This is a genomic window from Clostridium sp. UBA2485 (genome assembly GCF_002341865.1).
Lineage (GTDB): Bacteria > Bacillota > Clostridia > Clostridiales > Clostridiaceae > Clostridium_J.
Window position 1 is genome coordinate 1 of sequence record NZ_DDOV01000038.1, and the last position, 56,290, is coordinate 56,290.

Genomic DNA, 56,290 nt, shown 5'->3' on the forward strand with positions numbered 1-56,290 from the left:
GTTTGATTAAAACTAATTTCCACCATAATTGTCAATTGTCCATTTTCAATTCTCAATTCCATATTAGTGTAAGCTAAAATAATTCAATAACACAACTTTATTGATGAATAGATTAAAATTAAAGTCTATTCATTTATATATTATCCTATATAATTTAAAGATTATGAATGGTTTTTTCACAATTATCGAAAATTAAAACAAATTTTTTAATATAAGACAATTTGTTGAATAATTCCCAATTTTACGAATATTTAATACTTTAAAATAACAAAAGTGGTATAATTATTGTATTGTGAACTGATGGGGGATAGTCTTATGAAGTGTTTTAGATTTAGTAAATTAAAAATATCTATTTTTTTCTTTATTATAATGTTTTATATAATAAATACCTCTTCCTATGCCTATTGTGATACTGGCCAATTAAATCAAGTTAAATCTATTCTTATACTTCAATCTTATTATAAGGAAAACTATAAATTTATTAAAATTTCTGATGTAATAAAACATACTTTAGACGAAAGATATACTAAAATAACATATAATTTTGAGTATTTAGAACTAGATGGTTCTAAAGATCTCTCCTATATAAACACAAAAGCTAATTATTTGAAATCTAAATATAAAAATCATAAATTTGATTTAATAATTGTACTCAATGATGAATCTCTAGACTTTGTTGCTAATTATTATGAAAATTTATTCAAGGACACACCTGTAGTTTTTGGGGTTGTAAACGATATTATTAAATTAAAATCTTATCCTTATAATCTGTTCTCAGGTATTGCTAAAGAAAGTCAATTAGATGACACATTACATTTAATTTCTAACTTGCATCCTGAAACAAAACAAATAAACATATTACTAAATGCCAATATATATTCTCAATTGCTACTAGACGAAGTATTACTACTAGATGAGCATTTTAGCAATATTAAATTAAATTATATTTGCTCCGATTATATAGAAGATGTGATATCACAGATTAATAATTCCAGTTCTAATGAGGTAAATTTAATAGCTGGACATTTTAAAAATAAGAAGAATATATATTTGTCACCAAAAGAAACAGTTGAAAGTTTAAATCAAATTAGTACTCTTCCTATGTATAGTCTCAAAAACAGATATATAGGCATTAAGGGCGTAATAGGCGGAAAAGTTTATAATCCTGAGGAACAAGGAGTACAAATCGGAAATCTTGCTTTAAAAATACTAATGAATGAAAATTTATCTAGCATGCCTTTACTTTATGATAACTCATCTAAATATACTTTTAATTATGATGAGTTAGTAAAATTTGATATAAGTATGAAAGACTTGCCAGAAGATAGTATTATATTAAACAAGCCACTAATTCCCTTCGATATGCCTAGTGAAATTAAATCATTAATCTTAGGATTAATTGGTACATTCCTTCTTATTACTATGTTTCAATCTATTAATTCTACTAGACTTAGAAAAAAATCTTTAGAAGACCAACAAGAACTAAATGAAATAATTAAATACGATAGAATTAAAACCGAATTTTTAGCTAATATATCTCATGAGTTAAGAACTCCTCTTAATGTTATGCTTGCTGGACTTCAATTATTAGAGCTCTATGAAAAGTCAGGAGATATAGTATATAAGAATGAAAAGGCTAAGGATAAAATCTCTTACATTAATCAAAATGGACTAATACTACTTAGAATTATAAATAATCTTATAGATATAACTAAACTAGATGCAGGCTTTCTAAATTTAAAGCTTGAAAATATTAATATTGTTGAAGTAGTTGAAAATATAGTTTTAAGTACAGTAGATTATGTTGAAAATAAAAACATATCCCTTATATTTGATACTGAAGAAGAGGAAATATACACTGCAATAGATTATGATAAAATTGAAAGAGTTGTGCTAAATCTATTATCTAATGCAATAAAATTCACGAAATCTGGTGGCTCAATAACTGTTAATGTAAAATTAAAGGAAGATAACGTTCTGATAATAGTACAAGATACCGGAATAGGTATTCCTGAAGATAAACAAACTTCTATCTTTGAAAGATTTACTCAAATAGATAATTCATTATCTAGAAATGCCGATGGAAGTGGTATTGGGCTGTCTATTGTAAAATCAATAGTTGAACTTCATAATGGAAAGATTTATGTTGATAGTGAAGTGAATAAAGGCTCTACTTTTACAGTTGAATTACCTATAACAATATTAGAAAACAATACTATTGAAGTTAATAAAGATTTATCTTCAAATATTGCTACTAAAGTTAACTTAGAGTTTTCAGACTTGTATAAAGAAGAATATAAATAAACTATCTAAAAAATTAATGCATAACTGATATAATTGCGCCCTTAAGTATTTTACAGTTTTAACCAATAGACAATTGAGAGCAATTATTTTTAAAGCAACCTAGTTAAATAACTAGGTTGCTTTTTATATGATGCCTTAATTACATCTCAATATTAACTAACTTTTCCTTTGAAAAAGTGAATATAAATCCAATAGTGGCGCCAATTATAGCAGGAACTATCCATCCAAGTCCCATTGAGTAAAGTGGCAAATGCTTAAATAAATTAGTTATAGCATCCACCTTAAATCCTGATTGTTTAAGAGCTTCAGTAATACTAACTAAGGATACAAAAATCATACTACACATATACACACTAGATCTTCCCTTAAAAAAGTCATGAGCGAAGGAAAGAAGAATAAGGGTAATTGCCATTGGATAAATAGCGGTTAAAACTGGTACTGATATTATAAGAATTTTTGTTAATCCCATGTTTGCAAGAATCATACTTGATATACTCAGTATCGTAACCCAATACTTATAAGAAATTTTTGGCGTTAATGAAGCAAAATATTGGCTACAAGATGTAATAAGCCCGACAGATGTAGTTAAGCAAGCTAATGAAAATATTAATCCCAATAATACAACGCCTGGGTTACCAAATAAATATAATACTACATTAGTTAATATTACTGCCCCATTTGCTGTAGTTTCTAAGCTTCCTTGATTTGAGGCACCTAAAACTGCCAATATGATATATATAATAGTCAAGAAAAAGCCAGCTATTAACCCTGCACGTATTGAATTTGAAACAAGAGACTTTTCTTTCTCAATGCCCATCTCTTTAAGAGTTAATGAAATTACAACTCCAAAGTTTAAAGCAGCTATGGTATCCATAGTCATATATCCATCTAAAAATCCTTTAAAGAAAGGAAATTTCGCATAATCCCCACTTGGTGCAGCAAAACTACCTAGTGGCTTAAATATACTATAAATAAATATAGTTGAAATAAGAATTAATAATAGAGGAGTTAAAACTTTACCAAAACGCTCTACTAATTTAGAAGGTGTTAAGCTAAGCCAAAAGGCTATTGAAAAATAAACTAAAGTATATAAGAAAAGAATCCATCCGCTTAAGTTTATGTGATTTGGTAAGAAAGGAGCTACTCCCATTTCAAAAGCCAAACTTCCTGCACGAGGAATACCTAAAAAAGGTCCAATAGCTACATAAATCAATACTGTAAAAACAGATGCAAAAAATGGATGTACTCGACTCGCTAAATTATGTAATCCTCCAGCTTTAGAAACAATAATCACTCCTAATATTGGTAGTCCTACTGCTGAAAGAATAAATCCTAGAATAGCACTTCCCATAGAAGTACCTGCTGATTGTCCTAGAAAAGGCGGAATTATTAAATTTCCTGCCCCAAAAAACATTGAAAAAAGCATTAAGCTAATAAGCATTATATCTTTCTTTGATAATTTTTCCATATTTCTGCCTCCAAACATATATAAACTCATTAATTTTATAATAGTTTTTAATATCTATGTCACATTCCATTAATACCACCTCCGAAATTATCTTTTAACCATTATTGTTTTATGAACTTGCTTGTAAAATTTAGCTAGTTTTTTACAATATGCTCATATCAAAATTAATATATATTAATAGCGCTATTATTTATAAGATTTAATGTTTAATTCTATATAGATAATTAATTTATAGTGTAAAATTAATTATTTACTTTTATAAGTTCTTTACTATCAATACTTTTAAAAACCCATAATTTTCCGGTATATAAAAATAAAAAAACTCGCCCCATAAAAGGGACGAGTTGTACTCGCGTTACCACCCTAATTCTATAAACCAAAAAAACACTATATTAGTTTATAGCACTCAGCTACGTACACATGATACGCGTTCCTTTTAACGGTGGAATTCCGGTAAAACTTACCTAAAGTGAGCTTCAGTTTTACTTCTCAGAGATGATTTTCAGATATGTTCTGAACATTGGCTTTCAGCATAATGCCAACTCTCTGTAGGACAGATATCATAACTTACTTGTTCTCTTCATCAAATTTAGTTCGTAAATAAATTAAAGCTATAATATCATGCTCTAATTGCTATGTCAAATATTTTTTTGATATGATTTATAAATTTTAATAAAAATATAATTAAAATAATTGTCGAAATAATACATAAATGCTGATTTTACATTCTTTTTTATGATTTATGATTTCAAATATTTTTATATAATTAAATTTGATATTAAACTTAATTATATAAAGTTATTTCTTACTGCGTAAAATCAAATAAATTCTTAAAAAGTAATTTTTTTTCAACTTAATTATACAAATAATTTACTATCAAAATGGTATAATATGCTTAAAAATTTAGAGGGGGTATGTTTATGAAAGAAAAATATTCTTCTATTATTAAAATTCTAATTTTAATTTTTATAATATTTATCATTTTTCCTGCCTCTACTAAAGCTAACACAGCTACTTATCAAAATAAATTTTCAAAAAATTCTTTTATATTAAACTTATACGCTAAAACCTCAACCTCCAAATACAGAACTTATAGAACTATGAACCATGAAAAATGTAAAAATCATAGAAATTACCGTAAAAAATGTATAAACAAAACTAAAAGAAAGATTGAATTATCTAAAACTATACTAATAATATTATTTATAGTTATAATTACTATTCTTATATTTAAACTAATGAAATTTAATAAATTAAAACATCAAGCTAAGAAAGAAAAAATTAAGCTTGAAGAAGAACTTAAATATAATCAACTAAAAAATCACTTTATGAATAATATTTCACATGAATTTAGAACTCCATTAAATGTTATATTATCTGGAACTCAATTATTACAACTTTACTCTAACAGCGAAAAGACTACCTTAAACGACTTAAAGGTATCTGGTAGAATCTCTGACATACATCAAAATAGTTTAAGGTTATTAAGACTAATAAATAATATCTTAGATATCTCTGCTTTAGATGATAATTCTTTAATATTATATTTACAAAATTATAATGTAGTTAATGTAATCGAGAATTTATGCACCTACGCTAATGAGTATATAGAATTTAAAGATATATCTATAATATTTGATACTGATAATGAAGAATTGTTTGCTTTGATTGATTACAATAAGTTTGAAAAAATAATATTGAATTTATTATCTAATGCTATTAAATTTACACCTCGTAAAATGAATATTTTTGTAAATATAACTTATGATACAGACTATGTTTATATAAGTATTTCTGACAATGGAATAGGCATATCTAAAGAGAATCAAGCCCATATATTTGACAAATTTAGTCAAGTAGATACTTCTCTTTCTAGGAATGTAGAGGGAAGTGGACTCGGATTATTTTTAGTAAAAGGTCTTATAAACCTTCACGGTGGTAATATATCTTTAGTAAGTGAATTAAATATGGGATCGGCCTTTACTATCTCCTTACCTATTAACAACTCAAAAGAAAATGCTATTTATACTATTGATGAAGTTACTAAATCAAATATTCTAAATAGTATAAACATTGAATTCTCTGATATATATGATCTATAATCTTATTTTTATTTCAAAATTTTAAAATCCCTATACTAGTACTAGCATAGGGATCTCTTTATATAGTGGCTTTATTTTTCATATATATTCTAAATATAATCTCTTCAATAACTGAAAAAATGCTGTTTGTAATAAAGTATATTATTAGAGCAACAGGCATTTTAAAAGATATTAAAAGACTAACAATTGCTGTACTAATTATAGAGACTTTATTTATTGCTACCTTTGACGACAACTTAAAATATCCTATATAATTTAATAGTTGAGGCATTAGCGAAACTAATGCATATATTATTGGTGCTATATAATAATTGTCTACTGCTTTTATACTATATACCCATGGAATTATTATAGTACCTACCTCAATTGGCATAGATATTATCACCCTATACAGTCCCATAATTATTGGAAGCTGAATTAACGTTGTTAAACATCCTTTCATGCTCTTTGAAGCTTCCTTATAGTGTACCTGTAACTCCTTATCTAGCTTTTCTTTATTATCCTTATATTTTTCCTTTAATCTTGCAATATTTTCGCTAAGCTTTCTTTGCTCTTCCATATTAACTTTCTGTTTTATAGACATTGGAAGTAATATAAGCTTAACTAATACAGTTACAATAATTATAGCTATACCAAAATCTCCTACTAAATTAAATATAGAATTTAATAACTCAGTTAATACATTATAAATAATACTCATAAAATCACTCCTAGTAATATATTTCATAAATATTATTTATAATTAAAACTTCGTAACAAACCTCCATACACCATATTTCTCAAAGACCTCATAATGAATTACCCAAAGATTTTTACTATAGGATAGAATTTTGTTAGTTATAACATTAATAAAACTTTTAGATAACTCTTTTATTTGTCTTGTATATCCTTTTAAATATAGAAATATAGTTGTTATGGAGAGTACTAATAACATGAGCTGTAAAGCTCCCATATAATCTATGTTCATAGCTCTCCCCTTTAGTTTATATATATTATTATATTTTTTATTTATATACATTATAATACTTTCTAAATTATAATTCATTAATTTAATATAAAAAACCAACAGTAAATATGTTGGTTTTTTAGAAATATACTTTTTTTAAAATTATTATAAATTTTAATCCCCGTCTTTTATTTTTTCGAGTAACTCCAATCCCTCTAGATACATCCACACCAGAGTAACCATTATTGATATCGCACTATACCATTCCATATACTTTGGTGCACCGCTTTCTGCTTCTCTGCATACAAAGTCAAAATCTATTAATAAGTTAGATGCTGCAATTCCTATTACTACTATAGATAACAGTATGCTCATAGGTCCACTTGTATGAATAAAAGGTATATTAACTCCAAATAAGGAAATTACAAATGTAATTAAATAACTTATTGCTATTCCAAATGTAGCTATAAATACTCCCTTTATGAATTTTGAAGACAATCTTCCTATCTCTTGATAAATAAGCAATACGGAAATTGCTATTGCTATACTTAATAATATTGCAGGCATAACTATTCCTGAATAATATTTTTCAACTTGCAATGATATACCAGCTAATAGAAATCCTTCTCCTATGGCATAGAAGGGAGCAACAAAAGAAGAAGATTTAGGACTTATGGTTGTTACTATAGCAAGTGGTAGTATCATTCCTACACCTAATAATATAAGCCATATAGATGAACCTATATATTTACCATTCATTAAGTACCATGATATTGCACTAGATGCTATCATAACTAATAATAAAACCAAGGTCTTATTTCTCGCTCCTGAAACTGTCATTCTCTCCTCATAGGAATAATCCCCCACCTTCTCAAAGCCTGAGAATAAAAATCCATTAACTTTAGGAGACTTGATTCTCATAATACTTTTCCTCCCTAGATAACTAATTACTATATTGACAATTTATCATCGTAAAATTAGTAAATATATATAAAGAGATTAAAAATTAATTAAATTTTCTAGTTTTTTCTTACAGCATAATAACACTATGGTAAAGCTTATTAAAGATAATATTAAAAAGATAATTATATAGTGTTAAACTTGCTTCGTCTAAGTAAAAAGATCTAATAAAACATAATTATAAAGTTACCATAATTATAAAGAAGTAATATAGAATTTTTTACTTTCATATTATTCTTATCTCTAATCTTATATAAAATATCCACAGGTTTAGTTTTAAAAATCGACTTATTAACAAATTATACTGTATTATGTGTAAAACTATCTTATACGATATGAGGTATCATTTTTAATAGTATATAATAAGCGAATATTATTATTTTTTTATAGAATTTATTTTTAAATCCATTATAAAAATATCCATTACTTTTAATCACATATTTACACTTATTACATATATTACTTTATAAGAACTTGCTTATCTTAATAAGGTATAAAAGATGCGATCACATATGCGCCATAGTGTGGATTTCCCATACATTAAAAAATATGCAAGATTTAGCTTAATATTATTAAGCTAGTCTTGCATATTTATATTTTATTCAGACTTTAAATCACGTTTACTTTCCACAAGTTTTTTCCAAGCATATAATGCTAAGGATACGCAAATTACTCCATATGCTACAAATACCCTAAAATATTCTCCTATTTGTGCATTATCAAATAAATTTTTACCTGCCATAGGTGAAACTATAAATAAGGTATGGAATAATACAACTCCTAATATCGCCTGCTTATTTGTAGCTTTAGACACAGTAGCACCACCTATTAAAATAGCAGCTATTGCAAACATACCTACCTGTTCATGACTTCCATAAGTATTTAATGTTCCTATATTTTGTAGGAATATTAATTGACCCCAAGCAGCAAGCACTGTTGAAATTATTATAGCTATAACTCTTGTTTTATTTACATTTATACCTGAAGCATTAGCAACATTTAAACTTTGACCTACAGTTCTAAAATCTTGACCCAATTTAGTCTTAAAAATTAATATATTGAATAAACATAATACTAAAATTATTATCATAGTTACTATAGGCACAGATACTACAGATAAAGTTTTTGTTATATAAGGTATATACAATAAAGCATATAAAAGAGCACACATTACAACTAGCATAATCTCTCTTTTATAAAAACTTATACTTTTATTTCTATATTTTACATATTTAAAAATAGACCATAATAATATCATAACAATGGCTATTATTACTCCATAGTAAAGTACATCCAGCCCATTCTTTTTCCATATATTATCTAAGGCATATTTTATTCCACCATTTAAATCTACTGTATTCTTAATACCCACTCCACCAGGAATCATAAGCTTAGTATTTTTCATAGGTATTAAAGTACCTACTAAAAATAGAAATAAAAGTTGGTAAAGACCATTAGCAAAAAATCCTAATATCATACTGGTAATCATCTCTTGACCTTTTGTTTTATTTAATAAAACTCCTGTTAAATATCCAAATATGATTGCAAGAGGAGTACTTAAAAGTACACAAAGCATAAAACCTCCCAGTCCAGATATTTCCCAATGAGTAACTGCAATTATAGCAATTTGTGCTGCCATCGCACCAATTACTATACCAAAGTTTAATCCCATACCAGCCATTACAGGTATTATTAATGACAATACTAAAAATGAATTTCTAGCTATTCTTATTACAAGCTCTGTTAGTACAAAGGAAATTGATTGACCTGATAATTTTATTCCTATAATACACAACACTACAAACAGTATTGTCACCATATTATTAAAAATTCCACCTTTTACTTTATCAATGAAACTGTTATTGCTATTACTCACCAGAGCCACCCCCTCTTGCCTTTGTTAATGCATAAAGGATTATTCCATTACTTATAATTATCCTTACAACCTCTGATAGATTTCCTTCTGAAACCATCTGATTTACAACAGGAAGACCTAATGTTAGTAATCCTTGAAATAAAAATGTTCCTATTATAACATGAGATATTTTCGCACTAGTTGTAGATGCTCCACCTATTAAAACTGCTGCAACTGCTGCAAATCCCATCATCATAGGTGCTTGATAAAGCTGATAAAATCCATAACTTTGAGCATACATAAGTATTCCTACTGCTCCCAATATTGTTGATAATACAGTTCCTATAATTCTAGTTTTATCAACATTTATTGCTGATGCACGTGCAAACTTATTATTACTTCCTCCTGCTGCCATCATAATTCCTGTTTTACTTTTCAAGAATATCCAAACTAGCAAGCAACATACTAAAAACATCAGTATAAGTCCTGTAGGTATTTTAACTTCTCCTATATTAAATGCTAGAAAATCATCTAATACCTTACTATACCTACCATCCAATGTTATAGTAGTTCTTAATCCTTGCCCTATAGGCCACCTTATTTCAGAACTTTTGAAAGGCAATAATAGCCATCCTATACACATAAGAGAAACTGCTGAAAATCCTGCATAAGTTCCTATCATCATTTCTGAACCTTTAACCTTGTTAAGAAGCAATCCATAAGCATATCCTACTAGTGCTGCAATAGGTATAGCAATTGCCACTGCCACTAAGAATGCTATTCCTCCTCTAAGATTAAGTTCTATACTTATAAGTCCTCCTAATATTCCTGCTAATATTCCTACAGGTAATCCGAAGTTAAGCCCTATACCACATAATATTCCCGGTACCATAGCTAAAACCAGAACTCCATTCATACCAAATCTTACGAGCATATCGGACATCAGCATGCTTATCGGTAACTTAAGTACTACTGCAAGTATACAAAGAAGTATAAAAAAAGCAGTTATTATAACCCTAGGAAGTCCAAACTTATCTACAATACCTTTAAGCTTTTCCTTCATTTATTCTCCCCCCTCTTTTAAATTAGAATTTAGACCTGACATTACTAATCCAAACTCTGCATCAGAGGCATTTGGTTTTAATATTCCAGATATCTTGCCTTCCGTTACTATAGCAATCCTATCGCATATAGACCTTAATTCATTTAATTCACTCGATGTAATTACTACTGTCATTCCTTCTTCTTTATTCAGCTTAACCAATAAATCCAGTACTAATTTTTTAGCTCCTATATCTATTCCTCTAGTAGGTTCAGATACAAATATAACCTCAGGATTTAAAGTTAGTGCTCTAGCTATACAAACCTTTTGTTGATTTCCTCCGCTTAATCTTCTTGTAGGTTGAGTAGGGCCTGTACATCTAATATCTAAATCTTTTATCATCTTAAGAGCATGTTCTCTTACTTCCCCGCTATTCATTATTTTCATAGGTCCTATTTTGTGAAAATAATTATTATTGATTTGCATAGAAGTTACTACTATATTAGTTTCTATTGAATCATCTAATAATAATCCCACTCCTCTTCTATCTTCAGAAACAAATGCAAGTCTACTTTTTAAGGCTTTTTCTGTATCATTTAATGGAAGTTCTTCAGATTTATATTCAATTTTTCCCATACTTGGATATAAACCCATAATTCCATTTGCTATACCAATCTTGCCCTGACCAGCTAGGCCTCCTATACCTAAAATTTCACCTTTTTTAATTTCTAAATCTACATCTTTTACTCTCTCACCAGGCATTTCTACTTTAAGATTTTTTATAGAAATTATTGTTTCATCATTTTCATGGTCTTTAAATTCTTTAGATGAGATATCCAACTTTCTACCTACCATAAGTTCAGCAAGTTCAACCACATTAGTCTTAGAGACTTCTCTGCTAGCAACAAGCTCACCATCTCTAAGTATTGTTATGTTATCTGCCGTTTTAATAACTTCATCTAATCTATGAGTTATAAATATAATAGCTATACCACTTTCAGCTATTTTTTTCATAGCTTTCATCAAGGTTTCTGCTTCACTTTCAGTTAAAACCGCCGTTGGTTCATCAAAGACCATAAGTTTTACATTTTCCTTATCAATTTCCCGTGCAATTTCAACAAATTGCATATATCCTACTGGTAATCCTCCAACAATTGTCCTTTCGTCTATATCAATTCCTGTAGTTTTTAAAGCTTTATTAGCATGTACATTCATAGTATCTATATCAAGAGTTCTTAATCTCTTGCCAAAAACTTTGCTTATAATATTACTTTTAGTTATTTCTCTGTTTAGTTTTATATTTTCTGTAATAGTAAATCCCGGTATAAGCATAAACTCTTGATGCACCATTCCTATACCTAGTTTCATTGCATCTTTAGGAGACTTAATATTTATCTTCTCCTCATTTAAATAAACTTCTCCTTTAAAACCGCCTGTTGAATGTATAACTGGCATTCCAAAAAGTATATTCATAAGGGTAGATTTTCCTGCTCCATTTTCACCAAGTAGGGCATGTATTTCTCCCGGTTTTATTTTTAAATTTACTCCTTTTAATACATTATTTCCGAAGTATTCTTTCCCTATATTCTCCATTCTTAAAACATATTTTTCATTCATCCAGTGTCCCCCCTAACTGTTGAAATAATATATTTTATTAGTTCCAAAGGAGAGTCCTCCTTTGGAACCATAGATTGTTATTAGAAATTTATATAATCTGATAATAATAGATAATAATTATCATAAACTTTTCCTGATGCTTCATCTTTATATTTATAGAGTTCAAAAGGTTTATCTGTTAAAGATTTTAAAGTTTCTTCTATTTGACCTTGATCATTGTTTCCTTTAGACTTTCCTTCTAATACAGCTTTAGCATATTCTACTCCAGCTTCAACAAATAACATATTTACAGGTACTGGCCAAGTTGAAAATCTATCCTTTCCACCTTTTTCACCAATTTTGGTACCTATTTGCTCAACTATATAACTAACATCACCTTTTTTATCTTCTGGAATTTCTATTCCCAATGCACCTGGATATGCGTGATATGGAGATGGGCAACATTGTTGAGGGAATATACCTCCTTCTTGAAGTGTAGATTTAATTAAAGGCTCTTGCATTGAACAGTTAGTTGAGAAAAATGCTGTATCTTTTCCAAACTCCTTAATCTTTCTTGGAACATCTTCTAATATAAATTGTTGAGCTCCTGGAACTCCTGCATCACCCGTTGGATCTGGTGCTGTAGCATCAATAAACTTTATCCCCTCTTTTTCGCAGGCAGCCTTCATATTATCTCTTCTTTTAGCTAACATTTCATAAGACATATGTCTTGGAAAAGAATAGTGAACAAAAGTTTTTGCTCCCATTTTTTTACCTTGTTCAACCATTTTTGTTCCTATTCCCACATCATCAATTTGCAATACTACATCAGCTTTTGATGATATCATAGCTGGATCCTCTCCAGGAACTCCTGCTATAAATAGCATGTCTGGTCTGCTTTCTCTAACTTTATCAATTGCAGCACTGGCTCCCGGTACTGCTTGAACGAATACTATGGCTTTTACATCTGGATCAGCAGCTAAGCTTAATGTATTAGCTATAGTTGTTTCCTGCTCCTTAGTAAAATTGTCTGGATATGTTTGTAGCACTATCATATCTCCATATTCAGCCTTTACTTTTTCTGCTGCTCTGTACTCTTCTTCTCCTTGAGAAACTGTACCAGTTATAACTCCAATTTTAAAATCCTTTCTCTCTTCTGTATTCTCTTGTTTTTGCTCTTGATTACTGGCATTTTCCTTATCTTTTTCACCAGTACTAGGTTTAGAACATCCCACAGTTCCAACTAGCATTGCCATTGATAAAAGGGCCGCTAATATCCTTTTCTTTAACATAATCCATCCTCCCCTTTATATTCTATAAATTTAGCTAATAATATAGAATATTAATTTTTATTCTAAATATTACTACATTATGCTACAAAAAGTGTTTACATTCTTTGAACTAATTGTGAATTAATTATAATATTTTGAAGTTAATGTAAAATTTTCATCATATGTTAATTTTTTATTTGATATTTATACACATTTAAAAGTCAATTAAATTTATTTTTTAAAAAATTGTAATTTTAATCTAGTGTAAGAATAAGGAAATATTAATTAATTATTTGGAAATATACGTAAAATAAAAAGTCTTAGAATAATTCTAAGACTTTCTAAATATTACTATTTTATTGTTAACGTTAAATTATTGTATAAATTTAAAAAATTATTTTACACTTTAAATATAATAAATTAATAATTTCTTTATAAGTTCTTTTTACCTTTAATTATGTAACTTTTCTAAAGCTTTTACTGCATCTCTATCCCCTAAATTAGCTGCTTTTTCATAAAGTTCTCTAGCCTTTTGCAAATTAATATCTACCCCTTCTCCATGTTCATACATATAGGCTAAATTAAAGTATCCAACGGCTACATGATTTTCTGCAGCTTTTTCATACCATTTAAAGGCTTCTTTATAATCTATTTCTATGCCTCTACCAAAATAATAAAAATCTCCAATAGCAGAAAGTGCCTCTACATCACCTAATTCAATAGCTTTTTCAAACCACCTTTTAGCTTCATTATAATCTTGTGGAGTAGCATTTCCTTTATAATAATACACTCCTATATTAAAAGTTGCTTGAATATGGCCTTTTTCAGAAGACAATTTATAATAATATAATGCTTTCTCATAGCTTTGAGGAACAGCATGTCCATTCTCGTACATTACTCCAATGTTATATTGGGCGCTTGAATCTCCTTTTTCTGCAGCTCTATTATAGTATTCTAGTGCTTTAGCATAATCCTTCTTCACTCCGCATCCATTATAGTACATATCTCCTATGCTTACTTCTCCATAAGTTTCTCCTTCCTCAACCATTTTTTCATACCACTTAAAAGCTTCTTTATAATTTTGCTTTACATCTACTCCTTTAAAGTAGGAATCTGCAATGGCTTTCTGTACATCTAAGCATCCTTGTGTTGCAGCCATCTTATACCATTTTAAAGCTTGATTTATGTCTTTTCTCACATAGGCCCCATCTCTATACATATTACCAATAGCAATTTGAGCCTCCTCATCACCATCTTTTGCCGCTTTCTTATACCATCTAAAGGCCTCTTTATAATTTTTTTCTATTCCTATACCATTATAATAAGAAAATCCTAAATTATATTTTGCATCTATATTTCCTTTTTCTGCAGCTTTTATTGACCAATATAATGCTTTTTCATCATCTTTTTCTACGCCCTGGCCTTCAAAATACATATCTGATACTCTAAGTATAGCAGCGATATATCCTCCTTCTGCTGATGATAAGTACCATTTAAAAGCTTCTTTATAATTAATTTCCATACCATGCCCACTATAATACATAGAACCTATATTATATTTTGCAATGATATTTCCGCTTTCAGCAGATTTTTTATACCAATTTAAAGCTTCCTTTTCGTTTACCTCTACACCTTCTCCATTATGATACATATAGCCTATATTTAATTGTGCATGTTCATTTTCCCTTTCTGCTACAACTTTATACCAAAGAAAAGCTTTTTCACAATCCTTTTCAGTACCTTCACCATTACAATACATATAAGCTACTGACATTTGTGCATATTCATCACCTTGTTCCGATGCTAATTTATATAATTCTAATGCTTTTTCGTAACTTTTTTCTATTTTATCGCCATGATAATACATATCTGCCAATATAACTTGTGCTACTAAGTCTCCTTCCTCAGCAGCTTCAATAATTTTTTTATTCATATACTCTTTTCTTTTTATTCTAAACTTACTGATAGCTTTAATTAATAAAATACTACTACCAACAATTATTATAGTAATTGCTAACCATCTAGGTATAGATAACATTTAATGTCCCCCTTATTTATTAAAAATCTAATATACATTATTAATTATATTATAACAACTAAAAAATGTAATTATAAACAATATAAAAAAGTTTGCATTATTTAAAAACTTTTCCTATTATAATTATAATTAATCATAACAATAGTTTCATTTATATATTATAAAAGAATATAATACACTATAATTAGTTATTATTTTGAATATCTATTATAGTTTCATACAATTCTTCAGGAGTTTCTGCTTCAATAAGTTCTGAGTCTATAACAACAAAATATTTTTCTGAACATATACTACACTGTCCTTGGCAAGATTCAATGTAAACATCTAAGTCTTTATACTTCTCTTCTAACTTTTCTATAATTTCTTCTAATCCCTTACTTACATTATTTTCACAAAAGAAAATCTCTTTTTCCATAATCTTAATCCCTTCTCAAAAATAAAATTTTATAAAATTATTATTTATACTTATCTTAAAAGTTATTCTATTTATTAAAAAAATTATCACAGAATCATCTTTCTATTCCAAATTCATTAATTGATAATTATTATCTTTTTAAATTATAGTTTTATGATTATACTTATATATAAGGTTGCTTAGTGAATTTTAATTTATACAATATTTTAATTTTCATGATAAAAATTCTTCTTTATAAATTAAAAGTTCAGAATGAAAAATTAAGAATTACGATATTTATCTTAGAAAAATTTTAATTAAAAATCGCTTCTTCAATTTAGTTCTCTATATAGTAACCAAATTAAATAATAAATATACTGTTGTTTAGTCTATTTATCTAAAATATATTCATAAGTTCAGGAGTATTTTAAGATTTTAAATTTAGGATTAAATAAAAAGGAGTATACAAATGAGTTATGGTATTTTTACTTTATTACCATCGCTAATATCAATACTACTTGCTCTTATAACTAAGCAAGTCATAATTTCCTTATTTGCTGGAATATATATTGGCGAGTTAATATTATCTGGTGGAGCATTATTGCCTTCACTAAATGCATCCTTAGAAAGAATAATATCTGTTTTTTCTGAAGGCTGGACAACTAAAACAATTATATTTTGTATATTTGTAGGTTCAATAATAACCTTAATTCAGGTTTCTGGTGGAGTTGAAGGTTTTGTTGATTACTTAACTACAAAAACAAAAACTGTTAAAAGTAGGAAAGCATCAATGATGCTTGGATATATTGTTGGAATAGTAATTTTTATAGAATCTACTATAACCTGTCTTGTTTCAGGAGCTATAGCTAGACCTGTTACCGATAAATACAATGTTTCAAGAGAAAAATTAGCTTATATAGTTGATTCTACATCTGCACCTATGTGCTCTATTCTCCCTTTTAATTCATGGGGTGCTACATTATTAGGAGTGATTTCTTCACAAATAACTGCTGGAGTTATCTCTGGAAATCCTGTTCGAATATTAGGTAGAAGTTTATTATTTAACTTTTATTCAGTTATAACTATACTTTCTGTAGCTTTTTACATCCTTACTGATAAAGATTTTGGACCTATGAAAAGTGCGGAAATTAGGGCAAAAACTACAGGTGCAGTTATAAGAGAAGGTTCAACTCCCCTTATTTCTGATGATGTAACAGAAATTTCGACTAAAGATGGTATTAAGCCTAATATGTGGAATATGATACTTCCATTAATAGTATTAATAGGAATGATTCCTCTAGGTCTTTATATAACTGGAAATGGCAATACATTAAATGGCTCAGGCTCAACTGCAGTATTTTGGGCTGTATTTGCTACTATAGTTTTCTGTGGAATACTATATAAAATCAAAGGTATAATGAATCTAAATGAATTTATGGACTATACCTTTAAAGGTGCTAGTGGAATGTTACAAGTAGCTTCAATTCTTGTATTTGCTTTTGCCATTGGTAATGTAGTTGGAGATTTAAAAACAGGAGAGTTTATAGCAAGCACACTATCTGGAAAAATTAACCCTAGTCTTGTACCTGCTTTAATATTTGTATTCTCTTCAATAATAGCATTTTCAACAGGGACAAGCTTTGGTACTTTTGCTATAATGACACCTATTGCCGTATCCATGTATGCAGGGCTTAATGCTAATCTATATCTTTGTATAGGTGCAGTAATTTCTGGAGGAGTTATGGGAGATCACTGTTCACCAATTTCAGATACAACAATAGTATCATCAATGGCAACAGCTTGTGATCATATAGATCATGTAAAAACTCAGTTACCCTATGCATTATTAAATGGTGCAATAAGCTTTGTTCTTTATATAATATTTGGATTTATGTTATAAAAGGTCATGACTAAATGTCATGACTTTTTTATTTAAAAATTAATAAGAAAAATTTAAAATCTATTTTAATTCCTCTTTTTATAACTCCTTCTATTTTTTAAGTATAAAATAAAAGCCACTTGATATTTCAAGCGACTTTTAAAATTATTCTAGTACTGAAATTGCATTAGTTGGACAACCTTCTTCTGCTTCTTTAGCAGAGTCTAAAACATCTTTTGGTATTCCATCAACTTTAACTCCTGCTTTTCCATCATCTTCAAATTCAAAGACTTCTGGACACACACTTGGACATAATCCACAGGATATACATTCATCTTTATTAACTATTGCTCTCATATTAAGAATCCTCCTATATTTTTGATTATAATATAGAATTCCTCTAAACATTAATTTCTATACTAATAGATAAAAAAAGAGCATTAACTAAACTATTTTTCTAAAAATCATTTTTTAAATTTTAATATAAAATAAAAATTATCTTTAGCTCTTTATTTTTAATAATTATTTAAAATTTCTATAGTTTATATGATATCTATAAATAAAATCTATAGGTAGTGTCTATATACTGTATGTTATAATAACCTCGTAATATAGGAGTGAATAACATGATTTCTATTATAATACCAACTTTTAATGAAGAAAATAATATAGAAAATTTACTTATAGAATTAAATAAAATTAAAGGTAATAATGAAATTATTATTGTTGATGGAGGAAGTAGTGATAAAACTATTGAAATTGCATCTAAATATGCTTTAACTTTAACTAGTTCAAGGGGTAGAGCAAACCAAATGAATGCAGGTGCAAAAATTGCAAAAGGTGATATACTCTGGTTTCTTCACTGTGATTCTCAAATACATAGTGATAGCTTTTCTTACATTGAAAAAACTATAGAAAAAAGTTTTATAGGTGGTGCTTTTTCATTAGACTTTTATGATGATAATAGGCTATTTTTAAAATATATAGCTAAGACCTCTACTTTGAGAGCCAAATATTTAAAGCTAATCTTTGGTGATCAAGGCATGTTTTTAAAAAAAGATTTGTTTCTTAATATGAATGGATTTAAAAATATGCCTCTTATGGAAGATTGGGATTTCTCTGTAAGGTTAAAAAAACAAGGTAAAACAAAAATATTAGATTTGCCTCTTAAAACCTCAGCTAGAAGATTTAAAAAAGGTAGTGCTCTTAGAACTCACTTATTTATGCATAAAATTAAAATTTTATATATTTTAGGCGTACCAACGGATAAGCTATCAAAAATGTACAAAGATATAAGATAAGCGCCTTCTTTAAAATAATTAAGTAGGAGGATATATGGTTAATAAAATAAGAGAATATTTGTTTAAAACAGACCTTTGCCAAGTCTTAAACTTAAATAAAGAATTTAATATAAATTTCTTAGCTCAAGGTGAATATAACATAAACTATACTATTAGTGATGAAAATAAAAACTTTGTTTTTAGAATAAATACAGCTAGTCAGCTTAGATTAGAAAATCAGATAAACTATGAGTTTGAAGCCTTAAAAGCTATTGAAAAAAGTGGTGTAACACCTAAAGGTCTATTTGTTGATGGAACTAAAAAATACTTTGATTTTGGTATTTTAGTTATGGAATTTTTAGAAGGAAGACCACTAAATTACTCTAGTGACTTAGAAATAGCTTCACATATATTTAGCAAAATACACTCAATTAATATCAATAATTTAAAAGAAAATAATTTTATTATGGAGAATAATATTTTTAAAGATAGAATCTCTGAAAGTACATGGTTATTAGAGAATTTCTTTGCAAGCCCTATTCCTAGTAAAAAATTAAAAAGCTTTTTTGCTAATTACTTAGAATGGTGTGATAAAAACCTTTATAAAGAAAGTTTTTTTGCTGAAAACTCTTGGAAAGTTATAAACAATACAGAAGTTAATTCCCACAACTTTATAATAGGTAAAAAAGGTTATCTTATAGATTGGGAGAAACCTGTTATAAGCCACCCTTGCCAAGACTTAACTCAATTTTTGGCTGATACCACTACCCTTTGGAGGAATAATTACATTATGAGTAAAGAAGAAAAAGAATTTTTCTTGAAGAGCTATGCAAATAAAGTTAATCATAGCCTTGATGAGATAAAAACCTCCATTGAAATGTACAACCCTTACCTGTATTTAAGAGCTCTAAGTTGGTGTGCTATGGCTTTTATTGACTACCAAACTGAAGATAAACTCCTTCGCAATGATGAAATTTTTAATAAAATAAAATCTTATTTAAATTTTGATTTCTTGTCAAACTTATTAAAACCATATGATATAAAGATATAGATTTAAATCTCTCAGCTTCTGCTGAGAAATATCCACAATTATGAATTTTACATTGTTAATTGTGAATTGAACAAAGTAGGTGATATAAAATTGAAAAATGCTTATGTAATAATGACTAGAATCCCTGTGGCAGGAAAGACCAAAACTCGAATGATGCCTAATTTAAATGGAGAACAATGTGCAGAGCTTCATAGTTGTTTGCTGAAAGATTTGTTTAAAACAACTGATGCTTTGAAAGATGAAATAGATATATTTGTAGCCTATTCTAATGAAGGAAATATAAATTTATTAACTTCAATAGCTCCTAAGTTTATTAAGTTATTTCCCCAACAGGGTAATAACTTAGGCGAAAAAATGAATAATGCTATAAATTATCTATTAAATATTGGTTATGATAAAGTTGTTTTAACTGGCAGTGATATACCTAATATAAGTTCAGATATTATAGAAAATTCTTTTTTATATCTTAACAATTGGGATATTGTAATAGGTTCTACATACGATGGTGGATATTATCTTATAGGTTGTAGTGAATCTATAGATGATATTCTTTTATCACCAATAAGTTGGGGACAGGAAACGGTTTTTCAACATACATTAACAATAATTCATAATAAAAATAAAAACTATAAATTAATAGAACCATTACAAGACATTGATACCATTGAAGATTTATTAAATTTTAAGAAATCTTCAATAGATAATAGTTATACCTTAGATTTTATTAATAATATTAAGGCATCTTCAAAAAAATAATAGACCAGTATATTATCCTATTATTTTCTTTCACATGCCTAATTTATAAAGAAAAGGAGAGTTTATGGAAAATAATTTTAATGTAATAAATTCAACAATAAACAATGTTTTTATAAGTTCTAAAGATAGATGTATTTCCTGTAAAAAATGCTTAAAAGTTTGTCCTTTTCTAGAAAAATACTGCAATACACCTAAGGAACTATTAATAAATATAGAAAAAACTACATCTATTGATCCTATAGTTCCTTTTTCTTGTAGTCTCTGTGGATGTTGCAAAAGAGTTTGCCCAAAGAATATAGATTTGGGTGAAGTATTTTTTACTATGAGAGAAGAAATCTCTACCTATAATGGTGGAAAATCTCCACTTAAAGGTCACTCTGTTATGCATTTTCATCAAAGTTTTAGTAATTCCCCATTATTTAAGGGAATATATGGGGACAAAAAAGTTAAGAGACTATTTATGCCAGGATGCTCCCTATCTGGTTATGATCCAGAGCTAGTTATAAAAATTTATAATTATCTCAATGAAAAGTTAGGTCATACTGGATTATTACTTTATTGTTGTAGTAAACCTACTAAGGATTTAGGAGAAATAGATTTATTTAGAAAAAGATATGAATCTTTTATAAATGAAGTAAAAAGTTTTGAAAATGTAGAAATTATTACTGCTTGTCAATCTTGCTTTAGAGTTTTGAAGGAAGAAAGTACTGATATAAAAACTACTTCTTTGTGGAAGGTATTAAAAGAAATAGATATTCCCAAAGATTCAATTGGTAAAGGGAAAGACTGTAAATTAGAATTTTCTATTAAAGACTCCTGTCAAAGCTTAGATGATAAAGAAATCGGTGAAAGTATTAGATACATAATTAATAGATTAGGATATAACCTAAAGTCTTTAGATTTCACAAATTCTTGCTGTGGGTTTGGTGGACTTGTGCATACAGTTGACAGTAATCTTTCTAAGGCTATTAGAAATTCTTCTTTAGAAAAACTGGAAAGCAATAATATCATAAGTTACTGTGGAGGATGTCTAGGATCAGTAAACTTAACAGATAAAAGATCTTATCATATTCTAGATTTAATTTTTAAAGATAAAAATGAAATTGAATCTAGAAATAAATTAAATATAACTACATTAAATTCATGGAAAAATAGATATAAACTAAAATCTAAAATGAAGCATATTAAAAGAGATAGATAATCAATATGCTATGATATTTTATTGTATCTTTAAAGCACATTATGAAAGGAGGAGAATAATTGAATAAAAAAATTGATAAGAAAAAATTCTTATTGTTTATTGGTTTAGTGATATTTTGTATTTTTCTCTTTAAAAATACTGAGTTTTTAAGAAATTATTCCTCAGAAGAAATTAAAAATTTTATAAACTCCTATGGGAAAATTGCCCCTATAGTTTATATAATACTTTTTGCTTCTATGCCCATTACAATATTTCCTGATGCCTTATTAGTAATTGCAGGCGGAATGGCTTTTGGAATTTTATATGGAACTATTTATACTATGATAGGTGCAATTTTAGCTTCTACTTTAGCTTTTGTGATATCAAGGTATTTTGCTAGAGATAGAGCAGAAAAATTTATGAAAGAAAAATTCAACTTTAACTTTTTAAAAGAAAATCGTAATGAATTTCTTACTATTTTAATTCTAAGATTAATACCATTAATACCTTTTGATGTTATAAGCTATGGAGCAGGATTTTCCAAAATAAAATATAAAAATTTTATTTCTGCAACAATTCTTGGAATAATTCCTGGAGTAGTAGTTTTTACTAATTTAGGAGACAAGTCTCTAAATTTTAAATCTATTGAATTTTTATGTGCAATAGGGCTACTAATAGCTTTACTTTTAATTTCATTATTGCTTAAGAAAAAAACAAAATATTTGATAGAAAGTGATTAGTCATCTCTTCTTAAACAGATTAATTTCAAGAGAGGAATTGTGATATGAAAAATAAATTTAAGAAATCAACTATATACAAATTATCAGTGCTAGTAGTTTTACTTTTAATTTATTTCCTTGTACCACCTGTAAAAAATAATATTAATCACGTTGTGGTGCTATTATCTACCTTAAATATACCTGCTGTGAAAGACTATATTATTTCTTTTGGTATATGGGGTCCGTTAATTTCTATAATACTTATGATGTTTCAATCTATTGCAGCTCCTTTACCTGCCTTTGTTATAACCTTTGCTAATGCTTATGTTTTTGGCTGGATGTGGGGGGCAGTTATTTCTTGGTCTGGTGCAATGTTAGGTGCAATACTTTGCTTTTACATAACTAAAATTTATGGAAGGCCAGCTGCTGAAAAATTTGTTTCATCTAAACTTTTAGATAAAACAGATAAATTTTTTGATGAATATGGAAATTACGCTATATTAATTGCTAGATTACTACCTTTTATATCCTTTGATGCTGTAAGCTATGCTGCTGGACTTACTAATATGGAATTTTGGTCTTTCTTCTGGGCAACAGGGATAGGACAACTTCCTGCAACTATTGTTTATTCAATACTAGGTGAAAATATAGATCAAATGGCGAAGTTTGGACTTGGAATTATAACAGGGTTTATAGCTTTAGTAGCATTTGGTGTTGCAATAAAAAAATATGTAAGTAGTAAGCATCTTCAAAAAAATAACTAGTCAGTATGTTAACCTATTTTGTGTCATACTTCGTTGTCAGACCCCACTGATAGCGTAATAAATATCAGTGGAACCTGTCGCCTTGTCTAACGCAAAATATTCGTCACATCTTTGACCAGTTATTTTATTTCAGATACCTTATAAGAAGAAAAAACAAATTATTGATGGTTAATTTGGAGGTAATTATGCATAAAATTATATATGATTGCGATAATACAATGGGGGTTGTAGGTTGCGATGTAGATGATGGACTTACCCTACTTTACTTATTAGGAAGAGAAGATGTTGATTTACAGGGTTTAACTCTAACCTATGGAAATAATACTATAGACGTAGTTTATGAAACTACTATGAATATGATTAAAGAATTAAACCTTAATCATATAAAAGTATTTAAAGGAAGTGAAGATCATCAAAATAGAATTAGTGAAGCCAGCAAATTTTTAGCTAATACAGTGAAAGACAATCCTAAAGAGATTACAATATTAGCTACAGGTGCATTAACTAATTTATATGGTGCTTATCTTTACGACAATGACTTTTTTACAAATGTAAAAGAAATAGCGTTAATGGGAGGAGTAACTTCTCCACTAATAATACATGGGCATAAAGTAGATGAATTAAATTTCTCTTGTGATCCTGAAGCTTCACATAAGGTTTTATCCTCTGAAGCAAAAGTTTCAATATTAAATGGTCATACTACTATGGAAGCCATCTTTGGTCCTAAAGAATTATTAAAATTAGAAAGTAGCTCTAATAAATTATTTAAATATATATTAGAAAAAATAAATCCTTGGTGTGTATCTATGGAAAAGCTTATGGATGTTAAAGCCTTTTGTAACTGGGATGCGGCGGCGGCCATATATATCACCAATCCCGAACTTTTTCAAAATGAAACTGTAATTATAAATTCTTCCGTTAAGGATTTAAAAAGTGGATATTTAAATTTATGTGAAGATGGTAAAAAAATTTATATGCCTTCTTCAATAATAGATTTAGAAACCTTTAACGAAATATTGATTAATGGATTTATAAATACAAATAATAATTTAGATATCTAAAAAATAATAAATCAAAGATATCTTAATATCAACTTTATGATAAATGAAAAGACGTGAGTTTCCTCACGTCTTTTAGTACTTTTTAGGCATATGAAAGAAAATAATAGCCCAAAGATGTTAGTATATTTTAGGCATATGAAATAAAATAGCTAGTTAAAGATGCGAAATATATTTTGCATCAGACAAGGAGACAGATCTTCATGATAGTTTAGCTATTATGGAGTTCTGACGACGCAGTATGATACAAAATAGATGAGCATACTGACTAGTTATTTTTTGAATATACCTCATTATCAGACAAAGCGTTAGGTTCTGTTCATAGTGATGCTATGGGCAGGTTCTGACAACGTAGTATGATAGAAAATAGGCTAACATACTGGTATATTATTTTTTTGAAGATGCCTTAAATCTCATTATTCTCATAGCATTTAATATAGCAAGCACAGATACTCCTACATCAGCAAAAACTGCTTCCCACATTGTTGCTATTCCAAAGGCACCTAAAATTAATACCAAGGCTTTAACTCCTAAGGCAAATACAATGTTTTGAATAACTATTTTTCTAGTTCTTTTTGATATTTTTATTGCAGTAGCTATTTTAGAAGGCTCATCTGTCATGATAACCACGTCTGCTGCTTCAATAGCTGCATCAGATCCTAAACCACCCATTGCAATACCTACGTCTGCTCTTGCAAGAACTGGAGCATCATTTATTCCATCACCTACAAAGGCAATATTCTTTCCTGATGATTTTTTACTATCAATATTCTCAAGTTTCTCTACCTTTTCGTGTGGTAGTAATTCAGAGTAAACTTCATCAACTTTTAGTTGGCTTGCTACCTTATTTGCTACTTTTTTATTATCTCCTGTTAACATAACAGTATTTTTAACTTCATTATTCTTTAATTTTCTAATGGCTTGTATAGCATCTTCTTTTAATGTATCTTCAATTACTATGCTTCCTGCATAAACTTTATCTATTGCCACATATACTACTGTTCCTACTGAATCAGTTTCTTCAAATTTTACTTTTTCAGCATTCATAAGCTTATTGTTACCTGCTGCAACCCTTTTACCTTCAACTTCTACAACTATTCCATGACCTGCAATTTCTTCATAATTGTTTACATCATCTTTATTAATTTCATTTTCATATGCTTTAACAATTGAAACTGCAATAGGGTGATTAGAGTAGCTTTCTGCATAAGCAGCATATTTTAAAACTTCATCTTTATTAAATCCATTTAATGAATTTATTTCTGTAACATTAAATACTCCTTGAGTAAGTGTTCCTGTTTTGTCAAATACTACTGTCTCTACATTGTTAAGAGCTTCTAGATAGTTACTTCCTTTAATTAAAATACCATGCTTTGAAGCTGTTCCTATTCCACCGAAAAATCCTAAAGGAATAGATATTACAAGAGCACAAGGACAAGAAATAACTAAAAATACTAAGGCTCTATATACCCACTCTCCAAAAGTTGCATTACTTATAAATATTGGAGGTATTATAGCTAGTGCAGCTGCTATAATTACTACTGCTGGAGTATAATATTTAGCAAATTTTGTAATAAAATTCTCTGCTTTTGCTTTACGATTACTTGCGTTTTGTACAAGATCTAATATCTTAGAAACTGTAGATTCTCCAAATTCTTTAGTTACCCTTACGGTAATTACTCCATTTTGATTTATAAATCCACTGAGTACATCATTTCCTTCTTCAACGTTACGTGGCATTGATTCCCCTGTAAGTGCTGATGTATCTAACATTGATTTTCCCTCAATGACTACTCCATCTAATGGTACCTTTTCTCCTGGTTTTACAACTATAATGTCATCTACTGAAACTTCTTCTGGTGATACTTTAACTATTTCTCCATCTGTCTTTAAGTTTGCAAAGTCTGGTCTAATATCCATTAGTGAACTTATAGATTTACGAGATCTATTTACAGCTATGTCTTGGAATAATTCTCCTACTTGATAAAACAACATAACTGCTACACCTTCTGCAAAATCTCCAACACCAAATGCACCAACAGTTGCAATAGTCATTAAAAAGTTTTCATCAAAAATTTGTCCACGGGTAATATTCTTTAATGCTCTAAGAACAATTTCTCCTCCGACTATAATGTAAGCGACTAGGAACATTACACGTTCTATATTGATATCAAATTTACCAATCATCGCAGTAGCAAATATTGCACCACCTAACGCAAGCTTTAGTATAGCTTTTTTAGTACTTCCATCCCCATGACTATGTCCATGCTCTTCCTCTTCTTCACCATGGTGATGTGCAGCTTCCTCATGATGATGTTCATGGCTATGATCATGATTATGATCATGGTCATGACCACTACAACAACTAGTTCCTCTAGTTTGTAAAGTTGCTATAGATTTTTTCCCTATCTTATCTTTAACAACAACATCTGGTTCTAACTTTTTAACTATAGCTTTTATTTCTTCTTTAATATTATTTAAGTTTTCACCTTCTTTAGGTTTAAAAACTAAAGTTTTAGTCATAAAATTTACTGTTACTTCTTCTACACCTTTTATTTCTCTAACTTTATTTTCTATTTTAGAAGCACAGTTTGCACAATCTAAGTTTTCTAATATAAGCTCTTTTTTAGCTTTGATATTACTTTTCTTCGCTTTTTCTTTTACAATTACATCTGGCTCCAATTTTTTCACTATAGCTTTTATTTCTTCTTCAATTTTGCTTAAATTTTCTCCATCTTTAGGCTTAAGAATTAAAGTTTTAGTCATAAAATTTACTGTTGCTTCTTCTACTCCGTTTATTTCTCTAATCTTATTTTCTATCTTAGATGCACAATTTGCACAATCTAAATTTTCTAATATAAATTCTTTTTTAGCTTTAATATTATTTTTCTTAGCTTTTTCTTTTACAACTACGTCTGGTTCAAGCTTATTAACTGTATTTTTAATTTCATTTATTATTTTATTTACATTAGCCTCATCATGTGGTTCAAAAGTAAGAGTTTTAGTCATAAAGTTTACTGTTACCTCTTTTATGTCTTTATTATCTTTTACTTTATTCTCTATTTTTGAGGCGCAATTAGCACAATCAAGATTCTCAAGTATTAATTGCTTTTTACCCATATTACTACCCCCTTTAATCTGAACATATGAACAATCATTCATATGTTATATTATAATCATACTCTTGTTTTTTGTTACTGTCAATATAGGTAAAAAGCATATTTTTAATAGATTTTTAACAAATTTTGTTTATTTCAATTAACCTCAATAATTTTAAAAATGTGATGATATCTACGCTATATCTTTACTTTAGTAATATTTTTAAATTTTATTTCTTTGATACTTTTATTGCCAAATATCTTATTACTTAGTTATTATAGTAAAACTATAATTTATAGCTAAAATATCATTATCTACATCTTCGTTAAAAATTATATTTTTAAAACCTTTTTAAAAGCACTATTAGTATTATCAACAATGGTAATGATAATACTAACAAATTAATATGTGATAAAAGAATTTATGTAGTTAATTATCCCATCTTAGAATTAATTATTAATTTAAATACCTTTATTAAATTTATCTTAACACTTATAATAATATTTAATTATGAAGTTTTATTGGGGTGTAAGAATTGAGTTACTTAAAAAAAATAACCTTTCATTGGAATAAAGTAAAAGATAAGAATATGTATCCTTTTAATATAAAATCATTAATGAATACTGATTTTATAGATACAGAACATAATGTAGTTTTTTTAGTAGGGGAAAATGGATCTGGTAAATCAACATTATTAGAGGCTCTTGCTCATAAAATTGGATTTTCAACAAAAAGTGGAAGCCAAAATTCCATACTTAATAGTACTTTAGATGATTTATCTTTGAGTTCTATTATGACTTTATCATGGCTACCTAAAATTAATAATGGCTTCTTTTTAAGAGCAGAAACTTTATTTAATTATGCTGAATATCTTGAGGATTTGGCGAATGACCTTTATATAGATAGAGATGAAGTGTATGCTGCTTATGGAAATAAAGAGCTTTATGCTCAATCCCATGGTGAATCTTTTTTAAGTGTAATAACAAATAGATTCTCTAGAAAAGGAATTTATCTTTTAGATGAGCCTGAAGCTGCATTGTCACCTGAAAAACAAATAGCTTTTTTAAAAATACTTCATGATACTATAGATGAAACAAAATCTCAATTTATAATTGCTACTCACTCACCAATAATAATGTCTTATCCAAATGCAATTATATACGATTTTAATAGTGATTTTATAAAGAAGATAAACTATGAAGATACTGAACATTTTAAACTTACTAAAGACTTTTTAGATAATAGAGAAAGATATTTCAAATATTTATTTTAATATACAACTTAATAAATAAAAAAGCCGTGACATCTCACGGCTTTTTATTTTATAAATTATTGTCTGTATTATTTTGTATACCTAACTGCTTTAATATTTCTGACTTTCCTACTCTATTTACTCCACTATATTCAATATCTTCTTTATCATCAATTTTAATATTATATTCTCTTTCTATTATTTCTTTTATTCTAGGTCTGCAAAAGGTTCCTTGGCACCAACCCATGGAGGCCCTGGTTCTTCTTTTTACTCCATCAATAGTGGTAACCTTAATACCTCTATGAAGTGAATCTACAATTTCTCCTTCTGTTACCTGCTCACATCTGCAAATAATCTTTTCTGAGCAAGAATCTATATCTATCTTATCTTTTATTTCCCTAAAAGGCTTAAGATCTTTTTTAGTAATTATAGGTTTTCTATAAGCTATAAAATTATCTTTCTTCTTAAGAACACATCCTGCATTTTCTAATATTTCTTTAACCATTAGTGCTATAGCAGGTGATGAGGTAAGTCCTGGTGATTGAATTCCTGCAACATTTATAAATCCCTTTGTAGATGTTTCTTCAATTATAAAATCATCTGTGCTGCTTCTAGCTCTTACACCTGTAAAGCTTCTTATAAATTTATTAATATCAATTTTATCTGTAGTTTCTTTAGCAAGTTCCAATATTTTATTCATTCTTTCTATATGAGTAGAAGTATCATCTTTTTCTGAATCATCGGAAGCATCTGGTCCTATTAATAAATTACCATGATAGGTGCTTGTTGCCAAAACACCTTTGCCATAAGCGGTAGGCATTTGAAACACTACTGTATTAAGAACTTTTCCCGTATCTCTAGCAAATAGTAGATACTCACCACTTCTAGGAAGAATTTTAAAATAATCCTCCCCTACCATAGAAGAAATTTCATCACTATAAAGACCTGCTCCATTTATTATAAATCGGGAAGAAAAATTTCCATTGTTGGTCTTTATATTAAAAATATTATCTTCTTTTTCTATGGATAAAACCTTGCTATTTAAGAATAACTCTACACCGTTTGTTATAGCATTCTCAGCAAGTGCAATTGCCATCTCATAAGGAGAGCATACTCCTGCTCCTTTACAATAAAGAGCATATTTTACATTAGGGCTAATATTAGGTTCAATTTTTAATATTTCTTGTTTATTTATAATGCTTAAATCATGGCAGTCATTCATAATTCCATTTGCCATAAGACCTACTAGTGGTTTTATATCCTCTTCAAAGCTTATTACTAATGAGCCTGTTTTTCTAAATCCAAAATTCAATTCTTTATCAAGCTCTTCATACATCATTCTTCCCTTGTAACAAAGCTGCCCTTTTAAAGTACTGTGTTTTTCTGCATATCCTCCATGAACTATAGCACTATTTGCCTTTGTAGCACCCATAGAAACATCCACATCTTTTTCTATTAGTGCAATAGAAAGATCATATTTAGAAAGCTCTCTTGCAATTGCTGTGCCTACAATTCCTGCCCCTATAATTGCTACATCATAAATCATACTCTTCTCCCCTAAGCTACATATTTCTTGTTGCTATCAAGTCTATTCCTGTTCCTAGTACATTTTCAATTATTACATCTCCAACTTTAATTGGTGAAGATACTTCAATATCATCTAAAAGTTTCATACATTGAAAGTTTAAATCTTTAGGTATTGCACCATTAGTTTTTACAGGAAGTCTATTATGAATTCCTCCCTTTATTTTAACAGTTGAAGTTACTACTCTTGTTGGAGAAGTTAATTCTTTAACCCCATATTCTGCACCTCTTGGACATAAATTACCACTAACTTTATAATTATTGTCTACATCTACTTCTAGATGACACCCTCTTGGGCATACTATACATATTAATTCTTTAGTCATAATTAGCTCTCCTTCTCCACAGAAATTATTATTTCATCTTTATTAACGCTTTCGAGAATACTCTTAGGAATCATTATTTTTTCCATTTCTCCTGGTGCCATATGCTTTCTCTTAAAGCTTAAAAGATCTTTATCATCAGCTTTTACCTTGATAACAACATCTTGATAGACATTATTTACTCTCATAAATACATCTATTCCCTTATCAAGATTTTCTACTCTTACTTTTTGCGGTACTGTGTAATTTATAACATTACCATTTTTAATATAAATATAGTCTTCGCTATTTTTAATTTCCCCTTTTATATATTTTGCTGCATTACGTCCTGCTCTTCGGCTTTCAGAAGTAACAAAGTCAACTAAGTCATGCACATGAACTACATTTCCACAAGCAAAAATACCTTCAGCACTAGTTTCCATACTTTCATTTACTACAGGTCCACTAGTTCTTCTATCTATTTCAACGCCTGCTTTTTTAGATATTTCATTTTCTGGTATTAATCCTACTGATAGTAAAAGTGTATCGCATTTAAATTCTATTTCTGTTCCCTTTATAGGAATTCTATTTTCGTCAACTTTTGAAATGACAACAGATTGAACTCTACCATCACCCTTTACATTAGTTACAGTATGTGAAAGATACAATGGAATATTATAATCATTTAAGCATTGAACAATATTTCTATTTAATCCATTTGAGTAAGGCATTAATTCAACTACAGCATGAACCTTAGCTCCTTCAAGTGTCATCCTTCTTGCCATTATAAGCCCTATATCTCCAGAACCTAATATAACAACATCTTTCCCTACCATATAGCCTTCCATATTAACGTATCTTTGAGCTGCTCCTGCTGTAAATACTCCTGCAGGTCTATCTCCTGGAATTGCTATAGCTCCTCTTGTTCTCTCTCTACATCCCATTGCTAAAATTATAGCCTTAGTATTAATTATCATATATCCATCTTCTGAATTTATAGCATGAATTTCTTTGTTTGATCTTACATCCAAAACCATCGTATCTAACTTAACATCAACAGTAGTTTTATCTAATAAATCTATAAACCTTTGAGCATATTCAGGTCCTGTAAGTTCTTCTTTAAAAGTATGAAGTCCAAAACCATTGTGAATACATTGCTCTAATATTCCTCCAAGTTCCTTATCTCTTTCAATGATTAATATATTTTCTACTCCATTATTATAAGCTTCTAATGCTGCTGCAAGCCCTGCTGGACCTCCACCAATAACTACTAAATCGTAATTCATTTTTACGCCTCCTGCTATTTCTTTTTAGTTTCACCTGTTAAAATATAAGAATTATTTTTATCTAGAAGTATTTCCTCAAGATTTTTTCCAAGTTCCTTTGATAAAATTTCTTGAACTCTTGGGCCACAGAAACCACCTTGGCATCTTCCCATTCCTGGCCTACATCTCTTTTTAACTCCATCTAGGGTGGTTGCCCCTACTGGTCTTCTTATACTGTCTATTATTTCTCCTTCTGTTATGTTTTCACATCTACAGATGATTCTTCCATAGCTCGGATTTTCCTTGATTATTTCAGCCTTTCTCTCTGGTGAAAGCTCCATAAATACTATTTGCTTACGTTCTTTTATAAAGTTTTTATTTTCCTTAAATTCTAAACCGCTATCTTTTAGAAGTTTAATAGCTTCTAAAGCTATTGCTGGTGCTGAAGATAATGCTGGAGATTTCATGCCTGCTAAATCTATAAATCCTTTTGCATCTTCTGCTTCTTCAACAATAAAATCAGTTCTTTCAGAATAAGCTCTAAGCCCAGCAAAATTTCTTATACTATCTCTAAAAGCAATATTTTTAACTGATAGTGCAGCCTTTTCTCTAACAAAGTCTAATTGTTCACTTGTAGTTGAAAAGTCTTCTCTATTTACTATACTTTCTGAATCTGGTCCTACAAGAAGATTTCCATGAACTGTAGGTGTAACAAGCACTCCTTTACCATGTTCATTTGGACATTGAAAAATTGTTTTCTTTACTAATTCTCCCTGTGTTTTATCCATTACAAAATACTGTCCCCTTCTAGGGCTAATAGTATAGGCAGGTTTAGCTACCATATTGTGAACTTTATCTGCATAAATCCCTGCTGCATTAACTATATATTTTGTATAAATTGGTTTCTCTGAATCATTAATAGTTATTGTATATCCATCTTCTAATTTTTCTATTGAAGTAACTTCAGCACTTAGTTGAAGCCTTACTCCATTGACAACTGCATTTTCCATAAGTGCAATTGTGTATTCCCATGGACCTACTATTCCCCCTGTAGGTGCATGTAATGCTCCTGCTATTTCTGGGCTTATATTTGGTTCCAGTTTTAAAGTTTCTTCTTTAGTTAGTATTTGAAGATTTGGCACTCCATTTTTTGTACCATTTTCATAAAGTGTATTTATCGTTTTTAAATCTTCATCGTTAAAAGCTAATACTAGTGAACCTATTCTTTCAAAGGGAACGTCTAGTTCATTACAGATTTCTTCAAACATTTCATTTCCCTTAACATTAACCTTAGCCATCATAGTTCCATTTTCAGGGTCATAACCGGCATGAACAATAGCACTATTTGCTTTTGTTGTCCCATTTGCAACATCATTTTCTTTTTCTAACACCTTCACATTTAAGTCATACTTTGCAAGTTCTCTTGCTACAGAAGCACCTATTATTCCTGCTCCTATTACTACTACATCATACATAAACAATTCCTCCCAAAGCGTTATTTCAATTGACAATTGAGAATTAACAATGGACAATTGTGAACATTTCTCAGCATAACTGAGAAATTAATAACTATATTTTATAAACTAATTTTCTTAAAATAATATTTAACCTAATTTTTCATCTTTAAATAACATTTGTTTTTGAATCTTCAATATAAGTTAAAAATTAACCATAATTTTTAATTTTTCATCCTTAATTCTTAATTTCTAAGCATCATGTTCTTCCCACTCTTGAGCTCTTATGACTGCTTTTCTCCAACTTTTGTAAAGCTTTTGTCTTGTTTCCTCATCAAGATTTGGTGTGTATTCATTATCTATATTCCATTTATCCATAATCTCTTCTTTATCTTTCCAAAAGCCTACAGCTAGCCCTGCTAAATAAGCTGCGCCTAATGCAGTAGTTTCCCTTATAAGTGGTCGTCTTACGATTTTCCCTAAAATATCTGATTGAAATTGAAGTAAAAATCCATTTGAACTTGCTCCTCCATCAACCTTTAGTTCTTCAAGCTCAAGGCCTGTATCCTCTATCATTGCATCAATTACGTCCTTAGTTTGATAAGCTATAGATTCAAGCGCAGCTCTTATTATGTGGTTTCTATTTGCTCCTCTTGTTAATCCAAAAATAGCTCCTCTAGCATACATATCCCAATAAGGCGCTCCAAGTCCAGTAAATGCAGGAACTATGTAAACTCCACCATTGTCTTTAACCTTTTGAGCAAAGTACTCTGTATCATTTGAGTCATTTACTATTCTAAGCTCATCTCTAAGCCACTGAATAACTGCACCTCCAACAAATACACTTCCTTCAAGAGCATAATGAACTTTATTGTCAATTCCAATTGCAATTGTTGTTATAAGTCCATTTTTACTTTGTATTATTTCGTCACCAGTGTTCATTAGTAAGAAGCATCCTGTGCCATATGTATTTTTTGCAGATCCCTTTTCAAAGCAAGCTTGACCAAATAGTGCTGCTTGCTGGTCTCCTGCTATACCTGATATAGGTACTCTTGTACCACCTTTTCCACCAAGGTTAGTTCTTCCATAAATTTCACTACTATTTTTAACCTCTGGAAGCATACTTTCAGGTATATTTAAGGCTTTTAATATTTTTTCATCCCATTTTAATGTTCTAATGTTAAAAAGCATTGTTCTTGACGCATTAGTATAATCTGTTACATGAACTTTTCCATTGGTTAGTTTCCAAACAAGCCAAGTATCTACTGTTCCAAATAATATTTCTCCCTTTTCAGCTTTTTCTCTAACTCCTTCAACATTATCTAAAATCCACTTAATTTTTGTGGCAGAAAAATATGCATCTACAACAAGCCCTGTATTTTCTCTAATATATGATTCCCAGCCATCTGCCTTTAGTTTGTCGCATATTTCTGCTGTTCTTCTACATTGCCAGCCTATAGCATTATAAACCGGTCTTCCTGTCTCTTTGTCCCATAAAATTGTAGTTTCTCTTTGATTTGTAATTCCTATAGCAGCTATATTCTCTGCTAACAATCCTGTCTTTGCTAAAACCTCTGTTAAAACTCCATATTGAGATGCATAAATCTCCATAGGATCTTGCTCCACCCATCCCTTTTGAGGATACATAGGTGTAATTTCCTTTTGAGCAATTTCGAGAATATTTTGCTCCTTATCAAAAATTATTGCTCTTGAACTAGTCGTACCTTGATCTAATGCTACAATATACTTTTCCATGTGATACTCCCCCATCATATATATTAAATTTACAAAGTTAATGTATAGCCGAATATCGCTACTGTCTTATGCATTTGAATTTACAACTTGAAATAATTGAGAATTGACAATGGACAATTATGGCACAAAATAATCCTTTTATTTTTCACCAATTATTCAATAAGTAGAAAACAAAAAACTACAAAAACAACACACCTAAAAAGGCGTTTTGTTTTTGTAGTTTATCTCTTAATCTCTTACTACATAAACCATATTTCATTTTTTGTTGAAGATACTGCCGTGGCTCCTGCTTGAAGTGCCATCATTATATCTTCTTTATCTTCAATTAATCCTCCAGCAATAACTGGTAGATTAGAAAAACTAACTATCCTTTTTATAATCTTTGGCATAACACCAGGTAAAATTTCAATAGCATCTGCATATCCAGAATTCATATGTTTTTTGCTCCCTTCAAGGGACAATGAATCTAGTATAAAACATCGCTGTACTGTTATAAGCCCTTGCTCCTTAGCATTTTTTATCATACTAGCTTTAGTGCTTATAATTCCATCAGCTTCCGTATTCTCTTTTAAAAAATTTATTATAATATCTCGATTTGAAAGTCCGTCAATTAAATCAATGTGAACAATGGCTATTTTATCACTATCTTTAACTTTCTTAACTATGGTTCTAATGCTGCATATATCACCAAATAGAATAAACACAACCTTCGAATCAGCTTCTAATGCTTTTTCAAGTCCTTCCATATCCTTAACAGCGGATACTACAGGTACATCTTCTAAAGCTTCATAAAACAACTTTCCCATCTTAATACCTTCTTACTATTTATTATAATATAATTGTTACATAAAATAAAGTAAATGAAAAGGTTTTTCCTCATATTTATAAAAAATTGCATAAATTATTGTGAATTTATGCAACTTTTCTCAATAGCACTGTTAATTTTTACTTATATATTTCTGCTATTAACCCTTATTTTTAATTTTCTCTTTATCTATGTCCACTACTCTTAAAGGTTTTACTGTTGGTCCTTCTATTATTTCACCTTTTATAGTAAATCTTGAAGCGTGACAAGGACAATCCCAGCTTTTTTCACTATTATTCCATTGAAGCTCACATTGCATATGAGGACATATTATCTCCACACCATAATAATTACCTTGCTCATCTTTATATACACCTATTTTTCTTCCATCATATTCAACTACTTTCCCTTCACCTTTACCTACATTACTAATAGATTTTTCAGGATAATCCAATTTTCCTTTAGTATATCTTTGTGTGAACTTGGAAGCATTCCCNNAGCTCCTTAATTGATGATGCTACATTAAATCTTGAAGGAGTATAAACATCTATCCAAGGGCTTTTACCAGTACTTATTAAATCAGTAATAATCATTGCTGCAACAGTTGAGCTAGTCATTCCCCACTTTTGAAATCCTGTAGCTACATATAAATTTTCTGTATTAGCTGAATACTGCCCTATATAAGGTACTCCATCTAATGGTGTCATATCCTGTGCTGACCATTTATATATAATTTCCATGCTGTCATAGAGTTTTTCTCCATATGTCTTTAATGCCTCATAGCATTTCTCAGTATTATAAAACTCTCCAGTTCTATGGGATTCTCCACCTAACAGCAATATATCTCTATCACCTAGTTTTTGTGTTCTAAAAGATCTTTTAGGCTTTTCTGCACTTATATACATTCCATCTATATTTATATTTTTAGTATCTAATCCTAATACATAAGAACGCTCTCCATGCATTCTTACAAAATAGAGACCATGACTATTTAAAATAGGAAAATGAGTTGCAACTATAACCTTATTTGCAGTTATCTTTTCATCTTTGGTTGAAAGAATTAGTTTTTTATCCTCTTTATCCACATCTAAAATTCTAGTATGTTCAAATATGTATGATCCGTCCCCATTTATCTTTTCTGCTAAAGCTAAAAGATATTTTCTAGGATGAAATTGTGCTTGATTATGAAAAACCACTCCTGCCTTTATATCAAAAGGGAGAGCTACTTTCTTAGCAAACTCAGCAGATATTCCTAAACTTGTGGCTGCTTTTACTTCTTTTTCTATTTTATCTATGTATTCCTCAGATTCTGTGTAAACACAAGCTATTTTTTCTTCAAAGTCACAATCAATATTATTTTCTTCAACAATCTCCTTTATCTTTTTAATTGCTGATTGGTTTGCATCTGCATATTGTCTAGCGTTTTCCTTTCCAAAATCATTAATGAGCTTATCATAAATTAAATCATGCTGAGAAGTTATTTTTGCAGTAGTATTTCCCGTACCATTTTCACCAATTCTATTTCCTTCGAATACTGCAACATTAAATCCACTTTTCTTTAGCATATAAGCAGTACTAATCCCTGCAAGTCCACCACCTATTATTGCAATATCAATTTCAAAATTACCATTTAATTTTTCATAATTTGTAGTTTTTGTAGTGTCTAACCATAGAGATTTATTTATATTTATCATAATATCCCCTCCTCTATATTAATTTTTACAAATAAGAGGATTATTATTTACAAAATGCTAATTTTATAATTATTATATGTTTATAATTATAAAATGATGATGTTAGCTTTAAAGTTGATGGATATATTAAAATAATTTACATTTTTAATGTTATAAAATGTTATAATTAGAGATATTCTTTTAACAATTCACAATTGAGGAAACTTCTCCTATAACGGAGAAGTTTTGAATTAATTTTAACTATAATTATAAATTATGAAATATGAATTAAAATATTTATATAGTGGGGTATCAAATGAAAAATGAGAAAAACATAAGAGAAACTTCTGCATTTAAATTATTTTTGCATTCTTATAATAGATTGATGTTTACCTATTGGGAAAACCTTATTTTTGAAACAATATATAAACTTTTAGCTATGGTAGTATTTATTCCTATGATTTCTATGATATTTAATGGACTATTATCTATTGCAGGTTTTAAAGCAATCACTAATAATGAGCTTTTAAGATTTGGTTTTAGTAGATATGGATTTTTAACTGTTTTAATACTACTTCCTATAGCTATAATTCTTATTTTCTTAGAATTTTCTATGCTTATTATAATTTCTTATTATAGCAATAAGGGAAAAAGGGTTCTCATAGGAGATGCTTTTATAAAATCTCTTGGATATTTACCTTCTATATTTAAATATGGAATTTTAGGAATCGCAACGTACCTTCTTCTTTTAGTTCCATTATTAAATATAGGCATAGGTTCTACTCTTTTACCTTCTATAGAAATACCTAACTTTATATCAGGAGAGTTATTTAAAACTACAACTGGGATAATATCTTATACAATAACTTTTGCTATTATTATATATTTAAATATTAGATGGATTTATTCTCTTCATATTATAGTACTTGAAGGAAATAACAATTTTAGATCTGCTGCTAAAAAAAGCAGTAAAATGGTTAAAGGGAATTACTTTAAAATTGCGCTAAGAGTGTTAGTAAGTATATTTATATATGTGTTATTTATGCTTTTATTAATATCTCTATTAGCCTTTGTATTAATATTAATTTACCTTTTACTAAGTAATATAATTGCAGAGGAAAGTGTTATTTCTTCCGTAGTAACATCCATTTTCTTTGCTTTAGTGGTTATTGCTTTTTATATTTCTACATCAATAATTACACCTTTTTATATAAATCTTACAACTAAGTTGTATTTAGATAGATGTGATAAAAATGAAATCAATATTGAAAAGAAGAATATAAAAACTGCTGATGACAATACAAAAAGCTTTTTAGTTAAATATAAAAAATCCTTTGTTGTTTTTCTTTTATTGCCATTTGTAATTATTTCTTTTGTCCTGCCTATAGTTATAGATCCTTTTGAAGGTGGTTATACAGATTTAGTAATTATGGCGCATAGAGGAAGTTCATTACATGGTGTGGAAAATACTCTAGAAGCAATAGAAGGAGCTATAAATGAAAAAGCTGATTATGCTGAAATAGATGCGATTCAAACTAAAGATAATGAACTTGTAGTAATACATGATTTTAATTTAAAAAGGCTTGGGAAAGTTAATGCTAATATCTCTGAACTTACCTTAGATGAAATAAGAGAAATAACATTAAAGCAAGGTGATTTTACAGGTAAAATTAGCACTTTGGATGAAGTTATCAAGTTTTCTAAGGGAAAAATAAAGCTAAATATAGAAGTAAAGTTACATGGAGACGAAGAAGACTTTGTTAATAAATTTATAGAGATTATTAAAGATAATGATTTCCTAGACCAATGTGTAGTTCAATCTACAGATTTTCCTATTTTAAAAGAAATAAAAAAAACTGAGCCTAAACTTAAAGTAGGATATATAATATATGCTGGACTTCCTAAAGTTGAATTTATCGAAGTTGACTTTTTAACAATAGAAGAATCCTTAGTAACAGATAAAATTATACATGCTTCTAGATTACTAAATAAACCTATATATGTATGGACTGTAAATAGTAAGAGTTCTATGGAAAACTTTTATCTACTAGGTGTAGATGGAATAGTTACAGATGATGTTCCTACTGCTAAAGAAGTAGTAGCGGAAATGAAAGAAAACTGATTTCTTACTATGTATGAAGGTGGAAACTAGGTTCTTACTAAAATGATTTTTTATTATTAATTGTGGCTATCCAAAATGGATAGCCACAAAATTATTTTCATACTAATATAAATTTAATTATAACTGAGTTTTTATAAAATGGCATTAAGAAACCAAGTAATATTTTAATATTATAAATATACTGAAAGTTTATTATATATTATTTTAAAGAATCAAGATTAATTGTTTATCTATCATAATCATATTCTAGAGTTTTTTTCCCCTCTTTCGCTCCTATTTCCATAGATCTTTTTACTATTTTCTCTAAATAATCATTTTCTGAATACTGCCCTATTGAAGCTAATACTAAAGAGTCTCTTAAACATTTACTATTCTTTTCAAATAATGTCTCTTTCATTGGAAATCCATGATGTTCTGCATACTGACAAGCAAATTTCATTGTTGTTCTTGTATTGCCTTCTCTAAAAGGATGAACTTTCCAAATTTCAGCGATTATTTCTGTAAATTCTTTTGCTTTTCGATCTAACGGCATTTCATCCCAATTGATACGATTTAATTTATTTATTGCTTTCTCTATATCAGTTTTAATTAAACTAAAATCTGAATACTCTACTGACATCCCATCTAAAACAAATTCCGCTTTTCTCATATTTATAGTTCGTATTTCCCCTGCCCAATGATATAAATCTTGAAAAATATGTTTATGGATTTTTTTCATATGTTCAAAGTTAAACTCCTTGATATCTACCTTATCATCAACAGTAACTAATCTCTGTACTGTAAAATCTGCTTCTGCTTGATTTAATGTTTCTAAATCTCTTATGTTTAACTTATTAATAAGTACATTTGTACCTTTATACAAATATGAATCTGCCATAATATCACCTCTATTTGCTTTCAGGTACTTTATACTTTTCAATTAGTTTCTTGATGTTATCTTCAATCTCAGTTTTGCCCTTTATATAGTCTTCCAGCATCTCTTTACATTCCTCTGAAGGCTCAACTCCATCTATCGAATTAATTGCAATTGCTGACCGTACTTTTTTTAATCTTTCTTTTCTTTCATCTTTACTTGTACTCAATTTCTATCACTCCAACTTCATAATATATTTACTCATATACTTTCTATAAAATAAAAATATAAAATCATATATCTCACCGTTTAAAAATATAAAAGATTTATTTTTCGCTTCGATATTAACAGTTTATTCTGAAAATTTATATGATTTTAATAATCTAAATACATTATCTCTATTATATTATAATTTTAGCACATTCTAAATAATATAAATAATTAAACACTAGTGAAATTTATTATATAAATAATTCTATAAAAACCTAATAAATTTCTAAAAAATACTTTTATCAATTAAATATTCAAATAAAAAAGCAGTAAATAATATAAATTTTACTATTTTTATCTCTAGATTTCCTATATAAAATAATATTCCTATGAAAAAAGCATATACTTAATTTCTATACTTTTCTCATAGGAAGTATTTTAGTTATATTCTTAAAATAAGTGTTTTAGGCGAATCAGGCCATTATTGAGATGCCTTTTTACCTTTTGAAATAACTACGTTTCTAGTTTTACTTATTTTCTCATAAAATAATATATCTCTTCTTATCATTTGAAGAATTAGATGTATTCCAAATACAGGTAAAGCTAGTATTAATAATATTACAAATCCTGCTTGTATATATGGGTTTGTATTTATTAAATAAGATTGTGTAGCAAAATTCATATAGCCAAAGACGCCATAATATAGGATTGAATATCTTATTAAAACTTCTTTAAATTTTAGTTTTTCCTCTGTACCTTTTATTCTTATCCTAACTAAAGTTTTTCCTAGTGTTTTACCGTTAGTTGCATAAGGTAGCACTATAAAATATAGGAACACCACTATTCCATTAGCAAGTATATTTTGTTTATCTCCAAAATAATGCAATACTATATCAAGTATAAACCAATCTACACTAAAAGCTAATGCTCTTCTTATATATCCTACCCTTATAATATCTTCATTTATTTCCTTATCTAAAAGTTTTTGTCTTGGCATTAAATATGAAAATACAGGTGTTATTAAATATCCTAAATATCCACCTAAAGTATTTAACATTAAGTCATCAACATCAAATAGTCTATATGGGCAATTATATATTCCATATATTCCTGTTAATTGTGTTACTTCAAAAAATAAAGATATTAAAAAGCATATAACTACTGTTTGTTTTAAATTTCTTTTAAAGTAATATCTTAAGTATATTCCCATTGGTAATAGTAATATAGCATTAAAAAATGCTTGTAAAAACGCAGGTTCTTTAAGAATTCTTAAGTACGTTGCAGGATTTGATAATACTACTGATGTTTCTTTTATAATATCTTTTATAAAATTAAAAGGTACTAATTGATAAAACTGCCTACCAGCTGGTATCCAACTACAAGTATCACGAGTAGGTGGCAATGGTAAAATTATTAGATAAAATGCCACTAAACAATAATATAAAAAAGAATATAATATTAATGCTCTAAATTTATTTATATAATTATATTTTCTATATTGATAAATAAGAAAAGGAACAGTCAGTGCAAAAGCAAGTACTAAAAATGTTGCAAATGCTGTAAAAATAGATTGAAAATATACACTCATTTAAATCATCTCCTTTTCATCTTAAGTTATTAAAAATATCTAATATAAGCTTTAGTGTAACTCTATTTATTATGAAATATTTATACCAATAATTATCACTAACTGTAATTCTCATCTGAATATATTTTAATATATATTTACTGTAATAGTAAGTTACATTAATGTCACATAGAAAAATCCTGATAACTAATCAGGATTGAATTATATGGAATAGTTCATATAATAAATTAAAAGCGTGGAATTTTATCCACGCTTTTAATCTATTTCTTTTTAATTACAGGTATTTGAATTTCTGTCATATAATCATCTTCATTATTAGAATTGCCCATTCCTACAAGATATACCTCTCTTATATTATCTGCTATTTCATAATCATTAGCTTCAATCCACTTTAATGCGAATTCATAAGATTTGCCAATCATTTTAAAAGAACCTTTATGAATACAACAAACCATGTTTTCTACAGGTTCGAAATATTTTACTTTAACTTTGTCACTTTCAGGTATATCAAATTCTATAGGCTCTACCACTTCCGTATCCACATTCTTTTCTTTATATCCGTATTCATGATATATGCTAAAGCATGGCCCGCTTACCTTACCTTTATTAGCAAATACATGTTGATTAAGTTCACTCCACAATTTACTCTGTTCTCCATAGCTTTCTACTACATCTCTAACAGAAGCTGCCTTAAATCCTTCTACTTTTTTAATAACTATATCATAATTATCCATCATACACTCCTCCTTATTTAAGTATTCAACTAGAAAATTTATTTCTTTTAATGTATCATTAGACTTTGAAATTTCTTCTTTTATCTCTTTTTCTTTTTCTTTTAATTCTTTGATTAGTTCTTCATTAGTTAAATTTTCATTAAAAAGCTTTTTAATATCCTTTAAAGAAAATCCTGAACTTTTTAACAGTAGTATTTTATTTAAAGTTGATAGCTGCTCCACATCATAGTATCTATATGACGTAAAATCATCTATCTTTACAGGCTTTAAAAGTCCCATATCATCATAATGTCTTAAAGTTTTAACAGAGACTCTTCCTATTTTGGAGAATTCTCCTATTTTAATCATATATTTACCTCCTTGTGCACATTGAGGATGAGAGAAAAATTATAACTTAAACTATGATTTTTCTAAATATAAAGTTTTTATTGTACGTTGTACATCTAGATATATTTCCTAGTAAATTCAACTTTATAATTAATTAAAAATTCTCTTAGTTATTTATAATTTCCCTCTAAATAAATAATAAACCCTCCTATTATAGGAGGGTCAATAGAGTTTTTAATTTTTTATTCTACTAATTTAAATTTATTTAATTCCAAAGAAATTGTCTCTTTTTCTCTAACTATAGTTTTAGGTTTAACTAATTTTTCATTTATTAAAATGAATCCTTTTTTAATCCCTTCTTCTATCTTAGAACGACTTAAATCTAAAATTTGATTTGATACCAATTTATCCAATCTTATTTTTTCATCAATAACATCAATAGTTATTTCAACATAATTAAACCCTTTAGCAATTAAGTCTTCTATAAATATCATATCTATTTTAGATTCTCTTTTATAAACTTCACCATCTAAATTATTTAATCCTGAAATTGCCTTAAAAGTATTTAGCATTTTATTCCATGTATGATTATTAGGACATTTGTATATGGCATAATGAAATATATTTTTTCCATTTGCATTTTGTCTTCTTTTTAATGAATCTATAAATATAACTTTTTTTCCACAGTTATGACAATATCTTTCTTCACTATCTAAACTATTATTATAAATTTCCCAATTTAAATATAATACTTTCTCCATATTCCTCTCTCCTTAAAACTTCAAGAGGAATATTTATTTTAAGGGACGGTTCATTAAAGTTTGTAACAATAATAAACTCTATCCTAGCTAGTAATGCATTAATCATAAACTTTATACTCCTCTTGTTTATTGATTTGAATACACTACTTTGTAATAAGGAGTCATACGATTTCACCTACTTTCATAAGGCATATGAAAGAAAATAAGAAGTTAAAGATGTTAGTATACTTTGTATCAGACAAGGCGTCAGGTTCCGCCCATAGTTGTCTCTATGTGCGGGCTCTGACAACACAGTATGATACAAAATAGGCTAACATACTAGCTTATTATTTTTTTGAATATGCCTAAAAAGGCTATAAGAAGATAATTCCTCTTATAGCCTAAATTTTTTAAATTCTTAATTTCAAATTAAGTAAAGCAAAGCTAACCCATAAATTATGGGCAAAAAATTAAGATTAATCCAGCTCTATAAGTTTTCTACCTTCTAATTGCTAATTTTTAAGAAGCATAGCAAATAAACCTAATTACTTAGGTGTTTTAAAACTTCTTTATTAATTAAATAAAAATTTAATTAGCAATTAGCTGGTTTCATAACTATAAGCCCTCCAAAATTTAATCTTTATAGTTCATAATATATGATAAAATTAATAAATTGTCAATAAAATCAGAAAATTATTGTATATTCCACTAAGGTGTTTAATATCTATAAATTTTAAATAGAACCTTTAATAATTTAAAGATACACTACTATAATTTTTTTGAAGTAAAATTTAAACCCTACCATTATTGGTAGGGTTTATTTTATGTAGTATTTTTAAAATTGATTATAAATGTATGATGCTTCTGGAGAATTTTTAAAAACTAATATTAAAAATAGTCCTATTAATATAGTAGAATATAAAGCTATTTGTGCAATTTCACTTTTTCTATATTTTTGTAAAATATTCTTTAATATCATTATTTATTTTTAACCATCCTCTCCAGCCTAAATGCATTCCATCACTCATAAAATATTTTTCATATTCCTTATTTGAATAATTTAATGCCTTAAAGCCGTAATCATTAGCCATTTTTTCAATTCTATTGTAAAACTTATGTCTTTCTACTTTATCTAATTTCATATGGTCATACCAATACCCGTTAACGGGCATTATAACTATTAATGGCTCTGCTTTTAGCTCTTTGCAACTTTTTAGGAATAGCTCATAATCTTTATATTCCGTTGATACATCAAGCTTACTATTTTTATAATGTCCATCTAACTTTTTTAAGTTATCTTTTAGATAAGTATTAAAATACTTATCCTCAATATAAAAATTGTTTTTAGTAATTGCTTTTTTTCCTTGTTTCTCTGCTTTTTCATATTCATTTTGCCAATTAATCTCTTTAACAGCTATTGCTTTACTTGGTGTCTCTTTAAGCAACTTATATGAATTAATCTTATCTTTAATACCTAATATATACTGTCTTCCAGAATAGTATGGCTTTAATAATGCAGATTTTATATTACTTAATAAATCATCATTAGTATATAGTTTTGCATATAAATTAGCATATTTATTTTCTTTTGATTCCTTAGTTAACTCATAAACTCTATTAGCTATTTGCTTTTTATTTTCCTTACTTATAGCTTTATTTCTCATATAGTTATAAAATTGCACTTCAGAAAATAAGGCATTAAATTTATCACTTTCAATACCTGCTTTATTTTGAAACCATTGCAATGATACTACATATACAATTTTTTTCTTATCTAGCTTCTGATTTATTCCTCCTAGATTTATAGTATGTTCAAGATTTTGAACATTACCTTTTCCTATTATATTAGGTATGTAGTTAAATTCACTAATTGGAAAAAATTCCCTAGGATTTTGCTTCAGCTCAACACCTAACTCCGATGACCCGTATAGCATAAGGTTATTTTTTTCATAGGCCTCCTCTTGTAAAAACAACCCTTTATCTTTAACTGGATTTCCATATAGTGATGCCACTGAATTATTGTAAGCACTCTCAAGCTTTCTTGATATTATAAAGTCAAAAGTAAATACAAACATTATTAAAATGCAAATGGAAATAATAATGGGTCTAAGCCTTTTCATTTTCTAAAACCCTTTCTTTTTAAGAAAAGCAATTAGATTATTTGGTGTTTCGATATCACTTCTCTCAAGCTCTGTTGGTTGAAGTTTTATACCTAATCTTTCTTCTAATTCTAATAATATTTCTATACTACCAAGTGAATCTAATAAACCTGCATCAAATAGATTTATATCTAAATCCTCTTTAAACTCATCTGTTCCACATATATCTTCTAAAATTTCTAATACTGTATTTTCCATAATAACACCTCTAATTTTTTACTTATTATATAAATATCCTGAGAATAATAACAGTCCAAAGCAAGCTATATTAAATGTGATAAATATAGATATGCCTTGATACCATTTTTTATTTTTATTAGCCTTGTGAAATTTAGATTTTCTCTGATATATATCTGTACCTATTAACACAAAAGCTTGATATAATCCATAAATTAAATAAAAAAACTTTGTCCCGTGCCAAACTCCCATTATAGTCATAGTTATAACCTGTGCTACATGAGATGCTGTCAACCTATTTTTAAAATATTTTTTTCTTCTAGCTTGAAGCACAAATCTTGAATATATATAATCTCTAAACCAAAAAGAAAGAGACATATGCCATCTACTCCAAAATTCCTTCATATCTTTACTTATAAATGGTTTATTAAAGTTTATAGGGGTTTTCACGCCTAAAAAATAGCTTGTCCCAACTGCAAACAAACTATATCCTGCAAAATCAAAGAATAGATATAAGCTATAAGCATACATATAATTTAATGAATTCACAAATGTTATATCCGCTGGTATTTTTGATAACCAATATGTATAAATAATTTCCCCTATTATAAACTTATATCCTAAACCAAGAACTATCTTTTTTATCCCTGGAATAAAATAATCATCAAGATATTCATTTCTTGATATTTTTGCACTTAAATCTTCATTAAATCTTCTTAGCCTATCTATTGGACCAGAGCTAAATGCCGGAAAAAATATAATAAAATAAGTTAAATCAACGAATTTTATTTCCTTGATTATTCCGTCATAAACTTCTATGATAATTTGTAAAACTTTAAAAGTTACATAAGATAGTCCTATAAATCCTAAAGTTCCTAAAGATAGCCTATGAGATATTTTACTTAATATAAGTGGCGCTAAAGATAGCAATATAGTTATGTGAAACAATATCCTACTTTCTGTATTCTTCCTAATATACAAGTAAAGGTAAATAAGTATTACTTCACTTAAATAAAAGACTATAAAGCTAATACTTTGCTTTTTATCTCCACCTAACATTACAAAAATCATAAATACAGAAACTATCATCCCATAGTATTTAATTCTTTTTTCACAATATCCTAATATAAAAGCTGGAACTAATGCTATTAAAAGAATATAAAAATAAAAAATATCTCCATATTGTGTCAAATTCATTATAGTTCCTCCATCAATACTTTTCTGTCAATTTTTCCATTTGTATTCATAAAAAAACTTTCTTTAAATTTTATTTGACGTGGTACCATATATGATGGAACTAGTTCCTTAAGCTCATTTTTTATAAGAATTCCATTCTTTAGATTTGATAATTCATTCTTTTCTTTTAAGACTACAAAAGCTGTTAAATGAGATATCTTTTCTCCATTATATACTGGAAGTACTACTGCATTTTGTACATTAGATACCTTTTTAATATTATTTTCAACATCTTCAATCTCTATCCTATACCCATTTAACTTTATTTGAAAATCTTTTCTTCCACAGTAATATATAAGATTGTCTTTTTCATACACTAAGTCCCCAGTTTTATATCCACAAACTGAATTCTCTTTAATAAAGTTTTTTCTAGTCATCTCTTCATTGTTTAAATAACCTATGCTTACATTATCTCCAAGTATAACTAGTTCACCTTTATCTCCTTTGGGAACTTCTTTCATATCTTCATCTAATATCTTCACTTCAGATGAAGGTATTTTATATCCGATTGGTATTGAAAGATCACTGTGTAACATGTCATCAGTAACCTCAACTGCAGTTATTAAAACTGTAGCCTCAGTAGGTCCATAACCGTTGATAATTTCCACGTCTTGAAATCTTTCTTTAAGTGTAGTTACTAAGTTTTTAGTAAGTACTTCTCCTGCAAAAATCATCTTTTCAAGGCTTGGCATAAGCTTCTTATTAAAACTATCATCAGTTATACAAATTTCAGCAAAAGATGGAGTAGATATCCAAAGTGCTATATTAGACTCATTTAAACTTTTATACAATGCTTTAAAGTTACTTATAGTATCCTTATCTATTACATATAATGTTTTTCCTGATGAAAGCCCTATGTATACAGACATTACAGAAACATCAAAGGAATAGGATACTTGATTCATAATAAAAGCATTTTCATTCTGAACATTACAGTATTCTCCAAACCAGTTAGTAAAAGCTTCAATGTTTTTTCTATTTATTTGAACACCTTTAGGCTTACCTGTACTTCCAGATGTAAATAATATGTAGCAATTTTCTTCTGGTTTTACCCAATTTTCTTCTGAAATAATACTATTTTTAAAATCTTCAAAAACTAATTCTATATCATATTTTTTTAAAACTGTGAGCTCTTTTGTACTCTCAATTGGTAACTCTCTAAAAGTAATTAAGAGCTGTGAATTACTTTCTTCAATAATTTGATTAACTCTTTCTAATGGAAATGTAATATCAATTGGTATATATGCATGCCCCGTTTTTAAACAAGCAACCATTGCAATTAACATTTCATTTTCCTTATGTCCATAAAGAACTATTGGTCTTTTCTCATGGTTATCTTGATATTTCTCAATAAAATAACATGCTAAAGCATCAGATTTAGAATCTAGTTCACTATAAGTTAACATTTCTTCATTATAAATCTGAGCTATTTTATTCGTTAAAGCATACTGTTTTAATCTTCGCAAAAACTCCATTTTTCCCTCCAGCATTACTTGTTTTTGAATATTTCTAGTGATATTATACTCTTTATAAGAAACACAGTCAATTTGCGACAAATTATGACAATATTAAAAATTATCGTAATATTAATTAAAATAAAAAACATTGTTAACATTTTATGAATGTAATCCTCCTTGCTCAGTATAATGAGGAAATACAATAGAATGTTAACAATGTAGTAAATAAATTATATTAGAAATTTAATTTTTTGTATTCTATATAGAATTAATGATATTTTAAGATTTTTATCTACAATATACTATAAATATTAAAATAAAAAGTTAAGGATATAAGAGCTAAACAGCTACTATCTTTTTACTAGTGGAAAAGCAATAACATCTTTTATAGAATTTGCTCCTGTTAAGAACATTATCATTCTATCAATTCCTATTCCGAGTCCTCCTGCTGGTGGCATACCTACATCTATTGCCACAGCAAACTCTTCATCCATAGGACTTGCTGTTTCAAGACCTGCTCTTAATTTATCCGCTTGGTCATGAAGCAGTACTCTCTGTCTTAATGCATCATTAAGCTCCGAATAAGCATTTCCAAGCTCTACTCCGTAAGCATAAGGTTCAAATCTTTCTATTAACTCAGAATTTTTTCTATGAACTTTACAAAGTGGTGAAGTTTCTACAGGAAAATCTATTACAAAAGTAGGATTTACTAGTTTTGAAGCTGAATACTCATCAAAAATAGTCATTATTAAATCACCTTTCGTCATATCTTTAATATCTAGTCCTTCTAAAGCTTCCTCACTTAACAATTCTCTTTCTTCTACTATTTTTATAATTTCTTCTCTTGATAAAAACTCTACATCAATTCCTGTATCTTCTTTTACCAAATCACACATTCTAGCTCTTCTCCATGGTGCTTTAAAGTCTATTTCTACACCATCATAGACACTCTTTGTTGTTCCATTTACTTTAGTAAATACATATTCATATAAATTTTCCATAAGCCTCATCATATCTGTATAATCTGCATATGCCATATAACATTCAAAAAGAGTAAATTCAGGGTAATGGGTTCTGTCAATTCCTTCATTTCTAAAGGATCTTCCTATAGTGTAAACTCTATCTACACCACCTACCATAAGCCTTTTCAAATAAAGCTCAGGAGATACATTCATATAAACATCAGAGCTTAATGCATTTACATAGGTGGTAAAAGGCTTTGCTTCCCCTCCACCATATTTAGTGTCAAGAATAGGAGTTTCCATTTCAAAGAATCCTATGCTATTCATAAACTCTCTTATATAGCTTAAAGCTCTTGAACGTTTTATAAATCTTTCCTTAACCTCTGAATTCATAATCATATCTAATGAACGATGTCTTTGTCTTAAATCCATATCTTGAATTCCATGGTATTTTTCAGGTAATGGTCTTATAGATTTAGAAAGCATAGTGAACCCACTCGCTTTAATTGTTATTTCCCCTGTTTTAGTCTTAAATACTGTACCTTCTACACCAATAATATCTCCTGTATCTATAAGTTTTAATAAATTATAGGTTTCACTACCTAATGCATTTTTATTTAGATATACCTGTATATCTCCTTCTTGGTCTCTCAAATTCAAAAATGTGACATTTCCCATTCTTCTAAGAAGCATTATTCTTCCTGATAGCGTAAAAACTTCTTCCTCTTTTATATCATAAAAATTGTCTATTATATAATTTGAATAAACACATTCCTTAAAACTATATGGATATGGATTTATCCCTCTTTCTATTAACTCATTTAATTTTTTAACTCTTTCCACCACAAATTCATTTGCGTCATTCATTATTTCTCTTAATTCTTCAATATTTTCATATTCTCTAAACATTAATGATACCACCTTTCATTTTTAAAAGTTAGACATCTTCTCAAAGTCACTAGTCAGTATGCTAGCATACTTTAGATGCCTTATTAAAATTAAAAAAAGTCAAAAATAAAACTCTCACCTCCAAGACAATAGTCTTGGGGACGAGAGTAATTAACTTCGCGGTACCACCCCAGTTTGTCAATATGTCGCCATATTAACCTCTTCAAGTACGTCACAATTTCTGTGATTATACCCTAGCTCTATAACAGGAGCTCCTGTCAAAGTATACTTTTAACTAACAAGTTAAAATCCACTTGAAACTCAGAGTCTTTTTTCGATAAATAATTTATTCACTCCCTCTCACCTACTGGAGCTCTCTGTACAACAATTAATTTATCTACTCTTCTCTTCATAGTCTTTATATTTTAAATATTATTTTAATTCGAATAATTGCAAAAGTCAATAAGAAAATTAACTTTTTTATAAAATCTCCTAAATTATATAGTTTTTCTTCTAAGCTTTGTTTCTATCAATTTTAAACAAATCTATAATTATGAATATTTTGCATAATTATACAAATTTTATTTCTATACTTATATTTTTATTTATATTAATCTAAAATTAATTACAAATAAGGGTTGGCGAATTAAAAATAATGTATTATTATAAATATTGTTTGTATAATTATTAACTTTATAAGAAAGGAAATTTATTAATGGAAAATTTAAATCAAAGAAAATATTCCTCAGCTGATTTATTACGTTTTATTGTTCCATCATTAATAGGGGTATTATTCTTTATGACACCTATTTTATACAATGGAGATATTACTATACCTGTAGCTGTATTATCTAAATTTGTACTTAATTATTTTGTAGAAATACTACCAATTACTATGACTGTCATCATATGTTTAACTGTAACAGGAACTATTTTAACTAAGATATTTAAACCTAAATTTATCTTAAAAAATAGTTTTTTAAATACATTATTTAATATATCACCTATTTGGTTAATTGCAAGAATTGCTGCTATGATCTTTGCAGTTTGTACTGCATTTAAAATAGGACCCGAAATGATTTGGTCAGAAAATACTGGAGGATTGCTTTTATATAGCTTATTACCTATCCTATTTTCTGTGTTCTTATTTGCAGGTATGTTCTTACCATTGCTTTTAAACTTTGGACTACTAGAATTTTTTGGTACGTTGTTAACTAAGGTAATGCGTCCTATTTTTAAACTGCCTGGACGTTCCTCAATAGATTGTATTGCTTCATGGCTTGGAGATGGTACCATTGGAGTACTTTTAACTAGCAAACAGTATGAAGATGGATTTTATACCACTCGTGAAGCAGCAGTAATAGGTACAACTTTCTCTGCTGTATCTATCACTTTTAGTCTTGTTGTAATTTCTCAAGTAAATCTTGGTCATCTATTTGTACCATTTTACTTAACAGTTACCTTTGCAGGAATTGTGGCAGCAATCATAACACCACGTATTCCACCATTATCTAGAAAACCAGATACCTATTATGGAGATAATAAGCAAAATATCAAAGAAGAAATTCCTGAAGGCTTTACTCCTTTTCAATGAGGATTAAAACAAGCTGTTGAAAAAGCTAGAAAAAATAGTGGTGTAACAGGAGTCTTAGCAGAAGGTATTACAAATGTTTTAGATATGTGGATGGGTGTTATACCTATAGTTATGGCAATAGGTACTTTAGCATTAATAATTGCAGAATATACTCCTATATTTAAATTTTTAGGAATGCCTTTTATTCCTTTACTTGAATTATTAAGAGTACCTGAAGCGAAAGAGGCTTCTCAAACTTTAATTGTAGGATTTGCAGATATGTTTCTACCTACTGTTATAGGAAGTACTATTAAAAGTGATTTGACTCGTTTTGTTATAGCTTGTACTTCAGTAACACAACTTATATACATGTCTGAAGTAGGTGGATTACTAATAGGCTCTAAAATTCCTGTTTCCATAAAAGATTTAATAATAATCTTTATTGAAAGAACTATAGTAACTCTACCAATTATAGTACTGATTGCACATATATTGTTTTAAATATAATATATTTAAATAAATCCTAGGAAGCTTTTTTCCTAGGATTTTATTATTTAAAGATATCTTATTCTTCATCATAAAAATCTAAATAAGAATGTTTTTCTCCATCTTTTTGCCATCCTAAAATAGCATCCATATTCACATTTTGTGCTGATCTAAATATGGATTTATCTACGTCATTAAAGTTTTTCTTTAATTCTGCAATTAGATCCTTAATTTCAAAACGTTTATTTCCAATTTTCTTAGCTGCAACCATACATGCGCAGTTTAATGGCCATATACCACTACTTTGAGTAAACTTTTGAATATAACATTCCTCTACATAATAAAGAGGACGAATTAACTCTAATCCTTCAAAATTTGCAGCTTTTAACTTAGGAAGCATAGTTTTATAGTTTCCTGCATAAAGGACATTTAATAGTGTAGTCTCTATAACATCATTAAAGTGATGTCCTAATGCAAGCTTATTACAACCTAACTCTTGTGCTTTTGAATATAATGCTCCACGACGCATTCTTGCACACATGTAACAAGGATAATCCTTAGCAATATCATCTACAATTTTAAAAATACCAGATTCAAAAATATGAACTGGAATATTTAAATAGTTACAATTATCAATTAGTAACTCTTTAATATTTTTATGATAACCAGGGTCCATAGCAATAAACTCTAGCTCAAAATTCATCTGTCCATGACGTTTAAGCTCTTGAAATAACTTAGCCATAACTAAGCTATCTTTACCACCAGATATAGCTACGGCGATTTTATCCCCTTCTTCAACTAAATTATAATCTTTTATTGCTTTAATAAATTTAGACCATATGCTTTTTCTATATTTTTTAATAAGACTACGCTCAATTTCTTCAAGTGGCTTTCTTTCATTAAAAGGAATTAAAACCTCGCAACCACTTCCTGCAATCTCGCTCATGCTATCACCTCTCTTTTCACGAAAATATTATATCATCAATAATGGTTTTTGTCTTTGGAAAGTAATAACTAAATAGAATATATAAATGGACACATAAATATTAATCCCAAAAATTACCGTGGATAATCCTTATGTTGTTTTCTGAAGCTATATTAGTTTCTACATCACCTTTTGCTTTCTTTCCAACAATTCTAATTAAATATCTACCTGATTCTTTTATTTCAATTTCTTTACTTCCCTTTTTATTCTCTTGAAGCATATCTATAATTTTATAATTATTATCTAAAAGTGCAATATTAAATTTACCTTGAACTATTTTGGAATTATAGTCTAAGGTTATTTTACTACCTTTACTTGCATTAATTTCTATTATTGTTCTAACTCCAGTAAATTTATTAAAGCTAATACTTTCTTCTGTTTCCTTATCCTTTGAATTATAAAATAATGTACTATATCTATCATGTTTACTCATAACATTGGATTTACTTGGATAGTTTAGGATGTTAAAAATTATAGTGCAAGCTAATATGAATGCTCCTATTGCTAAAATAACAAAGGTTTCTTTTTTAAGCCTTCTATTCATAATCTCCTCCTATTAACCATAAATATTATATAGCCAATACCCATTATTTCCAATACCTTGCAATAAATAAACAGCCATCTATGNNCATAGATGGCTGTTTATTTATTCAGATAAATTCTTTATAGATGGATCTTCAAAAAAAGTATTTGCATTATAAAGTATTAACATATCATTTATTTGATTTTCTTGTATTAATGTATTTAGACCATCATTATAATATCTAAGGTCTACCATATAAATCTCACTAAAATGGGATGTTAAAAAAGGGATAAAGCTGTTTGCATAAGAATCTTTAACCACTAATAGCTTTCTTCCTTCCCCCTTATTAGTTGTTATTTTAATTAATGGATGGTTTCCATTGAAAAATACTGTATATTTGTCTTTTTTATTGATATTATTCATATCGTAAAGAGATTCATAGCTTTTATCTTCACCTAAATACTCTACTTTATATTTTTCATCATCCTTTGGTAAATATAATTCAATACTGTCAGGGTTTAAATGTCTAAAACCACCCTTTGAATACAATGATCCATAAAATTCATCTGTAACTTTTTGTATATTAAAGTATTCTTCTCCCTTTGGAGTAATCCCCATCTTCTTACTTAGTTCACCATATGCATAATATGCACCTTTTGTTGTCCAATGGTGATCTGTTTTATAAAATATGTACTCATCTTTTTTCGAACTTAAAGTATCATATAAATCAACAAAATTTATATCATTATTTATAGATTTTTTAATTTTATCAATATATGTAAGCTCATTACTATCTGAGACATAGTTAGGAAGCTTATCTTCTAATATCTCAACAGCAGTAGGTACTAGCATAAAATATTTATTAATGTTAGGTGTTAAGTTGTCAAAAGAATTTATTGTTTCTACTTTATCCTTTAAATCCTTATCTTCTGGTTTATTAAATTTTTGAATCAAAAAACCATCTTTACCTAAGTAAACATCATTATTTTCCTTTTTTCCTATAGCTCTATCCGTATCAGATTTAACTCCTATCCAAAAATCTCTTAAAGCAAATTGATCAGAAATATATTTTTCATAACTTGAGGTAAACTTTCCACCCATAAGATTTTTAAATGAAAGCTTTGGTAGTTGCTCTAAGTTTCTATTTTCCGAATCGGAAAATTTCTTATTAGGAGCTAATATGTTTAAAGTCACCATAAGACCTATAAATAATAAAAGCAATATTGCCATAATATATTTATATATTTTGTCATATCTATTCAAGAAAAACACCTCTTTCAAAGTGAACATATATATAAACTATCTTAAGAATTAATATATAGCCTAATATAGCTACATCATTAAATATTCTAATTCATAACTTTAATCAATGGAGAATTGAAAATGGACAATTGATAATTATTGTTGAAATTAGTTTT

Annotated in this window: 46 protein-coding genes, 1 pseudogene and 2 other annotated features; of the genes and pseudogenes, 13 read left to right on the plus strand and 34 right to left on the minus strand. The window is 28.3% G+C overall.

Annotation, left to right across the window (positions count from 1 at the left end; all coding sequences use genetic code 11):
* Positions 1-315 precede the first annotated feature (315 nt).
* Positions 316-2,304, plus strand: coding sequence for a sensor histidine kinase (locus B3603_RS06680; RefSeq protein ID WP_291562286.1), 1,989 nt, complete (start codon positions 316-318; stop codon positions 2,302-2,304).
* A 139-nt stretch (positions 2,305-2,443) separates the two neighbouring features.
* Here the strand turns inward: B3603_RS06680 and brnQ are convergent, their stop codons facing one another.
* The gene (gene brnQ, locus B3603_RS06685; RefSeq protein WP_291562289.1) at positions 2,444-3,772 is read right to left on the minus strand and encodes a branched-chain amino acid transport system II carrier protein; all 1,329 of its coding nucleotides are present in this window, start codon (positions 3,770-3,772) and stop codon (positions 2,444-2,446) included.
* Positions 3,773-4,104: 332 nt separating this feature from the next.
* Positions 4,105-4,365, minus strand: a binding site (T-box leader).
* Between the two features lie 327 nt (positions 4,366-4,692).
* Here brnQ and B3603_RS06690 point away from each other — a divergent pair.
* Positions 4,693-5,874 carry a sensor histidine kinase gene (locus B3603_RS06690; RefSeq protein WP_291562292.1) on the plus strand — a complete coding sequence of 394 codons (1,182 nt, stop codon included), beginning with the start codon at positions 4,693-4,695 and terminating at the stop codon, positions 5,872-5,874.
* A gap of 58 nt (positions 5,875-5,932) precedes the next feature.
* On the opposite strand, the gene B3603_RS06695 is transcribed toward B3603_RS06690, so the two are convergent.
* The 9 genes from B3603_RS06695 to B3603_RS06735 form a co-directional block, all read right to left on the minus strand.
* The gene (locus tag B3603_RS06695) at positions 5,933-6,574 is read right to left on the minus strand and encodes a YidC/Oxa1 family membrane protein insertase (protein ID WP_291562295.1); all 642 of its coding nucleotides are present in this window, start codon (positions 6,572-6,574) and stop codon (positions 5,933-5,935) included.
* Between the two features lie 42 nt (positions 6,575-6,616).
* Positions 6,617-6,841, minus strand: coding sequence for a hypothetical protein (locus B3603_RS06700; RefSeq protein ID WP_291562298.1), 225 nt, complete (start codon positions 6,839-6,841; stop codon positions 6,617-6,619).
* Between the two features lie 153 nt (positions 6,842-6,994).
* Positions 6,995-7,741 carry a Bax inhibitor-1/YccA family protein gene (locus B3603_RS06705; RefSeq protein WP_291562301.1) on the minus strand — a complete coding sequence of 249 codons (747 nt, stop codon included), beginning with the start codon at positions 7,739-7,741 and terminating at the stop codon, positions 6,995-6,997.
* Between the two features lie 637 nt (positions 7,742-8,378).
* Complete coding sequence (locus B3603_RS06710) at positions 8,379-9,656, minus strand: ABC transporter permease subunit (RefSeq protein ID WP_291562304.1); 1,278 nt, start codon at positions 9,654-9,656, stop codon at positions 8,379-8,381.
* A complete protein-coding gene (locus tag B3603_RS06715) occupies positions 9,649-10,698 on the minus strand; it encodes an ABC transporter permease subunit (protein ID WP_291562305.1) in 1,050 nt (349 codons plus the stop codon). The genes B3603_RS06710 and B3603_RS06715 overlap by 8 nt, the downstream gene beginning before the upstream one ends.
* Positions 10,699-12,294, minus strand: a complete 1,596-nt coding sequence (locus tag B3603_RS06720; protein WP_291562308.1) for a sugar ABC transporter ATP-binding protein — start codon at positions 12,292-12,294, stop codon at positions 10,699-10,701.
* An 80-nt stretch (positions 12,295-12,374) separates the two neighbouring features.
* Entirely contained in the window at positions 12,375-13,565 is a 1,191-nt protein-coding gene (locus B3603_RS06725; RefSeq protein ID WP_291562311.1) for a DUF3798 domain-containing protein, read from the minus strand.
* A gap of 430 nt (positions 13,566-13,995) precedes the next feature.
* Positions 13,996-15,582 (minus strand): tetratricopeptide repeat protein, encoded by a 1,587-nt coding sequence (locus B3603_RS06730; RefSeq protein ID WP_291562314.1) that lies wholly within the window; start codon positions 15,580-15,582, stop codon positions 13,996-13,998.
* Between the two features lie 184 nt (positions 15,583-15,766).
* A complete protein-coding gene (locus B3603_RS06735; protein WP_291562317.1) occupies positions 15,767-15,997 on the minus strand; it encodes a DUF1450 domain-containing protein in 231 nt (76 codons plus the stop codon).
* Positions 15,998-16,445: 448 nt separating this feature from the next.
* Between B3603_RS06735 and B3603_RS06740 the strand changes: the two genes are divergently transcribed.
* A complete protein-coding gene (locus tag B3603_RS06740; RefSeq protein WP_291562320.1) occupies positions 16,446-17,876 on the plus strand; it encodes a Na+/H+ antiporter NhaC family protein in 1,431 nt (476 codons plus the stop codon).
* Positions 17,877-18,020: 144 nt separating this feature from the next.
* On the opposite strand, the gene B3603_RS06745 is transcribed toward B3603_RS06740, so the two are convergent.
* Positions 18,021-18,212 carry a ferredoxin gene (locus tag B3603_RS06745; RefSeq protein WP_291562323.1) on the minus strand — a complete coding sequence of 64 codons (192 nt, stop codon included), beginning with the start codon at positions 18,210-18,212 and terminating at the stop codon, positions 18,021-18,023.
* Positions 18,213-18,481: 269 nt separating this feature from the next.
* Here B3603_RS06745 and B3603_RS06750 point away from each other — a divergent pair, with 269 nt between their 5' ends.
* The 7 genes from B3603_RS06750 (at position 18,482) to B3603_RS06780 (ending at position 24,666) form a co-directional block, all read left to right on the plus strand.
* Positions 18,482-19,156, plus strand: a complete 675-nt coding sequence (locus B3603_RS06750) for a TIGR04283 family arsenosugar biosynthesis glycosyltransferase (protein ID WP_291562326.1) — start codon at positions 18,482-18,484, stop codon at positions 19,154-19,156.
* Positions 19,157-19,190: 34 nt separating this feature from the next.
* The gene (locus B3603_RS06755; protein WP_291562329.1) at positions 19,191-20,186 is read left to right on the plus strand and encodes a phosphotransferase; all 996 of its coding nucleotides are present in this window, start codon (positions 19,191-19,193) and stop codon (positions 20,184-20,186) included.
* 90 nt (positions 20,187-20,276) lie between these two features.
* The gene (locus tag B3603_RS06760) at positions 20,277-20,942 is read left to right on the plus strand and encodes a TIGR04282 family arsenosugar biosynthesis glycosyltransferase (RefSeq protein WP_291562332.1); all 666 of its coding nucleotides are present in this window, start codon (positions 20,277-20,279) and stop codon (positions 20,940-20,942) included.
* A 64-nt stretch (positions 20,943-21,006) separates the two neighbouring features.
* Positions 21,007-22,143 (plus strand): (Fe-S)-binding protein, encoded by a 1,137-nt coding sequence (locus tag B3603_RS06765; protein ID WP_291562334.1) that lies wholly within the window; start codon positions 21,007-21,009, stop codon positions 22,141-22,143.
* A gap of 59 nt (positions 22,144-22,202) precedes the next feature.
* Complete coding sequence (locus tag B3603_RS06770) at positions 22,203-22,862, plus strand: TVP38/TMEM64 family protein (protein WP_291562336.1); 660 nt, start codon at positions 22,203-22,205, stop codon at positions 22,860-22,862.
* A 44-nt stretch (positions 22,863-22,906) separates the two neighbouring features.
* Positions 22,907-23,605 (plus strand): TVP38/TMEM64 family protein, encoded by a 699-nt coding sequence (locus B3603_RS06775; protein ID WP_291562339.1) that lies wholly within the window; start codon positions 22,907-22,909, stop codon positions 23,603-23,605.
* A gap of 185 nt (positions 23,606-23,790) precedes the next feature.
* The gene (locus B3603_RS06780; protein ID WP_291562341.1) at positions 23,791-24,666 is read left to right on the plus strand and encodes a nucleoside hydrolase; all 876 of its coding nucleotides are present in this window, start codon (positions 23,791-23,793) and stop codon (positions 24,664-24,666) included.
* A 384-nt stretch (positions 24,667-25,050) separates the two neighbouring features.
* Here B3603_RS06780 and B3603_RS06785 read toward each other — a convergent pair whose 3' ends face one another.
* Positions 25,051-27,783 carry a heavy metal translocating P-type ATPase gene (locus B3603_RS06785; protein ID WP_291562344.1) on the minus strand — a complete coding sequence of 911 codons (2,733 nt, stop codon included), beginning with the start codon at positions 27,781-27,783 and terminating at the stop codon, positions 25,051-25,053.
* Positions 27,784-28,297: 514 nt separating this feature from the next.
* On the opposite strand from B3603_RS06785, the gene B3603_RS06790 reads away from it, so the two are divergent.
* Positions 28,298-29,035, plus strand: coding sequence for an AAA family ATPase (locus B3603_RS06790; protein ID WP_291562347.1), 738 nt, complete (start codon positions 28,298-28,300; stop codon positions 29,033-29,035).
* A 49-nt stretch (positions 29,036-29,084) separates the two neighbouring features.
* Here the strand turns inward: B3603_RS06790 and B3603_RS06795 are convergent, their stop codons facing one another.
* The 8 genes from B3603_RS06795 to B3603_RS06830 all read right to left on the minus strand — a co-directional run bounded on the left by B3603_RS06795 (position 29,085) and on the right by B3603_RS06830 (position 37,873).
* Entirely contained in the window at positions 29,085-30,560 is a 1,476-nt protein-coding gene (locus B3603_RS06795) for an NAD(P)/FAD-dependent oxidoreductase (protein ID WP_291562349.1), read from the minus strand.
* A gap of 16 nt (positions 30,561-30,576) precedes the next feature.
* Positions 30,577-30,924 carry a DUF1667 domain-containing protein gene (locus tag B3603_RS06800; RefSeq protein WP_291562352.1) on the minus strand — a complete coding sequence of 116 codons (348 nt, stop codon included), beginning with the start codon at positions 30,922-30,924 and terminating at the stop codon, positions 30,577-30,579.
* A gap of 2 nt (positions 30,925-30,926) precedes the next feature.
* Complete coding sequence (locus B3603_RS06805) at positions 30,927-32,186, minus strand: NAD(P)/FAD-dependent oxidoreductase (protein ID WP_291562355.1); 1,260 nt, start codon at positions 32,184-32,186, stop codon at positions 30,927-30,929.
* Between the two features lie 14 nt (positions 32,187-32,200).
* Positions 32,201-33,640 carry an NAD(P)/FAD-dependent oxidoreductase gene (locus B3603_RS06810; protein WP_291562357.1) on the minus strand — a complete coding sequence of 480 codons (1,440 nt, stop codon included), beginning with the start codon at positions 33,638-33,640 and terminating at the stop codon, positions 32,201-32,203.
* Between the two features lie 231 nt (positions 33,641-33,871).
* Positions 33,872-35,374, minus strand: coding sequence for a glycerol kinase GlpK (gene glpK / locus B3603_RS06815; RefSeq protein WP_291562360.1), 1,503 nt, complete (start codon positions 35,372-35,374; stop codon positions 33,872-33,874).
* Between the two features lie 239 nt (positions 35,375-35,613).
* The gene (locus B3603_RS06820) at positions 35,614-36,180 is read right to left on the minus strand and encodes a glycerol-3-phosphate responsive antiterminator (protein ID WP_039634800.1); all 567 of its coding nucleotides are present in this window, start codon (positions 36,178-36,180) and stop codon (positions 35,614-35,616) included.
* Between the two features lie 159 nt (positions 36,181-36,339).
* A complete protein-coding gene (locus tag B3603_RS06825; protein WP_291562366.1) occupies positions 36,340-36,633 on the minus strand; it encodes a Rieske 2Fe-2S domain-containing protein in 294 nt (97 codons plus the stop codon).
* Positions 36,634-36,640: 7 nt separating this feature from the next.
* Positions 36,641-37,873, minus strand: coding sequence for an NAD(P)/FAD-dependent oxidoreductase (locus B3603_RS06830; protein ID WP_291562369.1), 1,233 nt, complete (start codon positions 37,871-37,873; stop codon positions 36,641-36,643).
* 295 nt (positions 37,874-38,168) lie between these two features.
* Between B3603_RS06830 and B3603_RS06835 the strand changes: the two genes are divergently transcribed.
* Positions 38,169-39,974, plus strand: a complete 1,806-nt coding sequence (locus B3603_RS06835) for a glycerophosphodiester phosphodiesterase (protein ID WP_291562372.1) — start codon at positions 38,169-38,171, stop codon at positions 39,972-39,974.
* A 226-nt stretch (positions 39,975-40,200) separates the two neighbouring features.
* Here B3603_RS06835 and B3603_RS06840 read toward each other — a convergent pair whose 3' ends face one another.
* The 11 genes from B3603_RS06840 to lysS form a co-directional block, all read right to left on the minus strand.
* Positions 40,201-40,851 (minus strand): Fic/DOC family protein, encoded by a 651-nt coding sequence (locus B3603_RS06840; RefSeq protein ID WP_291562376.1) that lies wholly within the window; start codon positions 40,849-40,851, stop codon positions 40,201-40,203.
* 10 nt (positions 40,852-40,861) lie between these two features.
* The gene (locus B3603_RS06845) at positions 40,862-41,056 is read right to left on the minus strand and encodes a hypothetical protein (protein ID WP_291562379.1); all 195 of its coding nucleotides are present in this window, start codon (positions 41,054-41,056) and stop codon (positions 40,862-40,864) included.
* Between the two features lie 462 nt (positions 41,057-41,518).
* Positions 41,519-42,625 carry a VanZ family protein gene (locus B3603_RS06850; protein ID WP_291562383.1) on the minus strand — a complete coding sequence of 369 codons (1,107 nt, stop codon included), beginning with the start codon at positions 42,623-42,625 and terminating at the stop codon, positions 41,519-41,521.
* Between the two features lie 260 nt (positions 42,626-42,885).
* Complete coding sequence (locus B3603_RS06855) at positions 42,886-43,707, minus strand: MerR family transcriptional regulator (RefSeq protein ID WP_291562385.1); 822 nt, start codon at positions 43,705-43,707, stop codon at positions 42,886-42,888.
* Positions 43,708-43,928: 221 nt separating this feature from the next.
* Positions 43,929-44,447, minus strand: a complete 519-nt coding sequence (locus B3603_RS06860; RefSeq protein WP_291562387.1) for a S4 domain-containing protein — start codon at positions 44,445-44,447, stop codon at positions 43,929-43,931.
* Positions 44,410-44,553: a hypothetical protein gene (locus B3603_RS06865; protein ID WP_291562388.1), complete on the minus strand. Its 144-nt coding sequence runs from the start codon at positions 44,551-44,553 to the stop codon at positions 44,410-44,412. Before B3603_RS06865 ends, B3603_RS06860 begins: the two co-directional genes overlap by 38 nt.
* An 820-nt stretch (positions 44,554-45,373) precedes the next feature.
* Entirely contained in the window at positions 45,374-46,546 is a 1,173-nt protein-coding gene (gene dltD / locus B3603_RS06870) for a D-alanyl-lipoteichoic acid biosynthesis protein DltD (RefSeq protein ID WP_291562392.1), read from the minus strand.
* A 3-nt stretch (positions 46,547-46,549) separates the two neighbouring features.
* Positions 46,550-46,783, minus strand: a complete 234-nt coding sequence (gene dltC, locus B3603_RS06875; protein ID WP_039634785.1) for a D-alanine--poly(phosphoribitol) ligase subunit DltC — start codon at positions 46,781-46,783, stop codon at positions 46,550-46,552.
* Positions 46,784-46,801: 18 nt separating this feature from the next.
* Positions 46,802-47,959, minus strand: coding sequence for a D-alanyl-lipoteichoic acid biosynthesis protein DltB (dltB, locus tag B3603_RS06880; protein WP_291562395.1), 1,158 nt, complete (start codon positions 47,957-47,959; stop codon positions 46,802-46,804).
* A complete protein-coding gene (gene dltA / locus B3603_RS06885) occupies positions 47,959-49,473 on the minus strand; it encodes a D-alanine--poly(phosphoribitol) ligase subunit DltA (RefSeq protein ID WP_291562398.1) in 1,515 nt (504 codons plus the stop codon). Before dltA ends, dltB begins: the two co-directional genes overlap by 1 nt.
* Positions 49,474-49,805: 332 nt before the next feature.
* Positions 49,806-51,326 carry a lysine--tRNA ligase gene (lysS, locus tag B3603_RS06890; RefSeq protein WP_291562401.1) on the minus strand — a complete coding sequence of 507 codons (1,521 nt, stop codon included), beginning with the start codon at positions 51,324-51,326 and terminating at the stop codon, positions 49,806-49,808.
* A gap of 133 nt (positions 51,327-51,459) precedes the next feature.
* Positions 51,460-51,727, minus strand: a binding site (T-box leader).
* 293 nt (positions 51,728-52,020) lie between these two features.
* On the opposite strand from lysS, the pseudogene B3603_RS06895 reads away from it, so the two are divergent.
* Positions 52,021-53,379, plus strand: a pseudogene (locus B3603_RS06895) (YjiH family protein).
* A 64-nt stretch (positions 53,380-53,443) separates the two neighbouring features.
* Here B3603_RS06895 and B3603_RS06900 read toward each other — a convergent pair.
* The 3 genes from B3603_RS06900 to B3603_RS06910 form a co-directional block, all read right to left on the minus strand.
* Positions 53,444-54,310 carry a tRNA 2-thiocytidine biosynthesis TtcA family protein gene (locus B3603_RS06900; protein ID WP_291562404.1) on the minus strand — a complete coding sequence of 289 codons (867 nt, stop codon included), beginning with the start codon at positions 54,308-54,310 and terminating at the stop codon, positions 53,444-53,446.
* A gap of 100 nt (positions 54,311-54,410) precedes the next feature.
* On the minus strand, positions 54,411-54,893 hold the full coding sequence (locus B3603_RS06905; RefSeq protein ID WP_291562408.1) for a hypothetical protein: 483 nt from the start codon (positions 54,891-54,893) through the stop codon (positions 54,411-54,413).
* A 102-nt stretch (positions 54,894-54,995) separates the two neighbouring features.
* Positions 54,996-56,135, minus strand: a complete 1,140-nt coding sequence (locus tag B3603_RS06910; RefSeq protein WP_291562411.1) for a DHHW family protein — start codon at positions 56,133-56,135, stop codon at positions 54,996-54,998.
* Positions 56,136-56,290 lie beyond the last annotated feature (155 nt).

Coding starts and splice junctions, on each gene's coding strand:
- B3603_RS06680 (WP_291562286.1), top strand. CDS start 316: ATGAAGTGTTTTAGATTTAGTAAATTAAAAATATCTATTTTTTTCTTT.
- brnQ (WP_291562289.1), bottom strand. CDS start 3,772: ATGGAAAAATTATCAAAGAAAGATATAATGCTTATTAGCTTAATGCTT.
- B3603_RS06690 (WP_291562292.1), top strand. CDS start 4,693: ATGAAAGAAAAATATTCTTCTATTATTAAAATTCTAATTTTAATTTTT.
- B3603_RS06695 (WP_291562295.1), bottom strand. CDS start 6,574: ATGAGTATTATTTATAATGTATTAACTGAGTTATTAAATTCTATATTT.
- B3603_RS06700 (WP_291562298.1), bottom strand. CDS start 6,841: ATGAACATAGATTATATGGGAGCTTTACAGCTCATGTTATTAGTACTC.
- B3603_RS06705 (WP_291562301.1), bottom strand. CDS start 7,741: ATGAGAATCAAGTCTCCTAAAGTTAATGGATTTTTATTCTCAGGCTTT.
- B3603_RS06715 (WP_291562305.1), bottom strand. CDS start 10,698: ATGAAGGAAAAGCTTAAAGGTATTGTAGATAAGTTTGGACTTCCTAGG.
- B3603_RS06720 (WP_291562308.1), bottom strand. CDS start 12,294: ATGAATGAAAAATATGTTTTAAGAATGGAGAATATAGGGAAAGAATAC.
- B3603_RS06725 (WP_291562311.1), bottom strand. CDS start 13,565: ATGTTAAAGAAAAGGATATTAGCGGCCCTTTTATCAATGGCAATGCTA.
- B3603_RS06730 (WP_291562314.1), bottom strand. CDS start 15,582: ATGTTATCTATACCTAGATGGTTAGCAATTACTATAATAATTGTTGGT.
- B3603_RS06735 (WP_291562317.1), bottom strand. CDS start 15,997: ATGGAAAAAGAGATTTTCTTTTGTGAAAATAATGTAAGTAAGGGATTA.
- B3603_RS06740 (WP_291562320.1), top strand. CDS start 16,446: ATGAGTTATGGTATTTTTACTTTATTACCATCGCTAATATCAATACTA.
- B3603_RS06745 (WP_291562323.1), bottom strand. CDS start 18,212: ATGAGAGCAATAGTTAATAAAGATGAATGTATATCCTGTGGATTATGT.
- B3603_RS06750 (WP_291562326.1), top strand. CDS start 18,482: ATGATTTCTATTATAATACCAACTTTTAATGAAGAAAATAATATAGAA.
- B3603_RS06755 (WP_291562329.1), top strand. CDS start 19,191: ATGGTTAATAAAATAAGAGAATATTTGTTTAAAACAGACCTTTGCCAA.
- B3603_RS06765 (WP_291562334.1), top strand. CDS start 21,007: ATGGAAAATAATTTTAATGTAATAAATTCAACAATAAACAATGTTTTT.
- B3603_RS06775 (WP_291562339.1), top strand. CDS start 22,907: ATGAAAAATAAATTTAAGAAATCAACTATATACAAATTATCAGTGCTA.
- B3603_RS06780 (WP_291562341.1), top strand. CDS start 23,791: ATGCATAAAATTATATATGATTGCGATAATACAATGGGGGTTGTAGGT.
- B3603_RS06785 (WP_291562344.1), bottom strand. CDS start 27,783: ATGGGTAAAAAGCAATTAATACTTGAGAATCTTGATTGTGCTAATTGC.
- B3603_RS06795 (WP_291562349.1), bottom strand. CDS start 30,560: ATGATTTATGATGTAGCAATTATAGGGGCAGGAATTGTAGGCACAGCA.
- B3603_RS06800 (WP_291562352.1), bottom strand. CDS start 30,924: ATGACTAAAGAATTAATATGTATAGTATGCCCAAGAGGGTGTCATCTA.
- B3603_RS06805 (WP_291562355.1), bottom strand. CDS start 32,186: ATGAATTACGATTTAGTAGTTATTGGTGGAGGTCCAGCAGGGCTTGCA.
- B3603_RS06810 (WP_291562357.1), bottom strand. CDS start 33,640: ATGTATGATGTAGTAGTAATAGGAGCAGGAATAATAGGTGCTTCTGTA.
- glpK (WP_291562360.1), bottom strand. CDS start 35,374: ATGGAAAAGTATATTGTAGCATTAGATCAAGGTACGACTAGTTCAAGA.
- B3603_RS06820 (WP_039634800.1), bottom strand. CDS start 36,180: ATGGGAAAGTTGTTTTATGAAGCTTTAGAAGATGTACCTGTAGTATCC.
- B3603_RS06835 (WP_291562372.1), top strand. CDS start 38,169: ATGAAAAATGAGAAAAACATAAGAGAAACTTCTGCATTTAAATTATTT.
- B3603_RS06840 (WP_291562376.1), bottom strand. CDS start 40,851: ATGGCAGATTCATATTTGTATAAAGGTACAAATGTACTTATTAATAAG.
- B3603_RS06850 (WP_291562383.1), bottom strand. CDS start 42,625: ATGAGTGTATATTTTCAATCTATTTTTACAGCATTTGCAACATTTTTA.
- B3603_RS06855 (WP_291562385.1), bottom strand. CDS start 43,707: ATGATTAAAATAGGAGAATTCTCCAAAATAGGAAGAGTCTCTGTTAAA.
- B3603_RS06860 (WP_291562387.1), bottom strand. CDS start 44,447: ATGGAGAAAGTATTATATTTAAATTGGGAAATTTATAATAATAGTTTA.
- B3603_RS06865 (WP_291562388.1), bottom strand. CDS start 44,553: ATGATTAATGCATTACTAGCTAGGATAGAGTTTATTATTGTTACAAAC.
- dltD (WP_291562392.1), bottom strand. CDS start 46,546: ATGAAAAGGCTTAGACCCATTATTATTTCCATTTGCATTTTAATAATG.
- dltC (WP_039634785.1), bottom strand. CDS start 46,783: ATGGAAAATACAGTATTAGAAATTTTAGAAGATATATGTGGAACAGAT.
- dltB (WP_291562395.1), bottom strand. CDS start 47,959: ATGAATTTGACACAATATGGAGATATTTTTTATTTTTATATTCTTTTA.
- dltA (WP_291562398.1), bottom strand. CDS start 49,473: ATGGAGTTTTTGCGAAGATTAAAACAGTATGCTTTAACGAATAAAATA.
- lysS (WP_291562401.1), bottom strand. CDS start 51,326: ATGTTTAGAGAATATGAAAATATTGAAGAATTAAGAGAAATAATGAAT.
- B3603_RS06900 (WP_291562404.1), bottom strand. CDS start 54,310: ATGAGCGAGATTGCAGGAAGTGGTTGCGAGGTTTTAATTCCTTTTAAT.
- B3603_RS06905 (WP_291562408.1), bottom strand. CDS start 54,893: ATGAATAGAAGGCTTAAAAAAGAAACCTTTGTTATTTTAGCAATAGGA.